The 57,671-nt window shown below is 43.8% G+C and carries 43 protein-coding genes; 21 read left to right on the top strand and 22 right to left on the bottom strand.

Translation table 11 applies throughout. The features are described 5' to 3' along the window. Nucleotides 1-405: 405 nt before the first annotated feature. The 3 genes from JMW94_RS03845 to JMW94_RS03835 all read right to left on the bottom strand — a co-directional run bounded on the left by JMW94_RS03845 (nucleotide 406) and on the right by JMW94_RS03835 (nucleotide 2,842). Nucleotides 406-1,200 carry an ABC transporter permease gene (locus JMW94_RS03845; protein ID WP_109592779.1) on the bottom strand — a complete coding sequence of 265 codons (795 nt, stop codon included), beginning with the start codon at nucleotides 1,198-1,200 and terminating at the stop codon, nucleotides 406-408. A 100-nt stretch (nucleotides 1,201-1,300) separates the two neighbouring features. Continuing rightward, nucleotides 1,301-2,179, bottom strand: a complete 879-nt coding sequence (locus tag JMW94_RS03840) for an ATP-binding cassette domain-containing protein (RefSeq protein ID WP_201501347.1) — start codon at nucleotides 2,177-2,179, stop codon at nucleotides 1,301-1,303. A 72-nt stretch (nucleotides 2,180-2,251) separates the two neighbouring features. Further along, entirely contained in the window at nucleotides 2,252-2,842 is a 591-nt protein-coding gene (locus JMW94_RS03835) for an acyl-CoA thioesterase (RefSeq protein WP_201501346.1), read from the bottom strand. 221 nt (nucleotides 2,843-3,063) lie between these two features. On the opposite strand from JMW94_RS03835, the gene xthA reads away from it, so the two are divergent. The 3 genes from xthA (at nucleotide 3,064) to JMW94_RS03820 (ending at nucleotide 6,065) form a co-directional block, all read left to right on the top strand. Next, a complete protein-coding gene (xthA, locus tag JMW94_RS03830) occupies nucleotides 3,064-3,888 on the top strand; it encodes an exodeoxyribonuclease III (protein ID WP_201501345.1) in 825 nt (274 codons plus the stop codon). 127 nt (nucleotides 3,889-4,015) lie between these two features. Then, a complete protein-coding gene (gene argJ, locus JMW94_RS03825) occupies nucleotides 4,016-5,239 on the top strand; it encodes a bifunctional glutamate N-acetyltransferase/amino-acid acetyltransferase ArgJ (RefSeq protein ID WP_201601417.1) in 1,224 nt (407 codons plus the stop codon). A 427-nt stretch (nucleotides 5,240-5,666) separates the two neighbouring features. Further along, nucleotides 5,667-6,065, top strand: a complete 399-nt coding sequence (locus JMW94_RS03820) for a DUF4377 domain-containing protein (RefSeq protein ID WP_087815288.1) — start codon at nucleotides 5,667-5,669, stop codon at nucleotides 6,063-6,065. 191 nt (nucleotides 6,066-6,256) lie between these two features. On the opposite strand, the gene JMW94_RS03815 is transcribed toward JMW94_RS03820, so the two are convergent. Then, a complete protein-coding gene (locus tag JMW94_RS03815; RefSeq protein ID WP_201581277.1) occupies nucleotides 6,257-7,690 on the bottom strand; it encodes an L-serine ammonia-lyase in 1,434 nt (477 codons plus the stop codon). Between the two features lie 539 nt (nucleotides 7,691-8,229). Between JMW94_RS03815 and JMW94_RS03810 the strand changes: the two genes are divergently transcribed. Further along, entirely contained in the window at nucleotides 8,230-9,663 is a 1,434-nt protein-coding gene (locus JMW94_RS03810) for a solute carrier family 23 protein (protein ID WP_201560195.1), read from the top strand. A gap of 147 nt (nucleotides 9,664-9,810) precedes the next feature. Here the strand turns inward: JMW94_RS03810 and JMW94_RS03805 are convergent, their stop codons facing one another. Further along, nucleotides 9,811-10,743, bottom strand: coding sequence for a DMT family transporter (locus JMW94_RS03805; protein ID WP_201560196.1), 933 nt, complete (start codon nucleotides 10,741-10,743; stop codon nucleotides 9,811-9,813). A 485-nt stretch (nucleotides 10,744-11,228) separates the two neighbouring features. Between JMW94_RS03805 and JMW94_RS03800 the strand changes: the two genes are divergently transcribed. Continuing rightward, entirely contained in the window at nucleotides 11,229-12,149 is a 921-nt protein-coding gene (locus tag JMW94_RS03800; protein WP_372815323.1) for a WG repeat-containing protein, read from the top strand. A 133-nt stretch (nucleotides 12,150-12,282) separates the two neighbouring features. Here JMW94_RS03800 and JMW94_RS03795 read toward each other — a convergent pair whose 3' ends face one another. Both JMW94_RS03795 and JMW94_RS03790 read right to left on the bottom strand, forming a co-directional pair. Further along, nucleotides 12,283-13,311, bottom strand: a complete 1,029-nt coding sequence (locus tag JMW94_RS03795) for an alpha/beta fold hydrolase (RefSeq protein ID WP_201601414.1) — start codon at nucleotides 13,309-13,311, stop codon at nucleotides 12,283-12,285. Between the two features lie 27 nt (nucleotides 13,312-13,338). Next, on the bottom strand, nucleotides 13,339-13,503 hold the full coding sequence (locus tag JMW94_RS03790; RefSeq protein ID WP_011280463.1) for a rubredoxin: 165 nt from the start codon (nucleotides 13,501-13,503) through the stop codon (nucleotides 13,339-13,341). A gap of 355 nt (nucleotides 13,504-13,858) precedes the next feature. Between JMW94_RS03790 and JMW94_RS03785 the strand changes: the two genes are divergently transcribed. Continuing rightward, the gene (locus tag JMW94_RS03785) at nucleotides 13,859-14,428 is read left to right on the top strand and encodes an adenine phosphoribosyltransferase (RefSeq protein ID WP_055124107.1); all 570 of its coding nucleotides are present in this window, start codon (nucleotides 13,859-13,861) and stop codon (nucleotides 14,426-14,428) included. A gap of 40 nt (nucleotides 14,429-14,468) precedes the next feature. Here the strand turns inward: JMW94_RS03785 and JMW94_RS03780 are convergent, their stop codons facing one another. Together JMW94_RS03780 and JMW94_RS03775 are read right to left on the bottom strand one after the other, a co-directional pair. Beyond that, nucleotides 14,469-14,945, bottom strand: coding sequence for a hypothetical protein (locus JMW94_RS03780; RefSeq protein WP_045454922.1), 477 nt, complete (start codon nucleotides 14,943-14,945; stop codon nucleotides 14,469-14,471). 142 nt (nucleotides 14,946-15,087) lie between these two features. After that, nucleotides 15,088-16,029: a transaldolase gene (locus JMW94_RS03775; protein WP_045454919.1), complete on the bottom strand. Its 942-nt coding sequence runs from the start codon at nucleotides 16,027-16,029 to the stop codon at nucleotides 15,088-15,090. Between the two features lie 520 nt (nucleotides 16,030-16,549). Here JMW94_RS03775 and pheA point away from each other — a divergent pair. The 6 genes from pheA (at nucleotide 16,550) to JMW94_RS03745 (ending at nucleotide 23,907) form a co-directional block, all read left to right on the top strand. Then, nucleotides 16,550-17,731 carry a prephenate dehydratase gene (gene pheA / locus JMW94_RS03770; RefSeq protein ID WP_045455471.1) on the top strand — a complete coding sequence of 394 codons (1,182 nt, stop codon included), beginning with the start codon at nucleotides 16,550-16,552 and terminating at the stop codon, nucleotides 17,729-17,731. Between the two features lie 163 nt (nucleotides 17,732-17,894). Then, on the top strand, nucleotides 17,895-19,037 hold the full coding sequence (gene hisC, locus JMW94_RS03765; protein WP_087815303.1) for a histidinol-phosphate transaminase: 1,143 nt from the start codon (nucleotides 17,895-17,897) through the stop codon (nucleotides 19,035-19,037). 231 nt (nucleotides 19,038-19,268) lie between these two features. Continuing rightward, nucleotides 19,269-21,575: a bifunctional prephenate dehydrogenase/3-phosphoshikimate 1-carboxyvinyltransferase gene (locus JMW94_RS03760; RefSeq protein ID WP_372815324.1), complete on the top strand. Its 2,307-nt coding sequence runs from the start codon at nucleotides 19,269-19,271 to the stop codon at nucleotides 21,573-21,575. A gap of 307 nt (nucleotides 21,576-21,882) precedes the next feature. Further along, a complete protein-coding gene (rarD, locus tag JMW94_RS03755) occupies nucleotides 21,883-22,845 on the top strand; it encodes an EamA family transporter RarD (protein ID WP_045455474.1) in 963 nt (320 codons plus the stop codon). 50 nt (nucleotides 22,846-22,895) lie between these two features. Next, nucleotides 22,896-23,306 carry a dihydroneopterin aldolase gene (gene folB / locus JMW94_RS03750; RefSeq protein ID WP_045455477.1) on the top strand — a complete coding sequence of 137 codons (411 nt, stop codon included), beginning with the start codon at nucleotides 22,896-22,898 and terminating at the stop codon, nucleotides 23,304-23,306. Continuing rightward, a complete protein-coding gene (locus JMW94_RS03745) occupies nucleotides 23,296-23,907 on the top strand; it encodes a 2-amino-4-hydroxy-6-hydroxymethyldihydropteridine diphosphokinase (protein ID WP_227679045.1) in 612 nt (203 codons plus the stop codon). The genes folB and JMW94_RS03745 overlap by 11 nt, the downstream gene beginning before the upstream one ends. Nucleotides 23,908-24,015: 108 nt before the next feature. Here the strand turns inward: JMW94_RS03745 and JMW94_RS03740 are convergent, their stop codons facing one another. Beyond that, nucleotides 24,016-24,750, bottom strand: a complete 735-nt coding sequence (locus JMW94_RS03740; protein ID WP_045455480.1) for a glucose 1-dehydrogenase — start codon at nucleotides 24,748-24,750, stop codon at nucleotides 24,016-24,018. 161 nt (nucleotides 24,751-24,911) lie between these two features. Between JMW94_RS03740 and JMW94_RS03735 the strand changes: the two genes are divergently transcribed. Then, nucleotides 24,912-25,457 (top strand): DUF924 family protein, encoded by a 546-nt coding sequence (locus JMW94_RS03735; RefSeq protein ID WP_201501336.1) that lies wholly within the window; start codon nucleotides 24,912-24,914, stop codon nucleotides 25,455-25,457. Nucleotides 25,458-25,567: 110 nt separating this feature from the next. On the opposite strand, the gene cysE is transcribed toward JMW94_RS03735, so the two are convergent. The 5 genes from cysE to dnaE form a co-directional block, all read right to left on the bottom strand. Beyond that, nucleotides 25,568-26,470 carry a serine O-acetyltransferase gene (gene cysE, locus JMW94_RS03730; RefSeq protein ID WP_372815325.1) on the bottom strand — a complete coding sequence of 301 codons (903 nt, stop codon included), beginning with the start codon at nucleotides 26,468-26,470 and terminating at the stop codon, nucleotides 25,568-25,570. Nucleotides 26,471-26,658: 188 nt separating this feature from the next. After that, nucleotides 26,659-27,102, bottom strand: coding sequence for a YtoQ family protein (locus JMW94_RS03725; protein ID WP_045455487.1), 444 nt, complete (start codon nucleotides 27,100-27,102; stop codon nucleotides 26,659-26,661). 115 nt (nucleotides 27,103-27,217) lie between these two features. Further along, the gene (locus JMW94_RS03720; protein WP_201501334.1) at nucleotides 27,218-28,111 is read right to left on the bottom strand and encodes an RNA methyltransferase; all 894 of its coding nucleotides are present in this window, start codon (nucleotides 28,109-28,111) and stop codon (nucleotides 27,218-27,220) included. Continuing rightward, a complete protein-coding gene (locus tag JMW94_RS03715) occupies nucleotides 28,111-28,488 on the bottom strand; it encodes an Hpt domain-containing protein (protein WP_201601411.1) in 378 nt (125 codons plus the stop codon). The genes JMW94_RS03720 and JMW94_RS03715 overlap by 1 nt, the downstream gene beginning before the upstream one ends. A 243-nt stretch (nucleotides 28,489-28,731) precedes the next feature. Further along, nucleotides 28,732-32,442, bottom strand: a complete 3,711-nt coding sequence (gene dnaE, locus JMW94_RS03710) for a DNA polymerase III subunit alpha (RefSeq protein WP_201501333.1) — start codon at nucleotides 32,440-32,442, stop codon at nucleotides 28,732-28,734. Between the two features lie 353 nt (nucleotides 32,443-32,795). Here dnaE and JMW94_RS14830 point away from each other — a divergent pair, with 353 nt between their 5' ends. Together JMW94_RS14830 and JMW94_RS14825 are read left to right on the top strand one after the other, a co-directional pair. Then, on the top strand, nucleotides 32,796-33,473 hold the full coding sequence (locus tag JMW94_RS14830; RefSeq protein ID WP_227679044.1) for a hypothetical protein: 678 nt from the start codon (nucleotides 32,796-32,798) through the stop codon (nucleotides 33,471-33,473). Between the two features lie 21 nt (nucleotides 33,474-33,494). Continuing rightward, nucleotides 33,495-33,926, top strand: coding sequence for a restriction endonuclease (locus tag JMW94_RS14825; protein WP_227679043.1), 432 nt, complete (start codon nucleotides 33,495-33,497; stop codon nucleotides 33,924-33,926). Nucleotides 33,927-34,057: 131 nt separating this feature from the next. Here JMW94_RS14825 and JMW94_RS03700 read toward each other — a convergent pair whose 3' ends face one another. The 5 genes from JMW94_RS03700 to JMW94_RS03680 form a co-directional block, all read right to left on the bottom strand. Beyond that, nucleotides 34,058-35,506 carry an alanine/glycine:cation symporter family protein gene (locus tag JMW94_RS03700; protein WP_045455501.1) on the bottom strand — a complete coding sequence of 483 codons (1,449 nt, stop codon included), beginning with the start codon at nucleotides 35,504-35,506 and terminating at the stop codon, nucleotides 34,058-34,060. Between the two features lie 104 nt (nucleotides 35,507-35,610). Further along, entirely contained in the window at nucleotides 35,611-37,122 is a 1,512-nt protein-coding gene (locus tag JMW94_RS03695) for an aldehyde dehydrogenase (RefSeq protein WP_201501331.1), read from the bottom strand. A 105-nt stretch (nucleotides 37,123-37,227) separates the two neighbouring features. Then, nucleotides 37,228-38,094 carry a 4-hydroxy-tetrahydrodipicolinate synthase gene (dapA, locus tag JMW94_RS03690; RefSeq protein ID WP_045455504.1) on the bottom strand — a complete coding sequence of 289 codons (867 nt, stop codon included), beginning with the start codon at nucleotides 38,092-38,094 and terminating at the stop codon, nucleotides 37,228-37,230. Nucleotides 38,095-38,197: 103 nt separating this feature from the next. After that, nucleotides 38,198-39,445: an NAD(P)/FAD-dependent oxidoreductase gene (locus JMW94_RS03685; protein WP_201501329.1), complete on the bottom strand. Its 1,248-nt coding sequence runs from the start codon at nucleotides 39,443-39,445 to the stop codon at nucleotides 38,198-38,200. Between the two features lie 96 nt (nucleotides 39,446-39,541). Then, nucleotides 39,542-40,564, bottom strand: a complete 1,023-nt coding sequence (locus tag JMW94_RS03680) for a proline racemase family protein (RefSeq protein ID WP_201501328.1) — start codon at nucleotides 40,562-40,564, stop codon at nucleotides 39,542-39,544. A 329-nt stretch (nucleotides 40,565-40,893) separates the two neighbouring features. Between JMW94_RS03680 and JMW94_RS03675 the strand changes: the two genes are divergently transcribed. Next, entirely contained in the window at nucleotides 40,894-41,697 is an 804-nt protein-coding gene (locus JMW94_RS03675) for a helix-turn-helix domain-containing protein (RefSeq protein WP_045455507.1), read from the top strand. 9 nt (nucleotides 41,698-41,706) lie between these two features. Here the strand turns inward: JMW94_RS03675 and ggt are convergent, their stop codons facing one another. Next, nucleotides 41,707-43,653, bottom strand: a complete 1,947-nt coding sequence (gene ggt, locus JMW94_RS03670) for a gamma-glutamyltransferase (RefSeq protein ID WP_227679042.1) — start codon at nucleotides 43,651-43,653, stop codon at nucleotides 41,707-41,709. 180 nt (nucleotides 43,654-43,833) lie between these two features. On the opposite strand from ggt, the gene JMW94_RS14970 reads away from it, so the two are divergent. Both JMW94_RS14970 and JMW94_RS03660 read left to right on the top strand, forming a co-directional pair. Beyond that, nucleotides 43,834-45,897, top strand: a complete 2,064-nt coding sequence (locus JMW94_RS14970; RefSeq protein WP_265088302.1) for a hypothetical protein — start codon at nucleotides 43,834-43,836, stop codon at nucleotides 45,895-45,897. 44 nt (nucleotides 45,898-45,941) lie between these two features. Next, nucleotides 45,942-47,564 (top strand): hypothetical protein, encoded by a 1,623-nt coding sequence (locus JMW94_RS03660; protein ID WP_201601409.1) that lies wholly within the window; start codon nucleotides 45,942-45,944, stop codon nucleotides 47,562-47,564. A 161-nt stretch (nucleotides 47,565-47,725) separates the two neighbouring features. On the opposite strand, the gene JMW94_RS03655 is transcribed toward JMW94_RS03660, so the two are convergent. Next, nucleotides 47,726-48,262, bottom strand: a complete 537-nt coding sequence (locus JMW94_RS03655; protein ID WP_045455519.1) for a Spy/CpxP family protein refolding chaperone — start codon at nucleotides 48,260-48,262, stop codon at nucleotides 47,726-47,728. Nucleotides 48,263-48,529: 267 nt separating this feature from the next. On the opposite strand from JMW94_RS03655, the gene JMW94_RS03650 reads away from it, so the two are divergent. From JMW94_RS03650 to JMW94_RS03640, 3 genes are all read left to right on the top strand, one after another. Beyond that, complete coding sequence (locus tag JMW94_RS03650) at nucleotides 48,530-49,228, top strand: response regulator transcription factor (RefSeq protein ID WP_201601406.1); 699 nt, start codon at nucleotides 48,530-48,532, stop codon at nucleotides 49,226-49,228. 14 nt (nucleotides 49,229-49,242) lie between these two features. Further along, nucleotides 49,243-50,901 carry a sensor histidine kinase gene (locus JMW94_RS03645; RefSeq protein WP_227685404.1) on the top strand — a complete coding sequence of 553 codons (1,659 nt, stop codon included), beginning with the start codon at nucleotides 49,243-49,245 and terminating at the stop codon, nucleotides 50,899-50,901. A 417-nt stretch (nucleotides 50,902-51,318) separates the two neighbouring features. After that, the gene (locus JMW94_RS03640; RefSeq protein WP_201601400.1) at nucleotides 51,319-57,408 is read left to right on the top strand and encodes a YadA-like family protein; all 6,090 of its coding nucleotides are present in this window, start codon (nucleotides 51,319-51,321) and stop codon (nucleotides 57,406-57,408) included. The last annotated feature ends 263 nt before the right edge of the window (nucleotides 57,409-57,671 follow it).

Below are 57,671 nucleotides of genomic sequence, written 5' to 3'. Positions count from 1 at the left end.
AACGACTTAATCATTATTAAAGGATAATGACGTCAATTGAACGAACAGATCGCTTAATCATAAAAGCATTTTTGCTCTGAAATAAGCTCTACCTGTTATCTAACACTAAGGTATCAAAAAATAATGATACATTTAAGCAATACAGTAGCATGAATATCATCAAATACTATACTAGTATGAAATACTGAGCAGTGCATAAATAAAGCTGAAAAATATGATTTTTATGGAATTTCACGTGACTAGATAGATGCGCTGTTTGTCATTTAAGATACGCTATTCGACACTTAATAAGTATAGAAATGAATGAGTATAGAAGGATGAGTGAAGCAAAAAAGTTATCATAGCCAACATCAATATATCAACTATAGATTTGTCAGCACTCCAACTGAATGCAGTTATGCTCAATTATTCAGGTAATATCAGTTGCTTGTTTTGATTAAAAAAGCGTCGATAAATGAGTAAAGCGCTGATTGTACAGCCGAGCGTACTGCTCACACATATCAAAAACATAGTGACTATCTGATAGCGAATCGCTTGAGTGGGGTCAGCGCCAGCCAATATTTGACCCGTCATCATTCCGGGCAAGCTAACAATACCGACGACTAGCATAGAGTTCAGCGTTGGAGTCATGCCATTGACAATGGCGGCGCGTATTGGTTCATGCACTGCTTCAAATGGGCGAGCAGATAGGCTGAGCATCATCTCTATACGTCCTTGCTGCTCATGAAAGGATTCAATCAACTGGTTGCTGGTCAATGAGATAGCGGTGAGCGAATTGCCCAATATTAGCCCCAATATAGGAATAACGAATTGCGGTGTGTACCAAGGCTGTACTTTTAAAATAACCATGATGGCTATGGCAGTGACTAATATAGCCGAAGCGCTTACTGCTAACAAAGTGTCAGTTAACAAACCTCTATAGCTACGTTTGACGCGATTTTTGGCAGCAGCGCCTGCAATCAAGGTCATGATGGTCAAAATTAACAGGACTTCATACCACTGTTCACGAGCGAAAATCCATGCCAATATTAAACCGATAAAACTAAGCTGGAGCACCGTGCGGATAGCCGCGATTAACAGCGTTTTGGTCAGCTGTAAGCGTAGCCGCCAAGAGATAATAAGAACGATGATAATTAAGCTGCTGGCAAGGGCAATATCACCGTAAGTTAAAAATACTTGTATATCATCTGTACCGCTCATAGTGGCTCATTATATAAACTGACGAATATAAGATAGACGTTAATGCGAATTTGTTAAGAAAAGTCATCTTAAAGAGTGACATGACAGGCTTAGCTCAACATTAGAATATCTCAGTTAATGCCCCTGCTTGCATCTGCCAATGCTGATCGGCTAACGGCATGATGTCTTGTGTATCGTGAGTTACCCACAGTAATGTACGCTGCTTATCTGCCTGTAACCAATTCATGAGTAGATTGACGAGCTGGGCTGATGTGTCACTGTCTAGGGCCGCAGTAGGCTCATCTAGTAACAACACCCGTGGGTTCAATTGTAAGAGGCGTAACGTGTTGACCAGTTGCCGCTCGCCGCCCGATAGATGATAGACTTCTTGCTGCAAAAAGTCAGCGCTGCGTTGCAATTGCTCAAGCTGTGCGATATGCCAGTCGATATCAAAGTCAAGGTGCTGATGCGCTTGTAGCTGATAAGGCATTTGCAAGTTCTCAAGTACACTGCCTTCTAATAATTGTGGGTGCTGGGCGAGTAGGGCAACGTGCGTGCGCCACTGTATCGGTGCAGTATCATGGATACTACAATAAGCACTACTGGTTGATTGGTCATCACGGCGCAAACGCACATTGCCGCCGCTCATTGGCAATAGTCCAGCCAATACCCGTAATAATACCGATTTACCACTACCAGAACCGCCTGTCAACACGGTTACTTGACCTGCTAACAGCCTGCCTGTGGCGCCATCGATTAATAATCGTTGATGAGCAGGTATGATTGGCTGAGAGACAGTGTTTGGTCTTAGTTTGCTGATCCATCTTTGATAAATGGTAGATAGCGCAGATGTTGTGGCTTCTATGGCTTCCATATTTTTGTTATTAATACTTTTATCGCCAACCTTGTTATCATTATAGGCAGGTATGCTGGCTGTACGTTTACTATGTACCTGAATATTCTCGAATATCAGTATCGGTTTATTATTATGAAGATGCATAAGTCATTATCGCCAATTATTCAGCCACTAAATATCCAATCATTAAGTATCTAACTACTAATTATCCAGCCACTAAGCATTCAGCTGCTCGTGGATCGCTTGCTCAATGGCATCGCGTAAATGCTTTGGAACACGAATAGGGCGCATGGGCGTGGCACTAGCAACCGCAGTATCTGCCTTACTATTGGATAGCGGTTTGGTTTTGACTTGGTTTTGCACACAAGCAATGACGATTTTGCCACTACTTAATAAGCTGCTAGCATTAGCATTGCTATTAGCATAATCAGAAGAAAGGCTGTCTGGGCTGTGACGATAAATGCTCTGGTAAAAGATAATGCTGGCAGGTTTTAACTCGACTTTATCGATGCGCACACTGATGACTTCATCTAACAAAATAGCTCTTTTGTATTGCAAGTCTGCTTGACTGACGACAAAATGCTGAATTTCTCCATCGTCAGTCTGCAAAAAATACCCATTCAAATTCAGTTCCCCAAACCAATCACGGCGGCAGTTTTCAAAAAACACCAAATGATTGGCATGGTAGACTATACCGCCGGCATCAGTATGGTTAATATAGACGTTATAATTTTTGGTAAACAATGGCGTATATTCGCCGTCTACACTTGCCACTGTGTTTGTATTTTTGCTGTTATTTTTTATCATAAAGATGCTCGGTCATTGTTTTAATAAATATTGTTCGATGTTCATGATTCGATGGCCAAAATTTGATAGCAGCCATATTAACCACAACTACTCTAGCTTAAGATATCAGGGCGCGCAACAGTTAGGTCGGTCGACGTCTGTTATGATAGCGGATTGTGCACTTTCATAGCCCATTTCTTTATATTAGCACCGTATTTTCATCAATTAGTATAGGATAATTTATGACCCGTTTTGTCAGTTTTAATATCAATGGTATTCGCGCACGTCAACATCAGCTTGAGGCTGTGCGAGAAGTGATCGATCCTGATGTGATGGGTCTACAGGAAACAAAAGTACATGATGAGCAATTCCCCCTAGAGAATATAGAGAGTCTGGGCTATCACGTAGAGTACTTTGGTCAAAAAGCCCATTATGGTGTGGCGCTACTATCCAAGGTTGCACCTATATTTGTGCAAAAAGGTTTCCCTGGTGAAGATGACGAGGCACAGAAGCGTTTTATCCATGCCCGCTATGAATTTGACGGTCGTGAAATTGATGTGCTCAATGGTTATTTTCCACAAGGAGAGAGCCAAGACCATCCGACCAAATTCCCGATGAAGCGGGCTTATTATGCAGATTTAATGGCGTATATCGATACCCTAAAAGCAGAAGGTCGCTCGCTCATAATCATGGGTGATATGAATATTGCCCCAGAAGATACTGATATTGGCATTGGCGACGTCAATGCTAAGCGCTGGTTGAAAAATAGGAAGACCTCGTTTTTACCAGAAGAACGCGAGTGGTATGCGGCGCTGATGTCACGCGAGCTGACAGATACCTATCGCTTACATTATCCAGAGAGCACAGAGCTATATAGCTGGTTTGATTATCGCAGTCGTGGGTTCAATGATGAGCCGAAACGTGGCTTGCGTATCGATCATATTTTGTGCAGCTCGGATCTTGTTGAGGCCTGTGTTGATGCTGGGATTAGCTATGAGCTACGGGCGATGGAAAAACCGTCTGATCATGCGCCAATTTGGTCGGCATTTGATTTAAAAAAACGGTAATATTTATATAGGTCGCGTTTGATACTTCACCAGCCGTAGCATCATGGTTGAAGGCTCAACGCACCTCAGTGTTTATCGCATCATCCGTGATAAATAATGATAAAAATTTCACAATAAGGGTTAAACCATGGCAGTCGGAAATGTTGCAGTACCTGATATTATTTATCCTATCGAAGGAATCAAGCTAAGCGCCACTGCCGCAGGCGTACGCTATAAAGACCGAGATGATTTAGTAGTAATTGAGATCGCTGATACCGCGACCACAGCGGTTGTGACTACCAAAAATACCTTCTGTGCAGCGCCTGTACGGGTATTACGCGAGCATTTTGCCAAGGCCAGCCCGCGCTATTTGGTGACCAACACGGGTAATGCTAATGCTGGGACGGGCGCTGATGGCAAACGTCGCGCCGTTGATATCTGTGCCGCTCTGGCGAGTAAGGCTGGCGTGGATAGTAATGCAATATTGCCATTCTCGACCGGTGTCATTGGCGAGCCATTAAATAGCGATGCGGTCATCGCGGGCTTAGATAATGCACTTGCCAATTTGGGGGCTGACAATTGGCTTGCCGCGGCGAATGGTATTCGCACCACAGATACGATTCCGAAGCTCGCTAGCCAAAAAATCGACGTGGCGGGTATTAGCTATCATGTGACAGGTATGTCAAAAGGCTCAGGCATGATACGCCCTAACATGGCGACCATGTTGGGCTATGTGGCAACTGATGCCAATATCGCTGCTGACCTATTACGAGAAATGCTAAGTGCCATTAATGAGCAGTCTTTTAACCGCATCACTGTCGATGGCGACACTTCAACCAATGATTGCTGTGTGTTGATCGCCACGGGTGCTGCCAGCTCAGATATCATTGATAGTCCAGAACATCCGCATTATCAGGCTATATTTTCGGCTTTGACCGAGGTGTTTGTTCGTCTGGCGCAATTAATCGTACGTGATGGCGAGGGTGCTACCAAGTTTATGACCGTCAACGTCACTGATGGCAAAACAACGCAAGAGTGCTGCGATGTGGCATATGCGGTCGCGCATTCACCGTTGGTCAAAACCGCATTCTTCGCTAGCGATGCCAATTGGGGTCGTATCTTAGCGGCAGTGGGTTATGCTGGTATCGAAGACTTGGATACGGAACAAGTGGATGTTTATCTAGATGAAGTCATGATTTGCCAGAATGGTGGTGTCGCCCCTAGTTATACGGAAGCGGCAGGTAAGACCGTCATGAGTCGCCCTGAGATTACCATTCATATCGATCTTGCTCGCGGCGATGCTAGCGATACGGTATACACCTGCGATTTATCATATGACTACGTCAAAATTAATGCGGATTATCGTAGTTAAGGGTTATCACTGTCAGCTAAGTAAAATACTTTTTAATGAATAACTGAGCCAGAGTGACTATCACTCTGGCTTTTTGATGTGTAAATTTTTCTCAGTATCAATTTACTCTACTATTCAATACGCGCGATTAACAACAGTTGCAAAAGCTGACGTTACTTTACAAAGCAGTTATAGAGCAGAAGACGAGTTGCGCTCTATACTGACCTCAGTAAACAAACAATAGACGACATTATTGAGACTTAATAGGTTTATTCGGTAAAGCTAAATCAGGTGAATACTCTTGCTTGGCTCAATATCGACAGTAGTATTACACCCATCGCAAAAATTGACTGATATTTTTAAAATATATTTACCAGCATGATGTGTCCAAAACAATAATCTCAAACCATTAATAATGTATTTATAACAATTAACTGAGGATTTAATAATGAAAAAATTAGTACTTGCAGCAGTAATGACCGCCTTTGCCCTGTCAGGTTGCTCTACCATGGGTATGGATAACGAACGTACGATGGTTGTCGATGGGCAACCTATGAATGTTAAAGTGGTTAACATTCCAAGTTTTGAAATAGAAGTAGCACCACTGAAAGCCGTCTGTGAGCTGTCAACAGCTGAGGGTACTAAGGTTGAAGCAGAATGCTTACAGTATCGTCAGACTTATCAGAAAAACTACACACCTTTAAACGGTAATATTCAGGGCTTCACTTATGAGCCAAACTATCGTTATATTCTAGATGTTCGCCAAGAAGTCATGATGGATGAAAATACTAACATGGCTAAGCCAGTTTGGATTCTAAACGAAGTGGTTTCAAAAACAGCTGAGTAATGAATCATTGAGCATGTCTAGTTGATGAGCATATTTGACCAAAATAAAAAAGACCCCTAATACAGAATTAGGGGTCTTTTTTATTTTAGCAAATACTTGGGAATGTGATGTCAGGATAAGCTATATTAAACGATCGTTATGTTAGAACGTATCCCCATTTGGATAACAGTCAATCGAATTTAGAGAACGCTCTAGCACTGACTATATTTTACACTGACGCCATGAGTGGCAGTAGGGATACGATTGTCTGCATAAACGGCAAGACCGCCTCGTGAGGTTTCTTTGTATTTATCTAGCATATCCGCACCAGTGACTTTCATGGTTTCAATCACTTTATCTAAAGAGACAAAGTGCTGTCCATTACCGCGGCAAGCAAGTCGTGCCGCATTGACAGCTTTGACGGCGCCCATGGCATTGCGCTCGATACAAGGCACTTGCACTAGACCGCCTACAGGGTCGCATGTTAGACCTAAGTTATGCTCAATACCAATCTCAGCCGCATTAAGGCATTTAGCTGGATCACCGCCCAAGATTTCTGCCAATGCAGAAGCTGCCATGGCACAAGCAGAACCAACTTCACCTTGGCAACCAACTTCAGCGCCAGAGATGGAGGCATTTTGTTTGATTAAACTGCCAATAGCAGTCGCATTTAACAAAAACTTGCGTGCACCATCTTGGCTATAGCTTGATAAAAAGTCACGATAGTAATGCATCACCGCAGGAATAATACCTGCTGCACCGTTGGTGGGGGCAGTGACGACATTTCCACCATTGGCATTTTCTTCATTGACCGCCAAGGCATATAAATCAATCCAGTCCATGGCAGCGAGTTTGTCATTTTTGGTAATGGGTTGGTTTTTCTCGGCGCACAATTGTAGATGTAATGCTTGGGCACGGCGTTTTACATCCAAGCCACCAGGTAATATGCCACTGTTTTGACAGCCTCGCGTCACGCAGTCCTGCATTGACTCCCAAATAGAGTCTAAATAAGCAAAAACTTCTGATTGATTGCGGTAATGACATTCATTTGCCAATACCAATTCACTAACGCTTAAGTGGTGTTGACAACATTGCTCCAGCAATTCTGCGGCGCTATTAAAGGGGTAAGGAATGGCGTCAATGGTCGGCGTGGCGTTATCTTCATCCGGATTGGTGGCATCTTCTTCATTGATAACAAAGCCGCCACCTACCGAATAATAGGTTTGTTGATAATGACTGCCGTCGGTCAATAATGCGCGGATAGTCAAAGCATTAGGATGGTAGGGCAAAACGGTTTCGTCATACCAGTGAATATCGCGCTCTGTCTCAAAGGCAATAACATGCGTGCCTGCTATATTGAGCTGTTTGTCTGAAAAAATCGGTGACAAATATTGACTGGTCAAACGGGTATCGATCGTACTAGGAGCATGCCCAAGCAGCCCTAACAATATAGCAGTATCGGTTGCATGTCCTTTGCCTGTGGCTGCCAAAGAGCCATAAAGCTCAATCTCAACACCTGTAATAGCCTTCAGCTCTGTTTGCTTGGTTAATGAGCCCAAAAAAAGATTGGCGGCGACCATGGGTCCTACCGTGTGTGAGCTTGATGGGCCAATACCGATTTTAAATAAATCAAAAACACTAATCATAATAACTTACCAAGTTTTTTAAGTGCACTAACATGTTGTATAGCTGCTTTAGGCACTTTCATTGAGAATATAACAGGCAGCTCTCGCTTATAGCACCGACAAAGGTATAGAGGAAGCACCGCCCATGGAAGTATTAACGCAAAAGAGGAAAAATGGTGATTGAATAATAACTTTTATTTGTTTTGAAACTCCGCTATCATGCTCGGAGCTAATGGCTATGTAACATCCTGTAAGTTGATTGTCGCTGCAGAGTACACTGAGTCATAAGCGACCATAACCGTTTTTTAGTTAAACATATCCGACCACATACATCTACCAAAACATGGTCATCATACCAAATAATACTTTTGGTTTGCCATATTGCAACATAAATGAATGAGTCAGGGCGACATATTATAAATGAAAAGATGCGGATTTTACTCGTTATTATAATTTCTAGCCACATATTCTTGCCGATTGATGCCCTGATTTAAAGCAATTTTTATTTTTCATTTACTGTTGTCTATTATTTTAGCCCAGTTTACATAGGACAAGCGTGTATGCCCTCTCAAAAAGACCCTTCCTCGCCTTTAGAAAACAGCGCTCAAGCACCATCTGCTGAACCTGGATTAGAGGCTGCGGCGATCAGTCCTCCGTACAATCCAGACTTTGAAAATGGACGCTGGTTTCCGACATGGCGTCCGTATCAAGGCGATTTAGATCGTGATCCAGTCGGTATCAATGAATATTTGCCACCGTCAAAAAGCGTGCTATTAGGTGTACAGCATACTTTTGCGATGTTTGGTGCGACCGTGCTTGCGCCGCTGTTAATGGGCTTTGATCCCAACTTAGCCATTTTGATGTCAGGTATCTGTACGGTGATGTTTTTTCTGATCACTGGTGGGCGCATGCCGAGCTATTTGGGCTCAAGTTTTGCTTTCATTGGTCCCGTTATCGCTGTGACAGCTTATGCAGGCGCAGGGTTCAATGGTAATTTGAATGTCGCTTTGGGCGGCATCATGGCTTGCGGTATCATTTATGCGTTAATTGGGCTGCTGGTGATGAAAACGGGTACTGGCTGGATTGAGCGTTTGATGCCGCCTATCGTTACTGGTGCTATTGTGATGATTATTGGTCTCAACTTAGCGCCAGTGACCATTCAAGGGGTGTCTGCCAATCAGTTTGATGCTTGGATGGCTACCTTGACCGTATTACTCATCAGTGGTGTGGCTGTCTTTACACGTGGTATGCTGCGTCGTCTGCTATTACTGGTTGGTTTAATATTATCCTATTTTGCCTATTTTATCATGACCAACGTCATGGGTTTTGGTACGGCGATTGACTTTAGTGGTGTGGCAGCTGCTTCGTGGTTTGGCTTACCTAGTATCCATACGCCTCGCTTTGAGATGAGTGCTATTATTCTGATTGCGCCTGTGGCCTTTATTTTGGTGGCTGAAAACTTAGGGCATTTTAAGGCTGTCGAAGGTATGACCAAAGCTCGTGTCACGCCTTATATGGGTCGAGCATTTTTTGCTGATGGTTTGGCAACCACCTTTTCAGCAGGATTTGGCGGTACTGGTGTGACGACTTATGCTGAAAACATCGGTGTGATGGCGGTGACTAAGGTGTATAGCACAACAATATTTGTCGTGGCAGGCGTGGTAGCTATTTTGTTAGGGCTATCACCGAAATTTGGTGCCATCATTCAGACGATACCAGCCGCTTTATTGGGCGGTGCGTCCATTGTGGTGTTCGGTTTGATTGCTATTGCAGGCGTCAAAATTTGGATAGACAGTCGTATCGACTTTAGCAAAAACAGCAATCTAATTATCGCGGCCGTGACCGTTATTATGGGTACCGGTAACTTTAGTTTGCATTTAGGCGGCTTTGATTTGGGCGGTATCGGTACGGCGACTTTGGCAGCGATTGTCTTAAATGCGTTATTTAACCAAGGATCTGAAGCGAAGGCTGCTCATCAATCATTGGCTAAGTAATCAGCTTTTATGATGCTGAGGTTTTATACCTATCAGATAACGACGATAACAGCGTATATCACTCCATAAAAAGCGCCCATGCTATCGGTAGCATGGGCGCTTTTTATGGAGTGGCAGCAAGTGCACGATAAAAATGCAGAATAAAAGCTACTTGTAGTCTCGCTTGTAAAATTTTGAGAAAAACCGATAACGTCGTAGGGCGCGCGGCTTAGGTTTCAGTGAGCCCAAATAGATTGCAAACATGGTCAACAGAGCACCGCTCCACTGTAAGCTATTAATTGGTTTGTCCAGCCAGCTATAATCAATGACCAATGCGGCAATAGGTTCTGATAATAATAATAATCCAGTTAACGCCAAAGACAGCTTAGGAATGGAATAGGCAATTAGCCCCCACGCCAAGCATTGCATCACCGTACCGTAGATGAGCACCCAGCCAATCTCAGACCAAGTGTTTGGTAAAATATGACCCATATCAAACACAAACATAGGAACAATCATCGCCAATACACCACCGATACTAATCAGCTGCATCAGCATAAATATAGGTGTGGGTTCAGTATCATGCGTCTTACGGATAAAAGTCATCGATGCTGCTAGCATTGCCCCTGAGACGATACCAGTGACGAACCCCCAAGTGGCAGCGCTGTTATGCGCAAACTCAGGACTGCCTATCATGGCCACACCAAACATGGCTAAAAACAAACTGATGAGCTGCAATATAGATTGGCGTTCGTTAAAATATAAAAACCCAATGGCGGCTAAAAAGAAAATCTGTAGGCTATTCAATAAAGTTGAGATACCAGGGCCGACCGCATAAATACTCTCGTGCCAGAGCGCCAGATCTAAGCCTAAAAAGACACCTGATAATAAACCATAAAAAATAGCGCGCCTTGAGCGGGGTAGACGCTGTCCCATGATTTTGGCCAATACAGCGAATACGACACCTGAAATAGCCAAGCGCCAAAATGCCATTGCCCAACCGCCAATATCAACGTGAGCGACAATCAAACTACCCAGACCAAAGATAATACAACCAATGACCAACCCAGTAGAGGCAGAGCGTGAAGAAGCAATCGCCATACAATATCCTTATATCCATATTATTATTTTATCTTACTGTATCAACGATAACGCCAATGAATACTGACGCTAATACAAGCCGTATTGTCTAGGTTTTGACGCTAAAATGAAATGGTCAAACTATCATTTATGCTTATTGTTTGATTTATTATCACGATATCAGGTTTTATCTCTGTATATGCTAGGTATAAAATCAATGATGACCTTAAGCTTCACTCATATAAGAAAGTATCTATAACAATACGAATATATGGTGGAGACATTCTTACAGGAACGATGTTGGCGTAGATATCACTATTTGCTAATCTAGTGGTTTATAATCTCTGTAGTGGCACAATAAAACAGGATAGTTTCTTATTAGTCTTTACCTCAAGTACTTCAATACCATTAGCCTAGGTTCATCTATGTTGCGACGTTCATTATCCCTACAACAACGACTATCGACATCTGGTTTTGCTATCGCCATCTTTGCTATTACGCTATTTATGGCGCCAAGCGTACAAGCGGCCAGTTGCAAAATTCCAAAAAGTTATTATAAAAACGTGGCTTGTACGGCAAATAGCGGCTATTTTTTGGCGACAAAAGATTTCGGCGCGCCAGTTGCTCTGATGAATAGTAAGGGCAAAAGCGTCGTTGATTTATCACGTTATCAAAAAGTTGATGCCAGTAAGATATCGGCAGGTCTACTGCCTGTACTGCGCAACGGTCATGTCGGTTATCTTAATATGCAAGGTCGTGAAGTAGTGCCTGCGATGTATGATGTGCTTAAAGAAGGACAGGGTTGGGCGCGTCCCGTCTCTAACGGGCGTATCGTGGTAAAGCAGGATGGTAAATATGGGGTCATTACTACTAGTAATAAAACCATCGTGCCGTTTTCGTCCGTGATTAGTGACATTGATGATTACCAAAATGGTGTCGCCCGTGTACGTAAAAATCAAGCGATCAGTTGGATTGATGAAAACGGCAAAACGACCAGTGACCCAAATGGTAGTAACAACGAGCAATCCACGACGCCACGAGCACCTGCCAGCGCTAATGGCAATGCATCCTCATCCAACCAGACACTTCCCAATCGCTTTACGATGCTACAACCGCGTCAGCAAGATGGCAAATGGGGGTTTATCGATGATAATAATGTGACCATGATTACCTATTCTTTTGACGAGGTGCGTCCCTTTGCCGAAGGCTTGGCTGGCGTGCGCATCGATGAAAACTGGGGCTTTGTTAATCTTGGTGGCGAGTTGGTGATTCCTTTTCGCTTTGCCAATAGCGGTGTGTCAGCTGGTGATCTTTATCAAGGCAAACCCGCCTTCACCTTTACTGGTGGTAAAGCGTGGATTGGCAATCTAAAAAACGGCAATAAAATGTGTATCGATAAAGAGGGCACAGGAGTGGGCTGTGATTAAGCGGCGCGTCCAAATATAAAGACCTACATGATCTAATGACCTAGGTAAAATATCCAGCATAAAAAAGAGCGTAAATCCTACTATTGATTCATAGGGTTTACGCTCTTTTTTATGAATTGTGTGACAACTAAAATTATTCGTCTAATAAATGATTGCTGATTAAATCGACCATATAAGGTTGATAGTATTCAGGAATATCATGCGCCATGCCTTCGATTAAATGAAACTTGGCATTCGGAATGGTCTTGGCAACCACACGACCTTGTGAGGCGGGCAGTAGTCCATCTGCGCTACCATGCAGTACGATAGTCGGCGCTTTGACTTGCTTGCTAAACCTGCTAATAGAGCCTGATGCCAAGATAGCATTGAGCTGTTGTACCGTGCCGAGCGGATGAAAGTTGCGCTGATAACGCAATTTGGCAATTTCACGCACCATACGTACGTTGACATGCCCAGGCGTACCGACTGTCTTCATAAACCACACGCTATGGCGCACGATATCGCGCTCAGAATGACTTTCAGGGCGGTTGATCAGGGTATATAGCTGCCTAGGTTTTGGTGGTTTTAAAAATGCACGGTTGGTCGTGGTAAACATCAACGCCATGCGCTGTACTAAACTTGGATAACGTGCCGCTACGATTTGCGCAATCATGCCGCCCATCGAAGCCCCAATCAGATGGGTTTTCCCCAACTGCAACGCCTTAATCAAACGAGCGGTATCTTCTGCCATATCTGTTAAATTATAAGCCACTTGCGTACCTTTATTGGACAACCCCGTTTGCAGGCGCATCATCATTTTTAGCTGACTGATACGCGGTAGTCCATCAATCTGCACTTTAGAAGACAGACCAATATCACGATTATCAAAACGAATGACAAAAAAACCGGCATCAATAAGGCGCTTGATAAAATTATCTGGCCAAAATATCATCTGTGAGCCAAGTCCCATAATCATGAGCAGTGGTGGATCATTAGGATTGCCACCTGCCTCAACACACAGCTCAATGCCATCGCCGATATCAATCATTGATTGATACAGATGCTTGCTAAGGTCAGAGTCTCGCCATTGGTGCGCGCCAAACTTTTGCCACTCAGGAGTAGGGTAGCCACCTAAGTCTTCTGGTAGGGTTGCCGATGGTTTGATGTCATTCGATGTTGTCATGAAGTGTCCTAATTAGAGGGTCGTCTATTACAGCTCAAGCATCTCAAAATCAAGCTTGCCCACACCGCACTCTGGGCAGGTCCAATCATCAGGGATGTCATCCCATTTAGTGCCTGGCGCAATCCCTTCTTCGGGACAGCCGAGTGCTTCATCATATATCCAGCCGCAGACGATACATTCATAACGTTTCATAAATAGTCCTATCGAGCATTATCAGTGTTTATAATCCGTGTTACAGGGTGTTTTTGACGTGCATACTTGCAACCACAGCCGTTAAATGAGACTGTAAAAGCGCACATAGTTTAGCATATAACCGTGATTTTCGTCGTTAAGTTTACACTTGTATATTGAGATTGATTGGTTTTTATCAAGGGGTTTAGGTCTTCTGTCTGTCAGTAAGCACCTGTACGCTTACGTGCGCAACTGCGATATTTCTATCAATTATGTTATAATAAGCGCCGCTAAATTCACAGTATTAGCCATCATTTATCGTTGATATATTATTATCTAAATTACATTATCTAAGTCATATACGCTAAGGGTTACCATGAGCATTAATGCTGCCGCTACATCTAAAAATGTCGAAAATGAGTCGTCTAATAAGCTCAATACGGATCATCCCTTCTGGCAAGTGATTCGCACAGTACCAGACTTCCCGAAAGTCGGCATTGATTTTTATGATATTACGCCGTTACTGCGCAGTCATATTAATGAGGTGATAGATGCATTGCTCGCCGCACTGCCTGAAGGTGTGATGGACGAGGTAGATTGTCTAGGGGCAGTTGAAGCGCGTGGTTTTGTCTTTGCAAGTTTGCTTGCAGGTCGATTGGGCAAAGGGATGATTTTGCTACGTAAACCCGGTAAGCTGCCACCGCCCGTTGCCAATAAAGCGTATGCTCTAGAATATGGTAAAGATACTCTTGAGATGCAAAACAATCTACCGCCTGAGCGCGTGCTATTGGTCGATGATATTTTAGCCACAGGTGGCACTTTAACCACCGCTTATGAGCTGTGTAAATCGGCAGACCATACCGTGGTGGGGGCGTTAGTATTGCTAGATTTGGTTGATTTGCATGGCGAATTTCCAGTGCCTGTCTATACGGTTTTAAAGGCTTAAAACTGGCAACGCTTTTTTAATTGCCTGTATTTGCTTTGTCTTAACGTACGTTACTTGTCTTGCTGGTAAGGTAAGTTTTACACGCCTGTTCTATTAGCATACGACTAATCGTTTTTGGCTTGGTTATCTTAAAATCTTTGGTGGTTAATATGGGTTTTTCTGATTGCCAAGATTCTAATACCTTATTATTGGCATCATAGTTAACGTAAGCGCGTTTATAGTAACTGGCGTCTTTACAAGAGATGAGCAATTGCTGATCGCTATGATGAATCGCTTTTTCTTTACCTTCCTTATCTACTTTTGTTTCATCTTTTTGTGCAGGGTATGTTCTGCGGATAGATACGGTGATGTTTTCGACATTTTTTTCGTCTATGATATTGATGTCGGAGCTTTCAATAGAGTCCAAGTCTAAGCTAAAAATTGATCCAGTAGGACTTTCTGATATTTTTGACCAGTTCACTGCATGCGTGCTGACTGCTAGAACACCACCCACTAATAACACTGATAGCCGTTTCATAATCAAGCCTTGCTTCTTGTTGTGAGAAGTGAGCCATGATAGCCAACTTACTATTAGCAGGCAAATTTCTTTTATAACCTGCGACTGAGGTTTGTAAAATGTTGATCATACTCATCACTGTTTATAACGCTCGACGCTCATATCAATGACGCATCGCTGCTAACATCTGAGCAAGCTCATCACGAGCACCAATAAAGCCGTCGATACCTTTTGGTAATAAATCTTGTGTAACCGTGTCTTGTTGATAGGCGCTACTATATTCCTCTCGCGTTAGACTCACGCGTTTCATGTCGGCTACATCTAATGACATGCTAGGTGACAGTTGCTGTATCACCTCAGTATCCATCGCTGCCAGCGCGTCGATAAGGTCAGGCGCGATGGTCAATAGATCACACCCTGCTAGCGCTAATATCTGTTCAGTCGAGCGAAAGCTTGCGCCCATCACTTGCGTATTATAGTTATGCTGCTTGTAGTATTGATAAATGCGCTTTACAGACTGCACGCCCATATCATCAGAAGCGGGCACGTTTTGACGATTTTGTTGGCGTTTTTGCCAGTCTAAAATACGACCAACGAAAGGCGATATCAATGTCACACCTGCATCGGCACAGGCAATTGCTTGATGCTGTCCAAATAACAACGTTAAATTGCAGTGAATATTTTGGGTTTCAAGATAGCGTGCTGCCTCAATCCCTTGCCATGTCGCGGCCATTTTAATTAATACGCGCTCTGAGTTAACCCCTGCTTTTTGGTAAGCTTCCATAAATACTAAGGCTTTATCAATCGTCGCCTGAGTGTCATAAGACAAACGAGCATCCACTTCGGTAGAGACGCGGCCTTGAATAAGCTCTAAAATATCACAGCCAACCTGAATGGTCAGCGCGTCAATCACTGCATCTATATTGCCATTATGACGACTCATGGTTTCTGACAGCATGCCTTGGTTGTCAGGATGGAGGAGTGCTTTGGTAATGAGGCTTGGATTGGTGGTCGCATCGATAGGTTTTAAGCGCGCAATGGCGGCAAGGTCACCAGTATCAGCGACAATGGTGGTCATGGTACGAAGCTGTTGTAATGCGCTCATCAGATATCCTTTTTGATCAAAAACAGATTGTGTTCAGTTACGTGGTAATTTTCTACTTTATAGTGCTATTTGCTATCAGTTTTAGACTGTAACATAGTTTTGAGTGGATGTTCCTTCATAGTTTTGCCGTGCATCGCTGCCATATTGCCTCTGTTTGCCAATATTGACGAATTTACGCGCATTTACACATGGGCACTGTCGATAGTTTTTGTTATAGTAGAGCGGGTCAGCGATCTGGCTGCTACATTTGCATGCTGGTGTGTGTGACTAACATACGGCAATAGTAGACGATAGCGCTCGCCGTGCAGGGTGCTTTTGAGAGGCTGCCTGCTATTTAGTGTGATTCCTATCGAATATCATTGCTAGTATGCTTGACACCTTTGACCGTCATTGAGTGCTGATTCAATAATGAAATGATTGGTTGTCGATAATTAGAAATACTTGAAGCCTTCAAAGTTAAAAAAGCAGTACCTAACTAGTAAAAAACTCAGTAATAATTTTAGAAAAAGGATAGGCGGTAATGAGTGAGCAGTCATCAGAGCAAAACATGGATAAGCTAAATCAAGCCATCGCAGGGGCTAACGATACTGCAACTGAAAAAGCATTTTTGGACGATATTCGCCAAAGTATTGATACAGTAGACTGCGAAATCCAGACATTGATTAATAACCGTGCCAAGTTGGCTCAGCAAGTGGCCGCAGTAAAGAAACAACACATTGTCAATAACCCGACTGCCGACAATAGCAATCCTATTTTTTATCGCCCTGAGCGTGAAGCGCAAGTGCTAAAAGCGGTGATGGAACGCAACACAGGTCCGATCGCTGATGACAAAATGGCGCGGTTGTTCCGTGAAATTATGTCGGTCTGCCTTGACTTAGAAGCACCGCAGCGCATTGCTTTCTTGGGACCAGTAGGTACTTTTACTCATGCTGCTGCGCTCAAGCATTTCGGTAAAGCCGCTGATACCGTACCAATGACCACCATCACTGATGTATTCCGTGAAGTTGAAGCAGGCACAGCGATGTATGGTGTGGTGCCAGTCGAAAACTCGTCTGAGGGTGTGGTTAACCATACGTTAGATGGATTTTTGTCTTCTACCTTAAAGATAATTGGAGAAGTTGAGCTGCCGATTCATCAGAATTTCTTGGTCGCTGAACATACCAAACTTGATGGTTTAAGCCGTATTTACTCGCATCAGCAGTCACTAGCGCAGTGTCGTCATTGGCTCGATGTCAATTACCCGAATGTCGAGCGCGTGGCGGTATCGAGCAACGGCGAAGCGGCCCGCCGCTTGAAAAACGAATGGCATTCAGCGGCAATCGCAGGTGATGTGGCTGCTGCTGAATATGGCTTGCATAAGCTATATTCAAATATCGAAGACAACCCGAGCAATACCACGCGATTCCTTATCATCGGTCACGAAGCGATTGCGCCATCAGGTCAGGATAAAACGTCTATCGTCGTATCAGCACATGACAAAGCGGGTGCATTGATCGAGATTTTGAAGCCTTTGTCTTATCATGGCGTGTCGATGACCAGTATCGAAACCCGTCCTGAGCGTCCGAATAAGTGGGCATACGTGTTTTTCATCGATATGAATGGTCATATTGACGAGCCAAACGTCAGCGCTGCTATCGCTGATATCCGTCCGTTGGTAAAAGATGTGCGTGTTCTAGGTTCTTATCCAAAAGCAGTGCTATAGTCCCTCTACTGTAAAAGAGTCATGGCGTTTACCTTGCGTGAAGCATCACATAATCATCTGCACTCGGTTGCCTTGGTTACCCTTGACTCGCTCTGAAATTGAACCAACGATATAACGCCGAATGGCTCACATCACTTGCCAAAATCATATCTAAGGATAAATCATGCCGTCATCTCATTCAGTAGAGTCAAATTTATCACCGCTTGTGCCTGCCTACGATAGTATTTTAGAGCTAGTGCCTTATCAAACGGGCAAGCCGATTGAAGAGTTGACGCGTGAGTATGGCGTCTCAGATGTGGTAAAACTTGCCAGTAATGAAAACCCAAGAGGCTGCTCACCGCACGTCACGCTAGCGATTACTGAGCAATTGGGTCAGTTGGCACGTTATCCTGATGGCAACGGTTACTATCTAAAACAAGCGCTGGCTGACTTCAATGATGTCAGTGTGGAGCAGATTACTTTGGGTAATGGCTCTGACGATTTGCTTGATATTTTAGCGCGTAGTTTTGCTGGTGCTGACGATGCTATCGTTTACAGTCAATATGCCTTTATCGTTTATCCGATGTTGGCTAAAATACAAGGGGCGACAGGTATAGAAGTGCCTGCCCATCGCTTTGGGCATGATTTAAAAGCGATGAGTCAAGCGGTTCAAGACAACCCCAATACTAAAATAGTCTTTATCGCCAATCCTAATAATCCAACTGGCACACAGCTTGAACCTCAAGAGTTACGAGCATTTATGGCTAGTATACCAAGCTCGGTATTGGTGGTATTAGATGAGGCGTATATTGAATATAGCCCTGAGAGTAATAATCGGGCGTTGTTAGATGAATTTGATAATGTCGTTATCGTGCGCACTTTTTCCAAAGCTTATGGACTGGCGGGTTTACGTGTCGGTTATGCGCTTAGCTCAGTGGCTGTCGCGGACTTACTCAACCGAATCCGTCAACCATTTAACGTGAGTAGAGTGGCTTTAGCGGCGGCGGCGGCGGCACTTGCTGACTCAGACTTTATTGAAAAAACTCGTCTGATGAATGATGAGCAAATGCGCTGGTTAGAAAAGCAGTTTGACGCATTAGGGTTGGGTTTCATTAAGTCACATGCTAACTTTATTATGGTGGAAATAGCCGTTGAGATGGAAGACATCACCGCTGCTTCTATTCATCAAGCATTGCTAGAGCAGGGTGTTATCGTCCGTCCATTAGAGGGCTATGGCTTACCTCATTGGCTGCGTATCACAGTAGGGGTAGCAGAAGAAAATATGCGCCTGATTGATACACTGCGCTCAATCTTGACTGATAATTGATCAGAAGTATGTTAGGTCGTTTTGGATAAGTAAATAATTTATTAATCATTTTCATGACACTAGCGTCGGCTTGTTTTAGTCATTCTGACGCTAGTTTGTTTAACGAGAAAAGCCGTGAGTCGCCAGCAAAACAATATAAGCAATCAAAACATAAGCAATCAAAACATAAGCAATCAAAACATAAGCAATCAAAACATAAGCAATCAAAACATAAGCAATCAAAACAATAATATGCAGTCTATGAATACTCAGCCGCCGTTATTTAAACAGATTTGTGTGATTGGTTTAGGGCTTATCGGTGCGAGCCTTGCCCAAGCCATTAAAGACAATGGTCTAAGTGAGCGCTTAGTGGCGGTTGATAGACATACACCAAGCATCGACGAAGCCATTCAGCACGGCTTATTAGACGCTGGTAGTGCTGTCTTAAGTGAAGTAGTGTTTGGTAGTGATTTGATTGTTATCGCCGTACCAGTACAAGCGGTGCAAGCCGTATTTATTGATATCAAAGCAGCGATGGATAATGGACAACTTGCCACTGATTGCATCATTACTGATGTTTGTAGCACCAAGGTCAATATCATTGATGCGGCTCAAGCGGTGTTCGGCTCGCTACCGACAGGATTGGTGCCTGCACATCCAATTGCGGGTGCAGAGAATTCAGGATATCATGCCAGACGTGCGACATTGTTTGTTAATCATAGTGTCATTATCTGCGAGCTACCAACGACCCATAATAGCGCCATTGCTAAGCTGCGGCAGTTATGGGAAGCGGTAGGTGCAAACGTTATGTCAATGGATGCGGAACACCACGATCGCATATTGGCGCACACCAGTCATCTGCCACATCTGCTTGCCTTCAATTTGGTTGAGCAGCTGGCAAGCCATGATGATAATTTAGATATGTTTCGCTATGCAGCGGGCGGCTTTCGTGACTTTAGCCGTATCGCTGCCAGTGACCCTAAAATGTGGCATGATATATTTTTTGCCAACGAAAGCGCGATTGTTAGCGCCCTTGATGAGTATGGCGTTTACCTACAGACCATGCGTCAGCTCATCATCGATAAAGATTCAACCGCCCTGATGGGACTTTTGGGCCGCGCGCAAGCCGCACGGCGACATTTTGGCCATATGTTAGCCAGCACCCCTTATACGGATACTTCTGCCATGTCAGCTTCTTATAATATTACTCCTAGCAATACTGTATTGGGCACTATTGCCATTCCTGGTGACAAGTCTATCTCGCATCGCAGCATTATGCTGGGCAGCCTTGCGACAGGCGTGACCAATGTCACTGGATTTTTGGAAGGGGAAGATGCGCTTGCCACCTTGCAAGCATTCCGTGATATGGGCGTGACCATTGAAGGGCCTGATAACGGCAAATTGACCATTCATGGCGTGGGTATGAACGGTCTGAAACCGAGTAAAACACCATTGTATATGGGCAACTCAGGTACTAGCATGCGCCTGCTGGCTGGTATTTTGGCGGCGCAATCATTTGACAGCGTGTTGACAGGCGATACCAGCCTAAATAAACGCCCAATGGAGCGTGTAGCCGCACCTTTACGCGAGATGGGTGCAGTCATTCAAAGTACGGGTCATAGTGGTACGGCGCCACTTAGTATCACTGGTCGAGCGACTATTGGTAAGCCATTACAAGGTATCGATTATGAGATGCCTGTGGCTTCTGCGCAGATTAAATCCTGCTTGTTGCTGGCTGGACTTTGGGCAGAAGGCACCACAACCGTTACCCAACCGGAAGTCAGTCGTGACCATACCGAGCGTATGCTTTCAGCTTTTGGTTATCCAGTAACGGTTGATGGCAACCGCATCAGTGTAGCAGGTGGCGGACAACTCACAGGTGGTGATATCGCTGTCCCTGCTGATATATCCTCTGCGGCATTTTTTATGGTCGCTGCTGCGATCAGCCAAAATAGCGAGCTGACCTTGACGCAAGTAGGTATTAATCCGACACGCACGGGCATTATCGATATCTTAAAATTAATGCAAGCAGATATCAGCTTAAGTAATGAGACACATGTCGGCGGCGAACCAGTCGCAGATATCACTATTCGTAGCTCAAGCCTAAAAGGTATTGAAATCCCAGAGCATTTAGTGCCATTAGCGATTGACGAATTCCCAGTATTGTTCATTGCTGCCAGCTGTGCGCAAGGTCGTACGGTGTTGACTGGTGCCAAAGAGCTGCGTGTAAAAGAGTCTGATCGTATTGCAGTCATGGCAGAAGGATTACAAACACTGGGTATTGATTGTACCGTGACGGAAGATGGGCTAATCATCGAAGGTAAAGGCATTGAGGGTCAAAATAGCAATATCAATAATAGCCAGCCTGTCTTTGGTGGCGGTCACATTACCTCGCACCATGATCATCGCATTGCCATGAGTTTTGCCATTGCCAGCTTACGTGCATCCAAGCAAATTACTATTGAAGGCGTTGAGACCGTCAATACCAGTTTCCCAGGATTTGCAGAGCTTGCCAATCACATTGGAATGTCTATTAAAGTTGATAATGCTGCGGTTTAATACCACAAACTATATTAACTTGCTGAATAGTGTTATTGGCTTTTGCAACACTGAGCTTTAAAGTACTGAATTGTAAAATGCTGGCTACAGCATTCAATAAAGTCTAAAAAGTTGCTCATTAGCCTTGATGTAAATGTTGTTTTTAAAGTTGTTATCGTTAGCAATGTGTTGATGCCTATATTGGCATGAGCGCATTGCTTTTTAACTTGTATCCTATCTGTAGTGACCCTGCGCTTTTGCCATTGAATTGATATAGAAATTAATATGGGGCAAGAGTGCGCTTTGCTCTAAAAAGTTGTACTGTACTATGACCACCCAAAACGTCATCAAAAAACCAGTTACGCCCATTAAGACAACCAGACGTGGCATCATCACCGCACTCATTGCCTTTTTTATCTGGGGTGGGTTTCCATTATATTTTAAACAATTGGCCGCCTACGATGCGACCGAGATTATCGGTCACCGTATTATTTGGACGTTTGCTTGCTTGCTTATCGTGTTGGTAGTCACCAAGCGCTGGCAGTGGATCGATACCTTAAAGAAAAACCCGAGATGGATCGCGTTCTCATTTATATCGGGTTTGATTATTGCCACCAACTGGCTCACTTATGTATGGGCCGTCAATCACGACCGCATTCTCGAAGCCAGTTTGGGTTATTTTATCGGACCATTGGTGGGCGTTGCACTATCGATGATTTTATTCAAAGAGCGCTTACGTACGCTGCAATGGGTTGCCATCGGTTTCGCCTTATTATCCGTGGTCATTCAAGTAGTTATGATTGGTAGCTTGCCATGGATATCACTGATTTTAGCCTTTAGTTTTAGTACTTATGGCACCATTCAACGGCAGACGCCTTTGACGGCTGTCGATGCCATGTTTGTCGAAACAACGATGTTGGTGCCGATTTGCTTATGGTGGTTCTGGCAATCAGATGTGGTCAGTAGTCAATTGAGTTTTTGGTTTAGTCCCAATATTTGGCTACTAATGATCGCAGGGCCGATTACCTTGATACCGCTATTATTGTTTAATAAATCTACCAAGCTCGTTGCTTATAGCATTTTAAGTTTTATGAATTATCTGACGCCGACCTTTATCTTCTTCTTAGCGGTGTTCTATTATAACGAGCCATTTGATTTACAGCGTCTTGCAGTGTTTGGTCTGATTTGGTTTGGTCTGTTATTATTTAGCATTGACTTATGGCGTCATCGACCTAGTAAAGCGCTAAAAGCCGCGCGTTTGCGTGAAGAGGCGTTGCAGAAAACCAATTAAAAAACCTGAGTTCAAAATCTAATTAAAATTTAGCAAACAAGGATGAGAGCATGTTTCATACCGAATCTGATGTAGTATTCGTTAAAGGCTTAACAGTAGAAGCAGTCATCGGTGTTTACGCGTGGGAGCGCGCAATCACGCAGCCGCTGCTGATTGATATAGCACTTGAAACAGATATCAGCCGTGCGGCTATCTCAGATGATGTCAATGATGCGCTGAATTATAAAGCGGTTTGCGATGATGTGAGCGCGTGGTGCCAAGCGATTAAAGCGCAGTTGCTAGAGCATTTAGCGGGGCAAATCGCTGATAAGTTGCTTGCAAAATATAGCTGTCATAAAATCACTTTAAGCATTGCTAAGCCCACTGCTATAAAGCAAGCCGATGCGGTTGGGGTTCAAATCACGCGTTATGCAACGGTCATCGAAGATAAGCCAGTTGTAAGCAAGGACGATGATGCATAATATGCATAAAAATTTGGCTGATTTGAGTCTTGAGACTCTAAAAAAGCAGACGCCTGAACAGTTGCAAACACAATCTGTGACGGCAGTATTATTGGCTTTAGGTAGTAATTATCAAGCTAAACATTATCTGCCGCTTGTCCGAAAGGATCTAGCGGCGCTAGGGGAAATACAGTTATCTACTGCGTTTGAAAATCCTGACTTTACATCGACCAAAGCGCAACCAAAGCCCGATTATACCAATCAGTGTGTCTATTTACGTTTAACAAAACCTGTAACACTGCAACAGTTACAGCAGGTTTTCAAAGATCTTGAAGGTGACTGTCATAGACAGCGTCTAACAGAAGCTCAGACGCCAATAAAAAAAGTTACGATGGATATCGATATTCTATTGATAGAAAAGCTATTGATAGAAAAGCTATTAATAGAAGTTGTTTCTGATAAAAATAGCCTAAGCAGTAATAAGGAATTTGAAGAGTCTAATTGGATTGTAATGGCAGATCGTTACCCATTCAAAGCGCATGAAAGAGCAGGGGTAGAGGAGTTGATTAAAGGTCATTTTTTAAAAGGTCACATGAAGCAGCCTAGATGCTATTCTAAATAAGTAAAAGTTATTGAGGACACGCCCTAGTGTTTTGCTTAAAACCTCTCAAAATAAAAGCTGAGCAAAATGCCCAGCCTATATCACATTTAAAAATTTTAACTATTACGCCTACTGTGCGGTCAAACCACCATCAACGACAAACTCTGAACCCGTCGAGTAGCTTGAGTCATCAGACGCTAAAAATAACACCATGCCGCTGACTTCTTCTGGCTGTGCCACACGTCTCATCGGAATAGTTTTGGCAAATGCTTCAACCGCATCTTTGGTATCGCCTTGCATAATCATCGGTGTAGCAATAACGCCGGGGTGAATGGAGTTCACGCGAATGCCATGAGGGGCGCACTCTAATGCTGCCGCTTTGGTCATACCGCGTACCGCAAACTTAGAATCGGTATAGCCGATAGCGCCGCCAACCAAGCCATTAATTGATGAGATATTGATGATAGAACCTTGTTTGGCGGCTTTCATCGTTGGAATGACTGCTTTCATGCCTAAAAAGACCGACACCTGGTTAATCTCTAGAATCTTGCGATACGCTTCTACTGAGGTATCTAAAATAGATTTGTGCGTAGTGATACCTGCATTATTAACCAGTACATCAATTTTGCCAAATTTATCTTGGGTGGCTGTAACAACTTGCGTCCAATCTTCTTCACTAGTAACGTCATGCTTAATAAATAGAGCGCTATCGCCAAGCTCTTTTGCTAATGCGTTGCCTTTATCAGAGTTGATGTCGGTCAAGACGACTTTAGCGCCTTCTGCCATACACAAACGCACATGAGTCTCGCCCATGCCTTGAGCGGCACCAGTAATAATGATAACTTTATCTTGTAAACGCGCCATGAGTTTTCCTATTTTTTTAGTTATGAATAATGAAAGAGTATAGGACACAATCGCTAAATACTCCTTAGTGATTATGAAACCAAAAGTCAATACTTGATGTTTTTAAATGATAGCTTTGAATAATGCTTTTGGCTGACTGTTTTAAATAATGTAGTGAGGAAATGATGTATAACGACATATTAAATTTCTGTTTTAAAGAGGCGGGTAGTGAGAAGTTTTTTGAGAAAGACATAGCGTTTGATCAATTATTAATAGAGCGATACAGCGATATACTTGAGCAAGCGAAGGCTGCAGAGTTTTATACATGGCGTAGCAGCATAAAGGGGCGTTTAGCAGAAATAATTATATTGGATCAATTTTCACGCAATATTTACCGTGATACGCCAGCAGCTTTTGCCCAAGATGCGATGAGTCTCGCGCTCGCGCAAGAAGCGGTTGCTGCCGGTGCATTAGAGGCGCTTGAAACGATGGATGAGCGTAAGTTTTTATTGATGCCTTATATGCACAGCGAATCAAAACTGATTCATCAGCAGGCGGAACAGCTATTTAAGCAATATACCAATGCAGATACCGTGGATGCTGAGCTTAGACATAAAGTGATTATCGATCGTTTTGGTCGTTATCCGCATCGTAATGATATTTTGGGACGGGTTTCGAGTAGTGAAGAAATAGCATTTTTGACGCAGCCTGACTCATCTTTTTTATAAATATTGTCTGTTAAATAGCTAGTCAGTAAAGCATTGTTTATCAATTGATTAAAATGTAAAAAGAAGCCATTTGGCCTCTTTTTTATTCAGTATCGACGACAGCTAGAAGATTACTTCTGCTCAGTGTCTATCTCATCCATATCAGCACGACCAATCACATCGATATCCTCTAAGCAAAGTTTGTCATATTCTTTTTTACAAAAGTCAGGATCGATTTTGCACATCGCTGCTTGTAATTGATCTAAGCGATTTTCTGATTGCTGAATGTGTTCGAGCATTTTAGCAAAGGCTTCGGCGACAGGGTCTTGTGACATAGGGTCGATGCCATAAGCCCGAAACGCGTTTTCGCGTGCTAAATGATTGGTGGCTTTTTCATCTATTGATTTTTTATCTACTGCCTTTTTATCTATGCCATTATCTGTAGAAGCAGCTTGCGCTACTTTTTCTTGCTGCTTGGCATCATCGACTTTTTTGACAATTGGATTGCCCTTTTCATCATGATGGTCTGATATCATCCGAGCTGCGCTGCCGACCATAGTCGCACCTGCTGGTACTGCCTTTACTACGACGGCATTTGAGCCAATTTTGGCGCCTTTACCGACAGTAAATGGTCCCAATACTTTAGCACCAGCACCAACGATAACCCCATCTTCCAAAGTAGGGTGGCGCTTGCCATTATTCCAAGAGACGCCGCCAAGCGTGACCCCGTGATAAAGCGTCACATCATTGCCAATCTCTGCCGTTTCGCCAATCACGATACCCATACCATGATCAATAAAAAATCGTCGACCGATTTTGGCAGCAGGGTGTATCTCAATACCTGTGATGATGCGTGAGCCATAAGAAATTACTCGCGCCGCCAGTTTTTGTTCATGATTCCAAAGATAATGGGCACCGCGATGTAGGACGAGCGCGTGGATGCCAGGATAAGTCAAGATGACTTCCAGACTATTACGCGCAGCAGGATCACGGTTAAATACCGCATCGATATCTTCTGTTAGGTCTTTTTTGATGCGTGAAAGTGATTTGAATAAGGCAGTTGGCAATGACATAAATTGTCCTATCGTATTTTTGATTACAATCTATTTAGTTATAGCAGCTTTGCAGCACAAAATATAGCGATGAGCGATAAATAAAAATAGACGGCTGATAGATAAAATGCCAGTCATTGACAATTTATCTACAGGCAATTATTTATGATTTAGCTATCACTGACAACATATTTTAGCAGATCAACAACTTGCTCTGGCGTTTGCGCCCAAGCCATTGCCGCCGCATCGACTTCTTTTAGCGGATGGATAATATCTTCAGCATGAAGGGTAATATACGGCTTGCCTAAAGCCGCGCAGTAGCCGGCATCGAAGGCAGCGTTCCACTGCTTATATTTATCACCAAAACGAATGATAGCAATATCGCACTTTTGAATCATGTTTTTGGTGCGAATCGCATTCACCTTTGATGACTGATGGTCGCGCCAGAACCCATTATCTTCTTTACCGAGTACGTCACCAGCGGCGTCACTGGCTTCATGTTCAGTCACTGCGGAGGTAAAGGTAATATCTAAACCTTTGTCTTTCGCGCCTTGCATGATTTTTTGTCGCCAGTCAGTGTGTATTTCTCCAGACAAATAAACGTTCCAATTCATCATCAATTCCTTTTTATTATTGAATCATATCATTTTTAAAATCATAGGATTTGTAAATGCTACGGCTGCTAATGCAATAGAAACTCAATGCCGGAAACCTTGCATATTAAAAGTTTTAGTCTTTTGCAAGTTTGGCAATTAATGCGCTTAATAGCTGATACTCTTTTTGATCAAGCTGTAAGCGTGAGCCCAGTCGTGACAGCCGCGATGGTAATGACTTCAAGTTTTCGCTATCGGCTAAACCACGTTGAACCATCAGTTCAGTTGTGCGATGAGTCAGCTGTTGCAATTGCTGCTGGGTAATGGCGGGTTCATCCCATTGCTGACGTAAATGTACATCGAGCATTGGCTGAGTAGTAGTACTCAAAGCAGTATCTAAACTATCCGCTGTCTGAGTGTGTGATTGCGCGTAGGCAAAAATAAAGCTAGCGATTACTTGCACGGCTGACGCGACATTGAGTACAGGATAAGCAGGGTTGGCATCGATTTGGATATGATAATCGGCATAAGCCAACTCTTCATTGGTTAATCCACGATCTTCACGCCCAAATAGGATAGCGATATTTGGTTTATTAGTAGTAGCAGCCGATAGGGTATCAGCGTTGCTATCGCCTTTGCTCGACGCCGACTGTTTATCGATGAAATCAAACATAATCTTAGCAGCTTGCGTGGGTGTCACGACAGGGCGAGGCAAATGACGACTGCGACTGCTGGCAGCAAATACCAGCTGGCAATCCGCAATAGCAGATTCTAAAGTAGGTGCAATGATGGCTGATGATAGCAGCTCGCTGCCACCTGCTGCATGAGACACACTGGTTTCATCAATTGGTAACTTAGGATCGACAACCGTCAAACGAGACAAACCCATTGTGTGCATCGCGCGCGCTGCTGAGCCAATATTGGCAGGCAAAGTGGTATTAATCATGACGATTTGAACACAAGACAAATAGTCGCTCACTGTATGGTTGACAGTAGATGCTGCTAATATAAGGGTAGAATCATTACTCATTACAACCCCAGTCTTAGATTGATTTCTTGTTCTGCGCGTTGCAATGCGACGGCGATATTTTCAATCAGTGCCGCTTGCTCGCTGATAAGACGCTCGCGGCAGCGCTCTTGTAACTGGCTGCTCAACTTCATTAATTGGGTCGTGCCCAAGTTGGCGCTGGCCCCTTTTAGCGCATGAGCAACCTCAAAACCATTGGCATTGTCATTTTCTTGCTGAGCGACTCGCAGCGCACTTACTCGCTGCTGACTATCAGTGATATACACTTGTATCAAATCAGCAAAGTCTTCTTCTAACAAATCACGCATGTCTTCAAATTGCTCATGATTAATGATTTCTTCAGCTTGGTGAGCCATATTTTTATTTGGGGTTTCATCCATGGTTTTATGTCCAATTCTAAAAGTTAAAGCGGTAAAGGGTTTGTTATAAATACGTCAATGTTCTTCAGGTATTAGGGCGTGTCCTCAATTCAATCAATTACTCTGTAAATGGGCTAAACATGGCTAAATTTTGTTAAACATCGTCAAATAGCTTATCAATATCTCGATATTAACGGCGATATCTTCCTTGTTTGACGGCAATTTATCTCATGTTTATCAACATTTTTAAAATGAGGACACACCCTAGCTATAATGGAAATGCAAATTGTCTTCACTAACCATATTCTTTAATTGCTGTAAGTTATCATCGTTGGGGTAGATGCGCCAGTGCTCAGATAGCCCTACGTTAGCGATGCCAAATTCCTCATAAATGCTCAGTCCCAGTGGCAGACAATTATCATTAATGGAGGTGTCGGTATTGCTCAAAGCATTATTGGCATAACTTTGATTAGCACTATTTTGATTCATGTCATTTTCTAGCGCCAATAAATCATTGCCATTTTCATCATATAAACTTCCGCCCATCGCAGCATCGTAGCCACTATTGCCATTAAAGCTGCCACTTTGCTCGTCTTGCTCGTTGTCATGAGAGAGTTTTGGTGCCGGAATAATGCTGGCTTGTGCAGACTTGAGTAACGGTTGCAGTCGCGTCAGCAGATTGATGTCGCTGCCATGAATTTTAATACTGATTTTTTTCATCCATCTTAGGCGCGCATCGACCATGCTCATGGCACTATCAAGACGGGCAAATAAACGCCCATCACGCTCACGAATGCTGCCTTTGATGATGACGACTTCATCAATTTTTAACTGTTCTTTAACGCGATTGAAACGCTCGGCATAGCAGCTTACTTCCAGCCTTGAAGTGCCGTCATCTAAGATAATGACATTGCGATTACCAAAGTTGGCAATATCAATAATCAATCCGGCGAAATAACAGCTACCGTTATAGCCCGTGTCAGTCAGTTTATCGAGACGAGTGCCTGAGGTATAGCGTTTTAACTCATCCAAGTATTCATTGATTGGATGACCCGTCAAATACAATCCTAACGTGTTCTTTTCTGCTTTTAAACGATGTTTATCACCCCAAATCAGCTCTGGCGTCATAACCAGTGGCGGCGCGGCGACGACACCATCCATTTCACCAAACAAATCCATCATGCCGATTTCACGGTTCTGACGGTCTTGTTCAGCAGCTTGTACGGCACTTGGCAGCTGGCTCATTAATGCGCCGCGAATCTCGTACGCTTCATCGGCTGGTAAATCTGGTCGCAGGGTAGCTGCAAAGTCATCAAAACATCCCGCGTTTATCAGTCCCTCTAAAGTGCGTTTATTGACCTTTTTAATATCAACGCGGCGACAAAAATCATAGAGATCTTTAAACGGACCTTCACGGCGGCGTGCATCAACGATAGACTCAACCGCACCTTCACCAACGCCTTTAATCGCACCTAAGCCATAAATAATATTGGTCGGTGTATCGGCAACAAAATGCCATTCACTACGGTTAACGGATGGATTAACCACGGTTAAATCAAAGTTTTCACGGCAATCATTGATAAAGAACACCACGTTATCGGTGTTGTTCATATCGGAAGTTAATACCGCCGCCATAAATTCAGCAGGGTAGTATTGTTTGAGATAAGCGGTCTGATAAGCGAGCACGCCATAAGCGGCGGAATGTGAGCGGTTAAAACCGTAACCGGCAAACTTCTCCATCAAGTCAAACACGCCGCCTGACGTTGCTTCATCAATACCTTGCTCTGTTGCACCAGTAATAAAGATATCGCGCTGCTTAGCCATTTCTTCAGGTTTCTTTTTACCCATGGCTCGGCGTAGCATATCTGCACCGCCCAAGCTATAGCCTGCCATCACCTGCGAGATTTGCATGACCTGTTCTTGATAAACAATAACGCCATTGGTATTTTCTAAAATCGGCTCAAGATTGGGATGATCATAAATCACTTCCTCGCGACCGTGCTTACGGTCGATATACATCTCTACCATGCCCGCATCGAGCGGACCGGGACGATAAAGCGCACACATGGCGATCACATCTTCGATGTTGGTCGGTTGTAATTTCGCCAGATACTTTTTCATGCCCATACTTTCTAGCTGAAAAACGGCAGTGGTCTTGGCATCTTGCAAGAGCTTGTAGGCTTTTTTATCATCTAATGGTAGGTCTTCTAACACCAACGCATCTTTGCCTTCTTTTGCACGGCGCAGGTTGATATTTCTGACAGCAGCATCAATCACCGTCAAGTTACGTAGACCCAAAAAGTCAAATTTTACTAGCCCAACGGCTTCAACGTCATCCTTATCAAATTGGCTGACACGGTGACCTTCATCATCACAATAAATCGCGCTAAAATCTGTGATTCTGTGCGGCGCAATCAATACGCCACCAGCATGTTTACCCACGTTCCGGCAAATGCCTTCAAGCTTAATCGCCATCTCCCACACTTCAGTGGCATCTTCATAATCCATGTTATCAGGATTGGAGATTAAGTCTTTGAGCTGCGGCTCTTGCTCAAGCGCTTGACTGAGGGTGATACCCGGTGTTTTAGGTATCAGTTTCGACATTTTACTGGCAAGGAAGTAGGATTTACTTTGTGCACGTGCCACATCTCGAACTACCGCTTTTGCTGCCATCGTACCAAAGGTAATGATTTGCGAGACCGCTTCACGACCATAGGTTTGCGCGACATAATCAATAACGCGGTCGCGACCTTCAATACAGAAGTCAATATCGAAATCGGGCATGGACACACGCTCAGGGTTTAAAAAGCGCTCAAACAATAAGTCGTAATGAATAGGGTCGAGGTCGGTAATATTGAGCGAATAAGCAACGAGCGAGCCTGCACCAGAACCACGACCAGGACCGACTGGTACGCCATTGGCTTTTGCCCAGCGGATAAAGTCCATGACGATGAGGAAGTAACCAGGAAAGCCCATTGAAAGAATAACCTTTAGCTCATACTCTAAGCGGTCATCATATCTTTGGCGAAAGTCGCTCCAATTATCGCTACGTTTCTCGATCGGGAATAGTTTATCTAGTCGATTATTAAGCCCACGGATTGATTCTGCACGGAAAAACGATTCAATCGTCTCACCTTCAGGCACAGGAAAGTCAGGCAGGACATTGATACCAAGCGTCAACGTCACATTACAGCGGCTTGCTAAGTGCAAAGTATTGTCGATAACCTGCGGAATATCAGCAAATAGCTGCTGCATTTGCGCTTGGGTTTTAAGATATTGCGCATCGGAATAAGTCTGCGGGCGATTTTGGTCGGCAAGTACGTAGGAGCCTGCGATACAAACCCGCGCTTCGTGAGCATCGAAATCATCCTGCTCTAAAAACCGCACATCATTATGAGCAATGATAGGAATATGATGCTTAGCACCAGAGTGAATAGCCGCTTTAATAAAGGCGTCTTCACCTGAGCGATTGGTACGCTTAATCGCAAAATATAAGCGATCAGCAAATTGCGCTTGCCATTCTATTAGCAGCTCATCGGCTTTTTCTGGCATCGAGCCAACCAGTGCCTGACCGACATCTGATTTTTCAGTAAATAAAACAATCACGCCTGCCGCATGCGCTAGAATATGACTGCGCTTGACGACTGGCACACCATGATTGGCATCGTCGGCGCGCCCTTCGGTAAAGCCAAGTGATACGATACGAGTGATGTTTTGATAGCCCTCGTTGTCCATCGCGAGTAGGGTGAGCCGTGTGTCTTCATTTTCCATGATGACTTCACTGCCGATAATGGGCTTGATACCCGCACCTAGGCAGGCACGATAAAACTTCACCGTGGCATACAGATTGGACAAATCGGTCAATGCCAGCGCGCGCTGATGGTCAGCCGCCGCAGCTTTCACTAGCGGCTTGATACGCACGATAGAATCAGTGATTGAATATTCGCTGTGGATGCCAAGGTGTACAAATGCCATAGAAGACTCTTACTAGTACGATCAAAAGCAATAAGCTATCGATAAAATAAAGGATGTGTATCCGTTATTTATATGGATGTTCAAAGGTAAATAAGACCTCGATAGCCATGTTGATACGTTTTAAATGGGGTCGTCAATAATAGCATTATTTGCCGTAGACAGCCACTGATTCAAAGGGTTTAATCTGAGTGAGAGGATTTGTTTTTCTTATTTATAAAGGTGAGATTTTGCTGTGTTTTGTCTTAATAGTTGGTAGCATAAACATTTGTCCTTAAGTTATTGCGAAACAAAGCCCATTTGACGCCTTATTTCACACAATAATGTTCATGTAATCAAATAAAGACGATAATATTATGAGTAACATTACGAAGCTGCCCGCATTTGGTGACATGTTAAATGCGGGTATACAAACCATAAAAAATTTGAGTACGCGGAATACCGTTGGTCGCACGGTATTTTATAGAGAGTTTGAAAAGTTAGCACAAATTGTCAATGATCATAAAGAAATCAATTACATGAGTAATTATGATATACGCCATGAGTGTCATAACGGCTCACCTTGTTATGATGACATCGTTGATCTAATTTTATTGTGCTTGTCCGCGATGGGGCTGGTCAAAGAAGACAAGTTCAGCTTAGTACCCAATTTAAATCAGAATTTTGCTAATTTTATTACTTTTGATGAAAAAGTAACGCCTAAAAACATCATACGTTTAGACCCGTTTGGCAAAGTCTATTTTTGGTTAGCAGGAAACAATTTTACTCAATACATTAACGAAGGCATTCCAAATAGTGATTATATTGCTAACTTGACCCGTTTTGATAATAAAGCCTTTGCTGATCTGCAAAAAGTCAATATTGTGGCTTATGGTAAAAACGGCGATGCACTTATTAATCATTTGATAGAAGGAACTCAGCGCCGAACGTCTATGTTTATGAATAATTATGCAGATGCTACTGTGGGGAATGATTTTGTCAAGGTAACGCCTGATATGATTATGGCACAGCTTGAAAGCTTGTCACCTCTGTAATTTGAGTGGTTTTGTCTAAAAATGATTGAACGATCTTTAGAGATTGAAAGTCCTGAGAGTAATTTGACCTCGCGTCATACTGGACGCTCGAATGACAATGGCATTGATGGGCTGATTATTCAGGATTTCCCAGATGGTGAGGTGCATAACTATTATATTCAAGCCAAACTATATAGTGCCGGTAATAATATATCTAATGGCGATTTGAGAAACTTCATAGGGGCTTATCCACCACAAAAAACTAATCATCATGGCTTGTTTATTACCACGACAAGCTTTACCAAGCCTGCGCAGGAATATGCCAATGCAACGGATTCGCACAGTTTGATACTCATCGATCAAATGAATCTCATAGAGCTTATGATGCAACATAAGGTGGGTCTAAAAGAGGTTAATGCCAGACCGAAATTGTTATTAGACAATGACTTCTTCAACAAGATCAAGTTGTATTGATTGAATAATGACTCTTAAATAATATTTTAATGTTTATTAATACGATTAAAGCCCTCTAAATCATAGTGGTTTAGAGGACTTTAATCGTCTGGGAAAGAAGGTTGTGTTTAGGGAGATCATATCATTGCTGTTTAGCGCTTATCATATTTATCACTATACTCTATCCAAAAGTCTGCATTTTCAACGCCTGCTTTTCTAGGGTCAAAGATAGGGTCAAGTCCCAGCTTCATTTGCTCATCGTAGTCTTTTAATACTTTGAGAGCTGTTTTACTGAGTAATACGATAGCGATAAAGTTGAGGTAACACATACTACCAAAGCCAATATCACCTAATGCCCACATGACACCGACTGATTGCATACTGCCAGTGAAACAAATGATTAAAAATACCACTTTTAATATCGGCTTTAGCACCGGATAGCGTAACTTACTATCTAAATAGACAAGCGTGGTTTCAGCGATATAGTAATAAGCAATCAAGCAAGTAAAAGCAAATAAGAAGATAGCAATAGCGACAAAACCGCTACCATATTGGCTAAATACTGTCGATACAGCGGCTTGGGTAAATGCGGTTCCAGCTTCAATGCCTGGCATGTTTTCAACTAGCACCAATCCTTCTGCTGGAATTACGTTATACATGCCAGTAGACAAGATCATGAGCGCAGTTGCAGTACAGACGAGAACCGTATCAACATAGATAGAAAAGCTCTGTACCAAGCCTTGTTTGGCAGGATGAGACACTTCTGCGGCAGCCGAGCTGAAAGTGGCTTCGCCTGCACCAGCGACGTTTGAAAAGACTGCGCGGCGTACACCCCAAGAAATCGCTAGACCAACAATACCACCAAATACTGCATCCATGCCAAAGGCACTTTTGAAAATGAGCGTGAACATGGCAGGTAAGTTTGAAGCATTAAAGCCTAAAACAATGACCATAAGCAAAATATAGCCGATTGCCATAAAGGGCACAACTGTGCCCGCAAAGCTGGCAATACGTTTGACACCGCCAAAGATAATAAAGGCCAATAGAGCAATGATAATGCTCCCTGTGATGATGGGCGGAATATTAAAGGCGGTATTAAAAGAGTCGGCGATGGTATTGGCTTGTACGCCTGGCACCAAAACGCCGTAAGAAAGACAGGTCACCGCTGCTACTACAATAGCGAACGGTTTCATCTTTAGGCCGCGCTCAATGTAGAAAGGGGAGCCGCCGCGATATTGACCATCAACGTCATGCTTATATACCTGCGCAAGGGTTGACTCGATAAAGGCACTGGCACCGCCAAGCAAGCCCATAACGATCATCCAAAATACCGCTCCTGGACCACCAGCTGCAATAGCGGTGGCCACACCTGCGATATTACCAACCCCAATACGACCAGACAACGCCATACAAAAGGCTTGGAATGAGCTGATACCTTGGGTTGAGGTTTGCTTATCAAATAAGAGCCTAACCATCTCTTTAAGATAGCGGAACTGTACACCGCGAGTCACAACGGTAAAATAAATGCCGACACCAAGTGCCAAATAAACTAAAGCATCGCTCCATATATAGCCGACGATAGTATTAATAATCGCTTCCATGACCTTACTTCCCTGTAAGTATGTGACTAAAGGCTTAAATCAACTAAGCTGCTGTTTTTATTAGTGAATACGGTTATATAACCTGTGCCTATTGAGTAAGTATGCTAATTGACCACCCAGATGGTTTTAGTCTGTGTGTATTGTTCTAAAGCCTCTAAACCATTATCGCGACCGCCAAATCCTGATTGCTTATAACCGCCAAATGGCGTTGTGATATCACCTTCTGAAAACCCATTGATTGAGACGGTGCCTGCTTTAATAGACGATGCCACACGATAAGCACGCTTGATGTTCTGGGTATAAAAAGAAGCAGCGAGTCCATAGTTGGTCTCATTGGCTAATTTGATGGCTTCTTCTTCCGTCTCAAAGCTCGTCACCGCAAGCAAAGGACCAAATACTTCTTCTTTGAATAAAGTCATATCGGCACTGACATTGTCAAATATAGTCGGCTCGACATACCAGCCACTACCTAAGTCTGTGTGGATATTGCCACCTGCGACAATCGTTGCACCTTCCTCTTTTGCAGTCTGTAAGTAATGACAAACCTTATCGAAGTGTGCTTTTTCAATCATAGGACCAATGGCAGTGTCAGGGTCGTAAGGTGAGCCAACATTCCAATCTTTTAGACCATTTTTTAGCTGCTCAAGTAGCACTTGTTTTTGGCTACTATGTACCAGCAGACGTGAACCACAGCTACAGTTTTCACTCATATTCCAAAATGCGGCTGATAAGATATCGTTAATGGCAGCGTCATCGAGTACAGCGTCGTCAAAGACTATTTGCGGGCTTTTACCGCCGCATTCTAAGACGATTTCTTTTAGATTACTTTGTGCTGAGTATTGTAAAAACAGACGTCCGACCTCAGTTGAGCCAGTGAAAGACACCATGTCAACATCCATATGTTGACCAAGCGCCGCGCCGACATTTTCACCAAGACCGCAGACCATTTGCAGCGCTTCTCTTGGCACGCCAGCCTCATAGGCAAGCTTGGTTAGGCGGTAGGCAGATAATGAGGTCAGCTCAGCTGGTTTAACAATGACGGAGTTGCCCATAATCAGAGCAGGGGCGACTTTCCACGCGTACATTTGGGCTGGGAAATTCCAAGGCAATACGGCACCAACGACACCAATAGGCTCTTGGACAATAAGCCCTAAAGCTGCGCTACCAGTTGGCGCGACTTTACCAAATATCTTATCAGCCGCTTCGGCATACCACTCGAACGTCTCAATAGTCGCTGGCATGTCAGTGTTTAAACATTCAGTAATTGGTTTACCTGCATCTACACAATCTAGGGCGGCAAGTTCTTCAGAATGCTCATGCATCAGGGCACACCAGCGCTGCATAACAGACTTACGCTCTGCTGGAGCCAGGCGACGCCATTCACCATTTTCAAAACTATCGCGGGCTATTTGCACGGCAATATCGACATCACCGCTAGTACCAGAGGCAATCTGACCGATAACGCTATTATCAATAGGCGTGTAATTGTCCAAAGTAGCGTCTGATAAATGATCAGCCGCTATTAAGTGACCAGCCCAGAGCTGTTGCTGTTTTGCTTTCTCAAATACTTGTTTTTTAGAGATTTTTTCTTTAGTAGCTTGCTCTTTAGTGCTCATTTTTCTAATCCTTATTTGCTAATTTCGATGCCATAGATTCAAAGTTTGATTGCGGCATCAAATATAGCGTTGGTTATCCTTAACGTTGTTTTACTAAGCTGAGTACTATTTAGCCAATAAGGCTAAAAACGCTGCTTTCTCATCTTTTGGCATATCAGTTAATGGCACACGCACTGAGCCAACATCCATACTGCCTTTTAAGCAGCCCGCTTTAGCCTTTTGGTTGTAGTTGCCAGATTCCATAGAATGGATGGCAGGATAAATCTCGCTCATAATTTGTTTGGCTTTATCCCAGTCGCCTTGCTGAGTGGCATTAAATAGTGCAACTTGTTCTTCTGGGAAAACGTTGGCTGCGCCTGCAATCCAGCTCTTTGCACCCCAAAAGAAGAAATCGACCGGTTGATCATCACAGCCACAAACCACCTCAAAGTTGTCAAAATCAGCTTGTAGCATGCGTAACGCATGACTAAAGTCGCCGCTACTTTCTTTTACACCAACGATGTTAGGGTGTTTGGCTAGATGAGCGACGGTGTCAAATTCAATGGCAACGCCAACACGAGCAGGGAAGTTATACATGATAATAGGCAGCTCACTTGCATCTGCGACTTTTTCAAAGTGAGCAATAATGCCGTCTTGTTCAGGCAAGCTATAAGGCGTGGCAGACAGCATCAGACCGTCATAACCTAAGGCTTTTGCTTGAGCAGAAAGCTCAATAGAATGGTCAGTCGATAAGCTATTGATACCAGCGATAAGAGTCACCTTATCTTTTGCTGCTTCAGCGATAGTGGTTAATACGAGCTCACGCTCTACTGCCGAAAAGGTATAGTATTCACCCGTAGTACCGCAAGCAACGATACCGGCTACACCTTTGTCAATAAAAGCTTCGACCAGTGTCTTTAATTTTTGTGCATCAACGTTGCCATTACTGTCAAAAGGAGTAACGATTGGGACTAAAATTCCATTAATGTTCATAAGACTATCCTTAGTGATGTTGATATTGTTGGTGATTTGACGGGTGATGATTCAATGCTGAATCGGTTAGTTTTTCTGGGTTTATAAACGTTTAATAATCTGCTTATTTAAAGCGTGAGAGTTGATACGGTTTTGGATCGATAGGGTGATCTTCATCAAAATAGTAGTTGGCAATCATTTGCGCACTAACGACAGCTTGCGTTAGGCCTAAATGTTGATGCCCAAAGCTTAAAAAGAGGCGTTCGATTTTGTCGATGACTGGCAAGGAGTCTGCGGTCGATGGTCGAAACCCCATCCATGGCGTACTATCAGTAGCGTCTAACTCGGCTTTGAGCATAGGCTGCGCTTGTTGTAATAGCATATGCGCGCGCTGCATATTGGCATGGGCATCAAGTCCTGCGTATTCTACTGTGCCTGCCAAGCGTAGCCCCTCTTGCATCGGTGTCATGATAAAACGGCGATCCATGCTTGATACCGGTATCTGCAAGCGCGTACTTTCATGCGGTAGCATTAAGTGATAACCGCGTTCGGTATCTAGCGGCACATTCACGCCTGTCAGTTGCTTGGCCAATGCTTTAGAGTGTGCGCCTGCGGCTAGCATCACTTTGGACGCTGTCATATCACCTTGGCTGGTTGTTAGGTGAATACCGTCTGTATCATTGGTCGCTGCAAGAACATGGCAATGTTCAATGACATGACCGCCTAACTTTCTAAAAGTATGGTGAAGCTGATTAATAACAGCTTTTAAATTGGTTATATGTCCTGTATTTGGAAAAAATAACGCCGCTAATTGGTTATCTCGTAAAGCAGGTTCACGTTCTAATAACGCTTCTTTGGTCAATAGCTCATTATCCACGCCAATATCGTTAAGTCGACTACCATGTGCTATGAGAGGATCGACGCTACTTGTATTCTCGACCGTCAATAATGAACCTTTTACCTGTACCCATTCGTCCAATTGCCACTGATTGGCAAAGCCTTGCCATGCTTGCAGACTGTTTTTATTTAAGTTTAATAATGCTTGATGAATACGCGCAAATGGCTCAGGGCGCATATTCATCAATAGCTTCATTGCCCAAGGCATCAAGCGAGGTAGATAGCGCCAGTCTATACGCAGTGGTCCAGTCGGATCGATTAACATGGCTGGTACATGACGCAGCATGCTGGCATCTGCAATGGGGAATACTTGCTCAGTAGCGATATGACCTGCGTTACCAAATGATGCTCCTTGACCAACTTCGTTGGCGTCTAGCAGTGCGACCTTGACGCCTCGTGCTTGCAACGTCACTGCCGCCGCTAGACCGATAATACCGCCGCCAATAATATGTAAGTCGAAGTCTGAGGTCGTCATGGTTTTCTCGATTACGTTCTGTCGATTAAGGAGTTTTAAGAGTGTTCACGCGTTTATCAATAAACCTGTCATTTCATAAATAATGCTGCGATTTTATTAAGATGGGATTCCCCATTTAAAGGGATCGTCTTCTTGCACCATGAGCGTGGTTTCAGCACAAACATAAGCATGACCACAAATCGTTGGGATGATGGTTTGTGCCGGATAAGCTGCACCAGCTGGATTATTGAGCCTAGTACTAAGATCGGTACTCAGATCAGTATTAAGCTCAGATACATACTGATAACTGCCAGTAAATACGCTGCCGACGACGCCTTGTTGCTGCCATAATTTTTCAGGAGCGAGTTTATTGTCAGCCGCTAGGCAAGCAAGTTTGGCACTTGTGCCGGTACCACAAGGGGAGCGATCGTAGGCTGAACCTGGGCACAAAACAAAGTTTTTACTATCTACTTGTGTATCATCGCTATCGGCAAATAACTCAATATGGTCAATCTCGCTACTGTTTTCGCCAGTGATATTAGCAGCGACCAGTGCTTGTTTGATTTGCATGGTTACTTGAGTCAATTTTTCGACATTATTTGCTTGAATGTCTTGTCCATGTTCACTGACCAAAAAGAACCAGTTGCCACCCCAAGCGATATCACCGCAGATAAGCCCTAACTCAGGAACGTGAACTTCGACTTGTTTTTTATAACGATAAGAAGGGACATTTTGTACACTGCAGCTGCCATCATCATGTAGGGTTGCTTTAACCAGACCTACGGGAGTCTCAAGCCAATGTACGCCTGCTGATATTTTTTGTTGATAAGCTAAAGAGACGATGACGCCAATCGTGCCATGACCGCACATGCCCAGATATCCAGCGTTATTAAAAAATATAACGCCCGCTGTGGCTTTAGGATGGCTTGCGGGAAGAAGTAGCGCGCCAACAAGGACATCATTGCCACGAGGCTCTAAAATGATGCTTTGACGTAGATGATCAAAATTTTGTTTGAAGGATTGCAGCTTGTCTTGAATAGTATCGCCGACGAGGTCAGGAAATCCGTCATAGACCATGCGAGTAGGCTCACCGCCCGTATGCGAGTCGATAATTTTGAAGTTAAATAGAGAAGAATCCATGACCGACATCCTAATTCATCCGTGAAAAAGTAACATTCCATTGTTGTCTGTTAGACCTTGTCAAAACCATCCTGTTAACGCGGTCTGTATATAGAATGAACTTTTTTAGATACAGCGTCTTGCTGTTTTCTGATGAAAAAATGCGCATTCCTGCACAGTGGCTCGGTGTACACTAGAGGCTATAATGATGGTGTTTAATGGTCAAAAGACATCGTGAGATAGCTTCTGATTAAGTAGTGTTTTGATAGAGGTTTACTATCTTTAGCGAGAGATAAGCAAGCAGTATTGCTTGTTCATGACTGGGATTTAGATGACAGGGATGACATAGGATGATGGATGTAATAGAAGAGGCGGGGCTTGTCGGCCTTACTGCCTCGTTGCGGCAGAGCATGGCTACTTATTATTCAGAAAGTAGTGAGGCATTTATTGGTAATGTCTCATTATTACTACCTCTACTTGATACTTTAAAGAATGTGGTGTTTTTTGTGAAAGATGAGCAGGCACGCTATCAGCTGGCAAACAAAACATTGTTAAAGCGTTGTAAGTTAAGTCAGCATAGTGATATCGTGGGATTTACCACTGAGCAGGTGTTTTCTCATCAGCAGAGTAAGGATTATATCTTGCAGGATATGAAAGTGTTGCGAGATGGGAAATCAATCGTTGATAATTTAGAGCTGCACAGTTATGCATCTGGTCAGTTAGGTTGGTGCATTACCAATAAACTGCCTATCTATAATAGCAATCAACAAGTGGTCGCAATGGTTGGGATATCCGTCGATATTGATGAAGATAACGAACGCATTTTACGTAAGCATGCGCGCTTGGCGGAAGTCGCACAGTTTGTACGTGGCAATCTTGATCAGAAAATTAATATCGCAGAATTGGCGGAGCTGGCACATTTGAGCTTATCGCAGTTGGAGCGCACCTTTAAAGCGGTGCTCAATATGTCGCCCTTACAGTTTGTACAAAAGCTGAGATTAGAATATGCGGTTAAGCTATTAGCCATGCCTGAGATGTCAGTCACTCAAATATCATTGAACTGCGGCTATAGTGATCATAGCGCCTTTAGCCGCCAGTTCAAACAATTTACAGGCTTGTCGCCCAGCCAATTTCGCCAAATGCATTTATCATAAAAAGTTAAATCAGTATCCAACCACAGCTGCATCAACGATACGTGGATCAGACGAGCCGTAGACACCATTTGGCGTAATCATAATCGACTGGGTTGAGCCCATGGCTGATTTTGGACTGACCGTATGACCCATTGATTCAAGCTTTTTAACCGTATCAATATTCAGTGCTTTTTCGACCCGAATCTCATCAGGCAGCCATTGGTCATGGATACGCGGTGCGTGAGTAGCCTCAGCAATATTCATATCATGATCGATGACGTTCGATATTATTTGGGTAACGGTGGTGATGATGCGGCTACCACCAGGGCTACCCGTGACGATATATGGTTTACTGTCTTTAAATATCAGTGTCGGACTCATAGAAGATAATGGGCGTTTATTGGCTTCAACGGCATTTGCTTCACCGCCCAATAATCCATAACCATTAGGCACACCCGGTTTGGCAGAAAAATCATCCATCTCATTATTGAGCAATATCCCCGTACCTTCAGCGACAAGACCTGTGCCATAAGAAAAGTTCAGCGTATAAGTATTGGCTATTGCATTGCCATCTTTATCAACGATAGAGAAATGCGTGGTCTGATCACTCTCATAGGGTAGAGGGTTGTTGGCTTTGATGGTAGACGCTGGTGTGGCTTTGTCTGGATTGATTAAGGTGCGTAGTTTATCCGCATAAGCCTGAGAAGCTAAACCGCTGGCAGGCACATCGATAAAGTCAGAATCGCCCAAATACTCTGCGCGATCCGCATAAGCTAGCTGCATGGCTTCCGCCATTAAATGAATGGTTTGCGCGCTGTTTTGACCGTAGTCTTTTAGCGGATAACCTTCTAAGATATTTAAAATCTGCACGATATGAATGCCACCAGAAGACGGCGGTGGCATGGAGACAATCTCATAACCACGATAATCGCCTTTGACGGGCACGCGAGCGATGGCTTCATAGTTGGCTAAATCTTGTAAGCTCATGCTACCACCAGCCTCATTGACCGCTTTGACCAACTTACTTGCGGTTTCTCCTTTATAGAATCCATCCGCCCCTTTTGCGGCAATCAGTTTAAGAGACTTTGCAAGCTCCGGTTGTTTTAAACGCTCACCGGGTTGATAGGCGCTACCATCAGGTTTAAAGAATATCTTTTTGGTACTTGGCCATTTTTGCATGCGATCGCTTAACGCTTCTAACGACTCGGACAAGCCTGCGGTAACTTCAATACCATTTTCAGCCAGTGCAATGGCTGGTGCCATCACCTGTCCGCGGCTCATCGTGCCATGTTCTTCTAATGCTTTAAGTAATCCTGCTACTGTTCCCGGTACGCCAACTGCTAGACCGTGATAACGAGACAAGTCGCTGACCGCATTGCCATCCTCATCGAGATACATATCACGAGTGGCAGCACTCGGGGCTTTTTCACGGTAATCGAGTGCCACCGTTTTGCCTTGCTTGGCATCATAAATCATCATAAATCCACCACCACCGATGTTACCTGCGCGCGGTAAGGTAACGGCTAGCGCAAAGCCAACGGCGACGCCAGCATCAACCGCATTACCACCGTCTTTTAAAATCTTGAGTCCAATATCAGAGGCGAGGGCTTCTTGGGTGGCGACCATGCCGTTCTTTGCCCAAACAGGGTGGTGAATCGCATCTTCAGAATAGATGGCTTGATCGGTCTTGGCATTGTTAATCGTGGAAGTGAGGGCATTGATTTTGGCTCTTGTCACACGCTGAGTTTCAGATATTACAGTAGGATTATCAGCCATAATCGCGAGATTGATGGCGCTAGTGTTAATCGATGTTTGGTTGATAGTAGTTGATTGATTGGTTGTCGGCTCAAGCGCGTGAGCAGATAGTGATACTAAAAATGTGCTACTGATTAACAAAATAGCCGCTTTAATATTTGCTCTACTTTGAGAATTATTGTCAGCAGTGCGTATGTTGTTTTTTGATATAGAGGTTGGCATTGTAAAGTCCTTTTTACTTGGGCGAGAAAGCAGTAGTGAGAAACTTGTTTTGTATAAAAAAACCAAAGTATTTTCTTAATAAATAGGTTCTAATATTACTAAATTGTAACGCATTGTGATATAAATAACGGTACTAATGTACACTAATTATAGACTGGCTATTTATACAAAGAGATTACTATGTCATCAAATCATATTAATAATCATAATCGACAGCGCTACTCTGAGATGACGAGTCATCATTCGTCTATCAATAATAACGACCATGTATATCAGGTAGGTAAATTGACGTCTATCGCCTTGCTGGTTGGCACTACGTCTCTGGCTCTTTTGGGCTGTCAATCAAGCCCAGCGGTATCATCGCCTGCGCTGTCAAAAAGTATGATTGATTTTAGTACCGCTGATAGCGCGCAGAGCCAAGCACAAGGACGCGCATTTAATGCCAGCCTCACAGCCAAATCTGAGCGTTATCAGCAATTATTTTACCAAGAAAAATATCCCAATACGGACAATCAAGCCAAATCACATTTACTGGCAGCTATTCGTCAGCATTTGGCAACAGAACACGTATCAGTCGCGCAAGCCAATTATCAAGCCGTTCCTTTTATTGATCCAGATAGTATCGATGCCGGTTCTAGTAGCTTGCTTAGAACAATTATAGAAGCCTATGCTTATAAGCCTGACGGTGACTATGATGAAAGTGATTATGATGAAAGTGATTATGATGAAAGTGATTATGATGAAAGTGATTATGATGAAAGTGATTATGATGAAAGTGATTATGAGGACAGGCAAACTGAGGCTATGGCAGAGTTAGCAGCGGTAAGTGCAGAGTCGAATAAATGCAATGACAATGAGGACGATGACGCTTATGAAGTCTGTGTTGTAGAGGATGTTAACTATGACGAAAACGGTTATAGTCGCAGTGACTATCAATCAGAGAGTTACGGCGAAGGGAACTATGACACCGATGATTATGAATCAGACAGTGCTTTTTCAAAGTTATCAAAATTAAACCCAAAAAGCATGATAGAGCAGTATGAAGCCGTACAAATGGCAAAACAACAACCAGAGGATGTAGAACAAGGTAGCCAATCAGCAACGTCTACGGGCGTCATTGGTCAAATGCTGAGTATGTTCCATCGCACGCCGGAACAAATAGCTGCGTCAAATGCTTATCAATATCAAAATTTAACGTTTAATAGTGTCAGTCAGTACAAACCCAAACAGCGACAACTGCAAAGCGTCTATAGCTATGACTATGTGACGCCGACGATTGCCTCATCCATCCAGATACCGTTAGCGTTCGATTTTAACCATAGTAAAGTCACGGTAGACCCATCGGCAATCATGCCTATCGTGGCGCTTGTTAATCCTGAAAACACCCCTTTACCTAACCAAATGACCTCACATACCGTTAGTTTTGGGTTGCCGGAGAGTATTACCGCGCAGCTGCCGCCAGCAGTGCTTTACGATGCCGCCATTGCTGCCATACAGAGCAGCATGGCAGAGCTAGCGCCTGAGCATTTTAGCGCGGTAGATATTCGCAGTGATGCCTTTGCCAAAGAAGTCGGGGCGAGCCGAGCGGTAAAAGTCTATTTTGGCAGCAAGCAAAGCGGTGAGATGATCGGCAAAACCCTAAAATACATGACAAAATCGCTGCAGGATTATGTCGATGCCAATCCACAGAAATATCCTGATGGCGCTATGCTAAAAACTGCGCTTGCGAAAGTGCAGCTATACAATAAAGGCTACCAAAGTGCAGATGTGGGTGCGCTATTGCAGCTTATTGAGGCCATCGGTCCGATATCTTTTAATCAGATAAATTACTATTATTTAGACCGATCAGATCGCCTGCTTGCTAAGCAGCAGCGGGTGAATATCGGTGGCGACTTGATGGGTTCGACAACCAGCGTGCTGAATCAAATACGCTATGATAAAAGAAGCTTTAATAAACATGCACTAACGCCTTTATTGACCGAGTCTTTTGGCGCAAATGCTAAAGCTGCTATTGATGGCAATGCATGGATGGCAGAGCAACGCCAACAAAAGGACAGATTGCAAACGGCACGTGATGCCCGCTATGACTATAGTGGGAGCAGTGATGATTACAATGATGATGACTATAGTAGCGATTATGCAGATGGTGATAGTGGCTATGATGCAGCAGAATATGACAGTGCTGATAGTCAAGATGACACTGATATCGAAGACGATGCTGACAACAGGGTAGATGATCAATAACGCTATCTTGTCATGTTCAAGCCAATATTTATTAAGGATAAAAAATGAAAAAAGCACATCAAATCATTGCAAGTCATCTTCCGTCAGCGAGCCTTGCGTCAGTTCTTAAGGGCAATCGCCTATTCGCTGGCGCGTTGGTCACAGGAGCACTATTGTTAACGGGCTGCCAATCTACCAGTCTTGACCAATCCAATGCTATGACTGCTAAGCAAACGCCAGTGGCAGCAAAGACAGCGTTGGCGACGGCGTTACAGAAACAGCGCCGACAGTCCTTTAGCTATCATAGCAATCTTGAAATTAGTAACGAGCAGCAGTTTAGCGATACAAATATTGAAATAGATGCTAAAGCGCCAGTCGCCTCAGGCTATATCGATGAATACTGCGAAGACACGCACGATCAAGCGTATGCCGCCTTAATTACCCAAGAAGAAGCGCAAAATAAAGATATTTTAGCGGCAGATTATGATGCTCAGCGAACGGTGCTCAAAGACCGCTATCTTGAGTGTACGGATGCCTATGAGGCATGGGTAGAGAGTAAATATGATAGTGAAATCACTGTGCCAGCGCTTTACCAACAGTTATTTGACAATTACGACGACCGAGCAACAGCGCAAGATATCAAAAAAGCAAAGTTGCTAGATGCTTATGTGCTAAAGCCGCTGTCTATCAATGCACAAGGCGTCTATCAGCCAATGGCTGGCAAGGCGACGATGTTGGCGAGCGTGCAGTATCAAACACGTAATCATCAAAGCAGCATGAATCAGCCGATTTATCTGGATCTCAAAAACGGTAATATTTATCTGTGGGCAGATAATTTTGCGATGTTTAATTCAGAACTATTAGACGATAAGCTCGGCACAAAGTGGCGCAACAAGTGGTTAAAGCTAGCCATTGATGATGGCAGCTTACCCAAAGGCTTTGGTAGTGAGTTGATAAAAAGCCACTTTGCCGCGTTAGATGCCACATTTGATGCCGCACCGATTAGCCAGTTTGATTATGTCGCCCCTAATACGCTAGCCTCGCTCTCTCCCAAGCTACCCGCGCATCAGCTACCAGCCATGCTGGCAAGTAACCAAGTCATTCGCCGTGTACAAAGTGCTGAGAGTTATGAGCAGTTTTATCAAGATTATATGCGTATCATCTACGAGCGGCTAAGTCAGCGATATCCAGAACTGGTTAAAGAAAGTGAGCCCTACGAGGCAAGCGACACAAATGCTAAGAAATTTACCAGTAAAGCGTTGGCGCAGCAAATGCTAGCAATGATAAAGAATGACATAGATAGTGGCTCTGAGACAATAGCGGAAACAACAGCCGAGAAAACACAAAGTGCAATGCTAGCTAATGCAGAGACGCAAGAGTTGTATGGGTTTGATAAGGGTGGTCAGCTTAAATGGCAGCACCTGCGTAGTGAGCTTCCGAGCGAAACTACTTCTAATAATATGGTCATAGATGTTTTGCAGCAGTATTCCGCTGTAAGCGCCAAAAACATGGCATTTCCCAATTTACCAAGTGATGTACAAGTGCCTAATGCCAGTAATAGTATTGATGTGCGCGAGTATGGCAGCGAGTTGATGCAGTATTATCGTGATGGCAATGGTACTGCGATGGGAAAAATGATGTTTAGTGTCATGCCAATGGCTAAAGAGAAGTTTGGAGCGATTGAATAATTCAGTACGGCGCCAGAAAGATCTTTAAAATGACAGGTTTATTTGAATCTAAATATCTGGAACCAAAAAGCGCACCGTTTATACGATGCGCTTTTTTATGTGTTCATAATCAGTCTTATAGGACATTCAGTATGAATGCAAAATAGCCTATTAATGACGAATTACATGCCTTGATGTGGTTTGCCATGCATTTTACCGTGCTCTGAGCCTTTATGACCTTTCGCTATTTTTTCAGCTTTTAATGTAGCAAGTTTTGCTCGTTGCTCAGCAGTCAATACTTGAGAGATAGCATGTTGAGTCTGTACTCGCTCAATGAAGCGCTGCTTGGTTTTAGCCGCTTGCTGATCAGCTAAGCGATTAACTGCGGCTGTATTTAGAGTGCTACTATTAGTCAATGCTTGCATCTGTTGCTGCATTTGCGCCCGTTCCAATTTGTTTTTTGTACGGTCAGCTTTACGATCGCCGTGTTGTGCTTGCATGATGGCTTTGATTTGCGCTTGTTGCGTTGCTGTTAGATCTAGTTGCGACATTGGACCTCTCATGCCGCCTTTTTTCATACCACCTTTTTTCATGCCATCTTTATGCTGCATTTTACTGGTCGTTGGTGTGGTATCAGTGGTTGCATTAACACTGGTACAAGCTGTTACGGTGAAAATGCTAGACATTGCTAATACTGAGCCCATTAATAATTTTTTCATCATCGTTACCTTAATTTATGGTGCATACGTTATTGGTTGCGAAAAAGTCAGTTTTTATCTGATCAGCTTATGAATGCTAAGTGTCCCGGATAGCCACTATCCATCACAGCTTGTTATCAGTATTTGTCGCTGATAGACGCTATATTACGACAGTTAGAGGTTACGAACATTTATGAAGTATTAAGAAAGGTAACGTTTATAGCGAATCGATAAGCAATTGACTGATAATATGGCTCATAAAGCGATTTAACGCTTAAGGAGAAAGATGTGCCAAACATACTACTAGGCGATGATGACGAAGAGTTGACCCAGTTATTACAAGAATACTTGCACAATCATGGGGTGACATGCGACTGCGTTCACGATGGTGAGGCTGTCATACAGAAACTCAAAACTGCGAGCAATAATGTGCTTAATGGTACTGCTGCTTACGACCTTTTAGTGCTAGATATTATGATGCCAAAAATCGATGGATTGAGTGTCTTGCGTCAATTGCCCAATATCAGTGATATCCCTGTCATTATGCTGACCGCAAAAGGGGAGGAGATTGATCGTATCATTGGGCTTGAACTTGGTGCTGATGATTATATTACCAAACCCTGCAATCCTAGAGAACTGCTGGCACGTATTAATGCCGTCATCAAACGTACTAGCGCAGCGACATCAGAGCATACGCCGCTACCAGAGAGCCGTTTGCATCTGGATCAAAACCAGCGGCTTTGTCAGATAGATGGCATAGAACTACAAGTGACGGGGACAGAATTTGATTTACTGGTTGCGCTACTGAAACAAAAAGGTGAGGTGGTGAGCAAAGCGTGGCTGTCAGAGCATGTTTTACAACGTGAATTACAACCCTTCGACCGTAGCCTTGATGTGCATGTCTCACGACTCCGCAAAAAACTCCAACCTTTTCATGATGAGCCGATCAAAGCGGTTCGTGGTAAAGGTTATCAGCTGGTATTGTAATGATGGACTCATCGATGAACGCTTCCAAGAAAGCTATTAACCATAAAATGCTTAAGCAAACACCAAAGTTTAAAGTGCGAATCACACTATTTTGGCGTTTGTTTCTAAGTCTATTATTAACAATTATAATCACCTCTATTTTATCGATCATGGTGGAGCGTTGGCTGGTTGAAAAAGCATTAACGGCTCGCATGAACGTACAAATTGATAGTTTATTGATTAAGCGTCAAGAAATGGTTGAGGCATTAAGAGCGGGTGATTTAAGTACAGTTAAGCAGATGTATCGTCAGGACCGTCAACTCATGAATCAGATAAGAGTTTACGATGAAGAAGGGGCGATTATATTTCCGCGTTATCGCAATAGAGATGAGCGTAGGCAAAAAGGTATGCAGGGTAGTCGGCGTGAAGTAGATCAACTATCAATACAACCCTCAATGCAATCAATGGCAGCTCAGCCCAATGTGGACAATAACAGGACTAATAGTCACGATAATAATAATAATAAAATGTCGAATGATAAGTCGTCATTCTTAAACCATATTCTGCAACCGATGATGCCAAATAGCGCTACGCTAGCTGATTTCGACAGTCGCCCTGAGCTGGCTGATGTGACGGTCGTCTTACCAGATGAGCAGTCTGTCATTATACAATTACGTCCGCATTTGCGTTTTGCTGATGTTATGGCGCTGCAACGTGGCAATTTTCCCATACGTTTGCTATTTATTCTCGTTTTTAGCGTCTTGGTTTGTATTTGGCTGAGCCGTACAATGACTCAGCGTATCCGCCGTGTACAAAATACCGTACACCGTATGATTGATGGCGATTATCAGACCCATCCAGACCTATCAAAAATGGGAGATGATGAGCTTGGTTTACTCGCGAAAGATGTGGCTAAACTATCAAAACGGTTGGCTGAGAGTGAGCTGGCACGCAAACAGATGCTCAGTGATATCTCGCACGAGCTACGATCGCCACTGGCACGTCTAGACGTTGCGACTGAGCTGACTCGCGACTTTGCACCGAATGCCAGTCGTTATCTCGACCGTATAGATAAAGAGTCGGCGCGGATGAATGAGTTGATTGAGCAAATCATTCATATTCAATCTCTACAAATGCAGCAATATACGATCGACAATATAGAAAACGAAGTGGTTGATATTTCTGACATCATCAGTGAAATTGGACAAGACGTTTGCTTTGAGTTTCAGCATAAAAACGTGCGTTGGCAATGGCAGCCGAGTCATGCATTGGTGGCAGACGCTTCATCTACCACTGATTCAACAACGCCTTGGACAGTGCTTGGCAATCAAGAACAGCTGCATAGTGCGCTTGAGAATGTCATTCGTAATGCTTTTATGCATACGGCCTCTGATTCAACAGTCATTGCTGACATTAAAAAAGTGGAGATGGAGGGCAATAAGCCTGCACTTCAAATCAGCATCACAGACGAGGGTGGTGGCATCGCGGATAATGACTTGGCGCGTATTTTTCAGCCCTTTGTACGGCTTGACTCGGCTCGCCATCGTGAAACGGGGGGTTATGGTTTGGGGCTGGCAATCGTTCATGCCGTGGTAATGGCACACAAGGGTCAGATTCATGTCTATAATCGCCAAGATGATATCCAAGGGCTGGTGATGCAAATAACATTGCCTGTTAACTCTGAAGGGGACTAAGAGCAGCATAAAGTGGCGAACACGCGCTTAAAACATCTCTAAAGTGTGTGTATAAGCGTGTGTTTTATTAAGTTTCAAAGCGGATTATTTCAAAAAAGTGGGAGCATTCAATATAAGCAAGGAGCAAAAAACATCTATATATTCATTTTTTGTTATATAATTGGATGAACGGTAATAAATGCCCGATGAGCGGCATTGTCTCTCTCTATATATTCGGTAATACTAATATATAGAGAGAGCGATTAGGGATTTTCAAGATAAAAAGTGTTAGTTGTTGGTTAACAAGATAAATAATGAACAAAAAACATTTAATCGTTATCCGCCGATAACGTGTTTTATTTTGTGATATCGACTCTCTGCAAGATGGATATTATCTCTGATTTTTAAATCTGACCAGTCTGTAAGGGAGTGCACACTATGAACCGCATCTATAAAGTAATATGGAATGAAGCCTTGAGCTGTTTTACCGCAGTTGGTGAATATGCAAAGGGGCGCGGCAAATCTTCCAAATCTAGCGTGAGCGCAAACGCGACCATCAATACGACTTCTAATCTTTCTTCTACCCAATTTTTCCGACTATCCACGATCGCCATAGGGATGCTGGCGGCTGGATTTACAATGTCACCGCAAGCTTTTGCACAAGTGAATGTCGGCGGTGGTACGGGATCTGGTACGGCAATTTCTTCTTGTAATACAAACAGTACTGAAGCGAATGCTGAAGGCAGCTATTCGGTTGCCATTGGCTGTGAAGCGGACGCTGGGCAAAACTTCAATCTGGTCGATAGAGGCAATCCGTCATTTACTTGGACGGGTGGTTCACAAAACAACTCTGGTAGTACCGCCATTGGCACTGGGACAGAAGCCGGTGACGTCGCTACTGCTCTAGGCACTCAAGCAAAAGCCATTGGTCGGTCATCTGTGGCAATTGGGGCGGCAGCGTATTCTAATGGAAATACCTCGTTAGCGCTTGGACGTCAATCGGCAGCGACTGCTGACTTTGCTCAGGCTATCGGTAATGTCTCCTCAGCAACGGGTCAAGGCTCTCTAGCTGTTGGTCATTCAGCACTTGCCTCAGGCAAACGTGGTATTGCGATTGGTTCAACTGATTTTGAAAATGCAGGTACAGTGGCTGATCAAGCAAATGTAGGTTATAGAGCGAATGGACAAACTCAAGCAGTTGGCAGTGATACGATTGCCTTTGGTAGTAATGCAAAAGCGACTGCTGATAACAGTCTTGCTTTTGGTGTCGGCTCTCGATCTAACGCAGTAAATGGCATCGCATTAGGTTCAAACTCTACTGCAAATCGTGCTGGTGGTGCCAGTGGTTTTGTGCCAGTAGGAGCAGATAGTTCAGTCATCCAAGCAACGGATAGCGTTACACTTGGCGCGGTCTCTGTAGGAACAGGAGCAGCGGGTGGCAACCGTCAGATTGTAAACGTCGCAGCAGGTAGCAGTGACAGTGATGCTGTCAATGTGGCTCAGCTAACGGGGCTGTCGAATACTGTCGCTAATAATAAAACCAAGTATTATAGCGTGGACTCAGCTGCTATCGGTAATGCTAATAACGACGGAGCGACAGGTTATAACGCCATGGCGCTGGGCGGAAATGCAAAAGCCACAGGCAGCCAAACCATTGCGATTGGCAGCTCAGAATTTGGGCAACAGACGATGGCAAGTGGTGAGCAATCGATTGCTATCGGTGCTAACGTCGTGTCTAGAGGGGCATCGTCTATCGCAATAGGCGGTGATGACCTAAATTTTGCATCGAAAACTAATATCGATGGTAGTCCGTTGTCACCATTAAATAGTGGCACAGTTAACGATGTTTTCAAATCCTACGTAGGTAAAGATTTGGTAGAAACCAATCAGTACAATGTTAATACCGAAGCTGGAGGTGCTGCGTCGATAGCCATTGGTGCAAAATCGCTGTCTAAAGGTGATCTGTCTACAGCCGTTGGTGTTCATTCCAATACCTCGGGAACGGCTTCTTCAGCGTTCGGTGTTGGTGCGTCAGCTAGCAAAGATGGTTCAGTCTCTTTAGGTGCAGGCTCTACAACAGCAACAAGTGCAAGCTCTGAAAAGACAATGACAGTTGGTGGCGTGGTATATGATATCGCCGGTAATGTCATTGATGATAAGGGCATGCTACGAGAGGGTGCGCAAGTATCCGTGGGCGTAGTAGGATCTGAGCGTCAGATCAAAAACGTCGCTGGTGGAGCTGTCACTGCGGCTAGTACAGATGCCGTGAATGGTAGTCAATTATATGCGACCAATGAAGCGGTCGGAAATAATACCACGACTATTAACAAAGGCTTTGCGCTAAAAGCCGCTGATGGTAATACAGTACAGAAACCATTGGGACAAGCCGTTGAGGTAGTTGGCTCTAACAGCAACATCGACACCCGAGTAAAAAATGGCAAAATCGAAGTCGAGCTCAATGACAACTTAAACCTAGGTACAACAGGCAGCGTTAGCACTGGCAACTTATTAAACGGCACAACGGTCAATGGTCTAGGTATTGTCACTGGCGGCGTGCTCACTGGCGTCACTACCGTTAGTGGTGCAGGTGTCACGGTAACGGGTGGAAACATATTTAACCCTACCAATGCCACGTTAACCAGCAATGGTCTGACCATTTTAAATGGTCCAAGCATCACCAAAAGCGGGGTCAATGCGGGTAATAAGAGAGTTATTAACGTTGATGATGGGGTTAACGCAAAAGATGCGGTGAATTTTAGTCAGCTAGAAACGACTAATACTAATGTTACGACCAATACTAACAACATCTCAACCAATACTACCAATATTGGCACCAACACTGACAATATTGCTAAAGGCATCAAGTTTAATGTGAATGATGCAAGTAGCGGCGGCACTCTCAAAAAAACCTTCACCTTGGGTGAAGAAATTAAGTTTGATACAGACAGCAATTTAACCACCACTGGCTTATCAACGGGTGATGGAATCAAACTTGGCTTAGCCAACAACTTAACAGGTCTGGATAGCGCAAGCTTTAATAGCGGCGTTAGTATCTCATCTACTGGTATCAACGCAGGTGATAAAGTCATCTCAGGCGTGGCTAGCGGTGGCACAACAGAAACCAATGCAGCAAACATCGGTGATTTGAATAGTGCCATTACTGGTGTATCCACCTCAGGCTTTGCGCTAAAAGCTGCTGATGGTAATACAGTACAGAAACCATTGGGACAAGCCGTTGAGGTAGTTGGCTCTAACAGCAACATCGACACCCGAGTAAAAAATGGCAAAATCGAAGTCGAGCTTAATGATAACTTAAACCTAGGTACAACAGGCAGCGTTAGCACTGGCAACTTATTAAACGGCACAACGGTCAATGGTCTAGGTATTCTCACTGGCGGCGTGCTCACTGGCGTCACTACCGTTAGTGGTGCAGGTGTCACGGTAACGGGTGGAAGCATATTTAACCCTACCAATGCCACGTTAACCAGCAATGGTCTGACCATTTTGAATGGTCCAAGCATCACCAAAAGCGGGGTCAATGCGGGTAATAAGAAGGTCGTCAATGTTTCTAATGGTACGGTCAGTCTAAATAGCAAAGACGCCATCAATGGTGGTCAGTTATTTAATACCAACCAACAAGTCACGTCCAATACTAACAACATCTCAACCAATACCACCAATATTGGTACCAATACTGACAATATTGCTAAAGGCATCAAGTTTAACGTGAATGATGCAAGTAGCGGCGGCACTCTCAAAAAAACCTTCGCCTTGGGTGAAGAAATTAAGTTTGATACAGACAGCAATTTAACCACCACTGGCTTATCAACAGGCGATGGAATTGCTCTCGGTCTGTCTCCAACTTTAACGGGCCTCACTAGTGCAGATTTTGGTGGTGTTAGTATCTCTACTACTGGTATCAATGCCAACGACACCCAGATCAAGGGAGTAAAAAGCGGTGGTAATACAGTAAGCAATGCGGCGAATATTGGTGATGTACAAATGGCAGCCGCAGGAGCGAGAACCAAAGTAGTTAAAGGTACGAATGTTGCCAGTGTTGACTTTTCAACCGATAGCGATACTGGACAGGATGTCTATACTGTCAATGCCAATGGCGCCAGTGTTTCTACTGCAGATGCTAATGCACTAACAGTTAGCACTAGTGTCAAAGATCCTGATACCAATATCACCGACTATCAAGTTGATCTAAGCGAAGGTAGTAAGGCAAGCTTGGTAAAAGCCGATAGTGCGATGCAAACGGTAGTGACACAAATCAATGGTGCTGATGTCAAGACTTTGGATAAAGACAATAATACAGCCAACTTTATTACTGGTGACAATATTGTCTTGACCGCTGACAATGGCGGTATCAAAGTTGCTACTGCTGCCGACTTAGTCTCAACCAGCTTGACCACAGGAACTACAGTCGTCAACGCTGATGGTGTCACATTTATGGGTGGGACTAATCAAACGGTCAGACTCAGTAATAGTGGGCTGGACAATGGTGGCAATCAAATTACCAATGTCGCTAACGGTACAATAGCCAGCGATGCCGTAAACTTTGGTCAACTACAAGCCACGACCACGACCATCGATAAAGGTTTTGATTTCGATGGTGACACGGGTACTACCGTTAATCGTCAGCTTGGTGACAAGCTGACAATCAAAGGTGGCGCGACCGTGGCAAGTGACTTGTCAAATGGCAACAACATTGGCGTCGTTGCTGACGGTACCAGCACATTGACCGTGAAACTTGCGAAAGATTTAACTGGTCTTAACAGCGCAAACTTTGGTAGCGGTGTCAGCATCTCAGCCAATGGTCTGAACAATGGTGGCAATAAAATTACTAACGTTGCAGAAGCGACCACAGGTAAGGATGCGGTAAACTTCGACCAATTGTCAGCAACCAATAGTCTCGTGGCTAAAGGCATCAAAATCGGTGATGGCAATAGTGCCAACGACCAGCAGTTTGCTTTAGGTGATACCATCAACGTCACTGGTGATAGCAACATTACGACGATGGCCTCGGCAACGGGTGTTCAGGTGAAACTGAATAACCAGTTGAATTTAGGCAATGAGGGTAGCATGCAGATTGGTAATAGCATTATGAATAGTAATGGCTTTACCTTTACCGATAATGGTCCCGGTAGAACGGTTAGACTGAGCAGTAGTGGTCTTGACAATGGTTTTAACAGAATCACCAATGTAGCTGCTGGTATTGCAGATACAGATGCGGCGACTGTCGGACAGTTGAACGCCACGACGTTTGCCCTTGATCAAGGTTGGGGACTAACGGCTCAGGGTGATGTTGCCACTATGATCAAACAAGGCAGCGCCATCGATTTGAACAGTACAGATGGTAATATTAAAGTATCTAGATCAGCGGACAATAATGTTAGCCCTGGCCTACTTGCTACTGCACCATTGGCAGGCGTCAATGACATTAGCTTCGATTTAAATCCAGACCTGAATTTAGATAGCGTAACGACGGGTGATACCATTATGAATAATAATGGGCTGACTATTACAGGTGGACCTAGTGTCACCAAAGCGGGTATCAATGCTGCTGACACTAAGATTACAAACGTTGTGAATGGCGATGTCTCTGAAGGCAGCAAAGATGCTATCAATGGTGGTCAGCTCTATGCACAAGGTAGTGGCATCAGTAGTATCATTGGCGGTGAGACAGTCTACAATCCTGTAGATGGTACCTTTACCAATAGTAATATTGGTGGTACTGGTCAAAATAGTATCGACGGTGCGATTGCTTCTATTAAGCAAGGAGAAGTCGTTATCAATAAAAACATCCAAGCCAACACTACCAATATCCAAACCAATACCACGAATATTGCCACGAATAAAACAAACATCGACACTAATACGACCAATATCAAAGTGAACAAGGATAAAATAGATGCGGGTCTCAATTTTGGTGCTGATAGCGGTGCTACCATCAACAAACCAGTAGGCGATGGCAGTGTCCTCACCTTCACAGGTGGTAATAACATCACCACAACAGCAGCAGGCAGTAGTATTAAGTTTGATCTAAACGGTGATATTAATATCGATAGCGTCAAAACTGGCAATACGACAATTAATAATAATGGCGTCAGCATTGTCGGTGGTCCTAGTATGACTGCAAGCGGTATCAACGCCGCTGGCAACAAGATCACTGATGTGGCTGATGGCATGGCACCCAGAGACGCTGTAAATATGGGTCAATTAGATGCTGTTAGTCAAAGACTTGGCAACAACATGAATGAGCTAGGTTATAAAATTGGTGAAGTCGAAGACGATGCAAATGCTGGTATCTCAGCCGCCATGGCAATGTCTTCACTACCGCAAGCTTACATCGCTGGTAAATCCTTAATCGGTGGCGGTATAGGAACGTACAATGGGGAAAGTGCAGTTGCTATTGGCTTCTCGAAGTTATCCAATGATGGTCGTTGGGTCATGAAGGTAAACGGCACCGCTGATACCCAAGGTAACGCTGGCGGCTCGATTGGTGCAGGCTTCCATTTTGATTAAAGCAATCAAGCCTACTATCAAGTAAAGTGATTTGTTAGTTATAAAAATTAGTCATAAAAAAGCAAGGCATCTGATGCCTTGCTTTTTTGCGACATGAGCATGAAGACGTTTTCAGCGTGATGATTTGGTAGTCACTATTTGGTAGTCACTATTTGGTAGTCACTATTTGGTAGTCACTATTTGGTAGTCACTATTTGGTAGTCACTATTTGGTAGTCACTATTTGGTAGTCACTATTTGGTAGTCACTATTTGGTAGTCACTA

It is taken from the genome of Psychrobacter immobilis, from assembly GCF_904846185.1.
Taxonomy (GTDB): Bacteria; Pseudomonadota; Gammaproteobacteria; order Pseudomonadales; family Moraxellaceae; genus Psychrobacter; species Psychrobacter immobilis_B.
Note: the sequence above shows the minus strand (reverse complement) of the source record. Positions and strands in the feature narration are given on the sequence as shown.

What these genes read in the sequence shown, in the direction of transcription:
- JMW94_RS03845 (WP_109592779.1), bottom strand. Translation starts at nt 1,200, where the DNA reads ATGAGCGGTACAGATGATATACAAGTATTTTTAACTTACGGTGATATT.
- JMW94_RS03840 (WP_201501347.1), bottom strand. Translation starts at nt 2,179, where the DNA reads ATGCATCTTCATAATAATAAACCGATACTGATATTCGAGAATATTCAG.
- JMW94_RS03835 (WP_201501346.1), bottom strand. Translation starts at nt 2,842, where the DNA reads ATGATAAAAAATAACAGCAAAAATACAAACACAGTGGCAAGTGTAGAC.
- xthA (WP_201501345.1), top strand. Translation starts at nt 3,064, where the DNA reads ATGACCCGTTTTGTCAGTTTTAATATCAATGGTATTCGCGCACGTCAA.
- argJ (WP_201601417.1), top strand. Translation starts at nt 4,016, where the DNA reads ATGGCAGTCGGAAATGTTGCAGTACCTGATATTATTTATCCTATCGAA.
- JMW94_RS03820 (WP_087815288.1), top strand. Translation starts at nt 5,667, where the DNA reads ATGAAAAAATTAGTACTTGCAGCAGTAATGACCGCCTTTGCCCTGTCA.
- JMW94_RS03815 (WP_201581277.1), bottom strand. Translation starts at nt 7,690, where the DNA reads ATGATTAGTGTTTTTGATTTATTTAAAATCGGTATTGGCCCATCAAGC.
- JMW94_RS03810 (WP_201560195.1), top strand. Translation starts at nt 8,230, where the DNA reads ATGCCCTCTCAAAAAGACCCTTCCTCGCCTTTAGAAAACAGCGCTCAA.
- JMW94_RS03805 (WP_201560196.1), bottom strand. Translation starts at nt 10,743, where the DNA reads ATGGCGATTGCTTCTTCACGCTCTGCCTCTACTGGGTTGGTCATTGGT.
- JMW94_RS03800 (WP_372815323.1), top strand. Translation starts at nt 11,229, where the DNA reads ATGGCGCCAAGCGTACAAGCGGCCAGTTGCAAAATTCCAAAAAGTTAT.
- JMW94_RS03795 (WP_201601414.1), bottom strand. Translation starts at nt 13,311, where the DNA reads ATGACAACATCGAATGACATCAAACCATCGGCAACCCTACCAGAAGAC.
- JMW94_RS03790 (WP_011280463.1), bottom strand. Translation starts at nt 13,503, where the DNA reads ATGAAACGTTATGAATGTATCGTCTGCGGCTGGATATATGATGAAGCA.
- JMW94_RS03785 (WP_055124107.1), top strand. Translation starts at nt 13,859, where the DNA reads ATGAGCATTAATGCTGCCGCTACATCTAAAAATGTCGAAAATGAGTCG.
- JMW94_RS03780 (WP_045454922.1), bottom strand. Translation starts at nt 14,945, where the DNA reads ATGAAACGGCTATCAGTGTTATTAGTGGGTGGTGTTCTAGCAGTCAGC.
- JMW94_RS03775 (WP_045454919.1), bottom strand. Translation starts at nt 16,029, where the DNA reads ATGAGCGCATTACAACAGCTTCGTACCATGACCACCATTGTCGCTGAT.
- pheA (WP_045455471.1), top strand. Translation starts at nt 16,550, where the DNA reads ATGAGTGAGCAGTCATCAGAGCAAAACATGGATAAGCTAAATCAAGCC.
- hisC (WP_087815303.1), top strand. Translation starts at nt 17,895, where the DNA reads ATGCCGTCATCTCATTCAGTAGAGTCAAATTTATCACCGCTTGTGCCT.
- JMW94_RS03760 (WP_372815324.1), top strand. Translation starts at nt 19,269, where the DNA reads ATGCAGTCTATGAATACTCAGCCGCCGTTATTTAAACAGATTTGTGTG.
- rarD (WP_045455474.1), top strand. Translation starts at nt 21,883, where the DNA reads ATGACCACCCAAAACGTCATCAAAAAACCAGTTACGCCCATTAAGACA.
- folB (WP_045455477.1), top strand. Translation starts at nt 22,896, where the DNA reads ATGTTTCATACCGAATCTGATGTAGTATTCGTTAAAGGCTTAACAGTA.
- JMW94_RS03745 (WP_227679045.1), top strand. Translation starts at nt 23,296, where the DNA reads ATGATGCATAATATGCATAAAAATTTGGCTGATTTGAGTCTTGAGACT.
- JMW94_RS03740 (WP_045455480.1), bottom strand. Translation starts at nt 24,750, where the DNA reads ATGGCGCGTTTACAAGATAAAGTTATCATTATTACTGGTGCCGCTCAA.
- JMW94_RS03735 (WP_201501336.1), top strand. Translation starts at nt 24,912, where the DNA reads ATGATGTATAACGACATATTAAATTTCTGTTTTAAAGAGGCGGGTAGT.
- JMW94_RS03725 (WP_045455487.1), bottom strand. Translation starts at nt 27,102, where the DNA reads ATGAATTGGAACGTTTATTTGTCTGGAGAAATACACACTGACTGGCGA.
- JMW94_RS03720 (WP_201501334.1), bottom strand. Translation starts at nt 28,111, where the DNA reads ATGAGTAATGATTCTACCCTTATATTAGCAGCATCTACTGTCAACCAT.
- JMW94_RS03715 (WP_201601411.1), bottom strand. Translation starts at nt 28,488, where the DNA reads ATGGATGAAACCCCAAATAAAAATATGGCTCACCAAGCTGAAGAAATC.
- dnaE (WP_201501333.1), bottom strand. Translation starts at nt 32,442, where the DNA reads ATGGCATTTGTACACCTTGGCATCCACAGCGAATATTCAATCACTGAT.
- JMW94_RS14830 (WP_227679044.1), top strand. Translation starts at nt 32,796, where the DNA reads ATGAGTAACATTACGAAGCTGCCCGCATTTGGTGACATGTTAAATGCG.
- JMW94_RS14825 (WP_227679043.1), top strand. Translation starts at nt 33,495, where the DNA reads ATGATTGAACGATCTTTAGAGATTGAAAGTCCTGAGAGTAATTTGACC.
- JMW94_RS03700 (WP_045455501.1), bottom strand. Translation starts at nt 35,506, where the DNA reads ATGGAAGCGATTATTAATACTATCGTCGGCTATATATGGAGCGATGCT.
- JMW94_RS03695 (WP_201501331.1), bottom strand. Translation starts at nt 37,122, where the DNA reads ATGAGCACTAAAGAGCAAGCTACTAAAGAAAAAATCTCTAAAAAACAA.
- dapA (WP_045455504.1), bottom strand. Translation starts at nt 38,094, where the DNA reads ATGAACATTAATGGAATTTTAGTCCCAATCGTTACTCCTTTTGACAGT.
- JMW94_RS03685 (WP_201501329.1), bottom strand. Translation starts at nt 39,445, where the DNA reads ATGACGACCTCAGACTTCGACTTACATATTATTGGCGGCGGTATTATC.
- JMW94_RS03680 (WP_201501328.1), bottom strand. Translation starts at nt 40,564, where the DNA reads ATGGATTCTTCTCTATTTAACTTCAAAATTATCGACTCGCATACGGGC.
- JMW94_RS03675 (WP_045455507.1), top strand. Translation starts at nt 40,894, where the DNA reads ATGATGGATGTAATAGAAGAGGCGGGGCTTGTCGGCCTTACTGCCTCG.
- ggt (WP_227679042.1), bottom strand. Translation starts at nt 43,653, where the DNA reads ATGCCAACCTCTATATCAAAAAACAACATACGCACTGCTGACAATAAT.
- JMW94_RS14970 (WP_265088302.1), top strand. Translation starts at nt 43,834, where the DNA reads ATGTCATCAAATCATATTAATAATCATAATCGACAGCGCTACTCTGAG.
- JMW94_RS03660 (WP_201601409.1), top strand. Translation starts at nt 45,942, where the DNA reads ATGAAAAAAGCACATCAAATCATTGCAAGTCATCTTCCGTCAGCGAGC.
- JMW94_RS03655 (WP_045455519.1), bottom strand. Translation starts at nt 48,262, where the DNA reads ATGAAAAAATTATTAATGGGCTCAGTATTAGCAATGTCTAGCATTTTC.
- JMW94_RS03645 (WP_227685404.1), top strand. Translation starts at nt 49,243, where the DNA reads ATGAACGCTTCCAAGAAAGCTATTAACCATAAAATGCTTAAGCAAACA.
- JMW94_RS03640 (WP_201601400.1), top strand. Translation starts at nt 51,319, where the DNA reads ATGAACCGCATCTATAAAGTAATATGGAATGAAGCCTTGAGCTGTTTT.